This window comes from Ciceribacter azotifigens (assembly GCF_048159625.1).
GTDB lineage: Bacteria > Pseudomonadota > Alphaproteobacteria > Rhizobiales > Rhizobiaceae > Allorhizobium > Allorhizobium azotifigens.
Genome location: NZ_JBLQTA010000004.1, coordinates 331,917 through 389,587, shown reverse-complemented (window position 1 = coordinate 389,587; position 57,671 = coordinate 331,917). Strand labels below are relative to the sequence as shown.

The 57,671-nt window shown below is 65.6% G+C and carries 41 protein-coding genes (2 of these 41 cut by a window edge); 21 read left to right on the top strand and 20 right to left on the bottom strand.

What is annotated here, in order from left to right:
* The 8 genes from ftsZ to ACM6UT_RS09150 form a co-directional block, all read left to right on the top strand.
* A protein-coding gene (gene ftsZ, locus ACM6UT_RS09185; protein ID WP_416797038.1) for a cell division protein FtsZ crosses the window boundary here: on the top strand, nt 1-1,391 show its 3' portion. 337 nt of this gene lie to the left of the window's left edge; only the last 1,391 of its 1,728 coding nucleotides appear in the window; the start codon falls outside the window, past its left edge; its stop codon occupies nt 1,389-1,391.
* A 280-nt stretch (nt 1,392-1,671) separates the two neighbouring features.
* A complete protein-coding gene (gene lpxC / locus ACM6UT_RS09180; RefSeq protein ID WP_416797037.1) occupies nt 1,672-2,628 on the top strand; it encodes a UDP-3-O-acyl-N-acetylglucosamine deacetylase in 957 nt (318 codons plus the stop codon).
* 302 nt (nt 2,629-2,930) lie between these two features.
* The gene (locus tag ACM6UT_RS09175) at nt 2,931-3,740 is read left to right on the top strand and encodes an outer membrane protein assembly factor BamD (protein WP_416797090.1); all 810 of its coding nucleotides are present in this window, start codon (nt 2,931-2,933) and stop codon (nt 3,738-3,740) included.
* A 34-nt stretch (nt 3,741-3,774) separates the two neighbouring features.
* Nucleotides 3,775-5,448 (top strand): DNA repair protein RecN, encoded by a 1,674-nt coding sequence (recN, locus tag ACM6UT_RS09170; protein WP_416797036.1) that lies wholly within the window; start codon nt 3,775-3,777, stop codon nt 5,446-5,448.
* 67 nt (nt 5,449-5,515) lie between these two features.
* Nucleotides 5,516-6,964, top strand: a complete 1,449-nt coding sequence (gene cls / locus ACM6UT_RS09165) for a cardiolipin synthase (RefSeq protein ID WP_416797035.1) — start codon at nt 5,516-5,518, stop codon at nt 6,962-6,964.
* Nucleotides 6,965-7,003: 39 nt separating this feature from the next.
* Nucleotides 7,004-7,819: an endonuclease/exonuclease/phosphatase family protein gene (locus ACM6UT_RS09160; protein ID WP_416797034.1), complete on the top strand. Its 816-nt coding sequence runs from the start codon at nt 7,004-7,006 to the stop codon at nt 7,817-7,819.
* A gap of 66 nt (nt 7,820-7,885) precedes the next feature.
* Nucleotides 7,886-10,039 carry an NAD-dependent DNA ligase LigA gene (gene ligA / locus ACM6UT_RS09155; RefSeq protein WP_416797033.1) on the top strand — a complete coding sequence of 718 codons (2,154 nt, stop codon included), beginning with the start codon at nt 7,886-7,888 and terminating at the stop codon, nt 10,037-10,039.
* 114 nt (nt 10,040-10,153) lie between these two features.
* Nucleotides 10,154-11,815: a U32 family peptidase gene (locus tag ACM6UT_RS09150; RefSeq protein ID WP_416797032.1), complete on the top strand. Its 1,662-nt coding sequence runs from the start codon at nt 10,154-10,156 to the stop codon at nt 11,813-11,815.
* Between the two features lie 270 nt (nt 11,816-12,085).
* Here the strand turns inward: ACM6UT_RS09150 and ACM6UT_RS09145 are convergent, their stop codons facing one another.
* Nucleotides 12,086-14,152 carry a DEAD/DEAH box helicase gene (locus ACM6UT_RS09145; protein ID WP_416797031.1) on the bottom strand — a complete coding sequence of 689 codons (2,067 nt, stop codon included), beginning with the start codon at nt 14,150-14,152 and terminating at the stop codon, nt 12,086-12,088.
* 77 nt (nt 14,153-14,229) lie between these two features.
* Entirely contained in the window at nt 14,230-14,871 is a 642-nt protein-coding gene (locus ACM6UT_RS09140) for a GNAT family N-acetyltransferase (RefSeq protein WP_416797030.1), read from the bottom strand.
* Nucleotides 14,872-15,131: 260 nt separating this feature from the next.
* Here ACM6UT_RS09140 and ACM6UT_RS09135 point away from each other — a divergent pair, with 260 nt between their 5' ends.
* On the top strand, nt 15,132-15,770 hold the full coding sequence (locus ACM6UT_RS09135) for a 3'-5' exonuclease (protein ID WP_416797029.1): 639 nt from the start codon (nt 15,132-15,134) through the stop codon (nt 15,768-15,770).
* An 89-nt stretch (nt 15,771-15,859) separates the two neighbouring features.
* Nucleotides 15,860-16,348, top strand: coding sequence for a CreA family protein (locus tag ACM6UT_RS09130; RefSeq protein WP_416797028.1), 489 nt, complete (start codon nt 15,860-15,862; stop codon nt 16,346-16,348).
* A gap of 350 nt (nt 16,349-16,698) precedes the next feature.
* Here the strand turns inward: ACM6UT_RS09130 and ACM6UT_RS09125 are convergent, their stop codons facing one another.
* Both ACM6UT_RS09125 and ACM6UT_RS09120 read right to left on the bottom strand, forming a co-directional pair.
* Complete coding sequence (locus ACM6UT_RS09125) at nt 16,699-17,163, bottom strand: chemotaxis protein CheW (protein WP_112688099.1); 465 nt, start codon at nt 17,161-17,163, stop codon at nt 16,699-16,701.
* Between the two features lie 258 nt (nt 17,164-17,421).
* Nucleotides 17,422-18,210, bottom strand: coding sequence for a DUF2189 domain-containing protein (locus ACM6UT_RS09120; RefSeq protein WP_416797027.1), 789 nt, complete (start codon nt 18,208-18,210; stop codon nt 17,422-17,424).
* 136 nt (nt 18,211-18,346) lie between these two features.
* On the opposite strand from ACM6UT_RS09120, the gene ACM6UT_RS09115 reads away from it, so the two are divergent.
* From ACM6UT_RS09115 to ACM6UT_RS09105, 3 genes are all read left to right on the top strand, one after another.
* On the top strand, nt 18,347-18,505 hold the full coding sequence (locus ACM6UT_RS09115) for a hypothetical protein (RefSeq protein WP_416797026.1): 159 nt from the start codon (nt 18,347-18,349) through the stop codon (nt 18,503-18,505).
* A 142-nt stretch (nt 18,506-18,647) separates the two neighbouring features.
* Nucleotides 18,648-19,247 carry an SCO family protein gene (locus tag ACM6UT_RS09110; protein ID WP_416797025.1) on the top strand — a complete coding sequence of 200 codons (600 nt, stop codon included), beginning with the start codon at nt 18,648-18,650 and terminating at the stop codon, nt 19,245-19,247.
* Nucleotides 19,248-19,369: 122 nt separating this feature from the next.
* Entirely contained in the window at nt 19,370-20,245 is an 876-nt protein-coding gene (locus ACM6UT_RS09105) for a 50S ribosomal protein L11 methyltransferase (protein WP_416797024.1), read from the top strand.
* Between the two features lie 208 nt (nt 20,246-20,453).
* Here ACM6UT_RS09105 and ACM6UT_RS09100 read toward each other — a convergent pair whose 3' ends face one another.
* Nucleotides 20,454-20,627 carry a hypothetical protein gene (locus ACM6UT_RS09100; protein ID WP_416797023.1) on the bottom strand — a complete coding sequence of 58 codons (174 nt, stop codon included), beginning with the start codon at nt 20,625-20,627 and terminating at the stop codon, nt 20,454-20,456.
* 291 nt (nt 20,628-20,918) lie between these two features.
* Here ACM6UT_RS09100 and ACM6UT_RS09095 point away from each other — a divergent pair, with 291 nt between their 5' ends.
* Nucleotides 20,919-22,754 carry an aminopeptidase P family protein gene (locus ACM6UT_RS09095; RefSeq protein ID WP_416797022.1) on the top strand — a complete coding sequence of 612 codons (1,836 nt, stop codon included), beginning with the start codon at nt 20,919-20,921 and terminating at the stop codon, nt 22,752-22,754.
* Here the strand turns inward: ACM6UT_RS09095 and ACM6UT_RS09090 are convergent.
* Both ACM6UT_RS09090 and ACM6UT_RS09085 read right to left on the bottom strand, forming a co-directional pair.
* On the bottom strand, nt 22,744-23,055 hold the full coding sequence (locus tag ACM6UT_RS09090; protein ID WP_416797021.1) for an AzlD family protein: 312 nt from the start codon (nt 23,053-23,055) through the stop codon (nt 22,744-22,746). The genes ACM6UT_RS09095 and ACM6UT_RS09090 overlap by 11 nt on opposite strands.
* Nucleotides 23,052-23,771, bottom strand: coding sequence for an AzlC family ABC transporter permease (locus tag ACM6UT_RS09085; RefSeq protein ID WP_416797020.1), 720 nt, complete (start codon nt 23,769-23,771; stop codon nt 23,052-23,054). The genes ACM6UT_RS09090 and ACM6UT_RS09085 overlap by 4 nt, the downstream gene beginning before the upstream one ends.
* A 135-nt stretch (nt 23,772-23,906) precedes the next feature.
* Between ACM6UT_RS09085 and ACM6UT_RS09080 the strand changes: the two genes are divergently transcribed.
* Entirely contained in the window at nt 23,907-24,155 is a 249-nt protein-coding gene (locus ACM6UT_RS09080; protein ID WP_416797019.1) for a DUF2164 domain-containing protein, read from the top strand.
* 30 nt (nt 24,156-24,185) lie between these two features.
* On the opposite strand, the gene panB is transcribed toward ACM6UT_RS09080, so the two are convergent.
* From panB to pncA, 3 genes are all read right to left on the bottom strand, one after another.
* Nucleotides 24,186-25,013, bottom strand: coding sequence for a 3-methyl-2-oxobutanoate hydroxymethyltransferase (gene panB, locus ACM6UT_RS09075; RefSeq protein ID WP_416797018.1), 828 nt, complete (start codon nt 25,011-25,013; stop codon nt 24,186-24,188).
* 1 nt (nt 25,014) lies between these two features.
* Nucleotides 25,015-25,887 (bottom strand): pantoate--beta-alanine ligase, encoded by an 873-nt coding sequence (gene panC, locus ACM6UT_RS09070; RefSeq protein WP_416797017.1) that lies wholly within the window; start codon nt 25,885-25,887, stop codon nt 25,015-25,017.
* An 87-nt stretch (nt 25,888-25,974) separates the two neighbouring features.
* The gene (gene pncA, locus ACM6UT_RS09065; RefSeq protein ID WP_416797016.1) at nt 25,975-26,601 is read right to left on the bottom strand and encodes a bifunctional nicotinamidase/pyrazinamidase; all 627 of its coding nucleotides are present in this window, start codon (nt 26,599-26,601) and stop codon (nt 25,975-25,977) included.
* Between the two features lie 189 nt (nt 26,602-26,790).
* On the opposite strand from pncA, the gene ACM6UT_RS09060 reads away from it, so the two are divergent.
* The gene (locus tag ACM6UT_RS09060; protein ID WP_416797015.1) at nt 26,791-27,876 is read left to right on the top strand and encodes a cache domain-containing protein; all 1,086 of its coding nucleotides are present in this window, start codon (nt 26,791-26,793) and stop codon (nt 27,874-27,876) included.
* Between the two features lie 12 nt (nt 27,877-27,888).
* Here the strand turns inward: ACM6UT_RS09060 and ACM6UT_RS09055 are convergent, their stop codons facing one another.
* The 6 genes from ACM6UT_RS09055 to ACM6UT_RS09030 form a co-directional block, all read right to left on the bottom strand.
* Complete coding sequence (locus ACM6UT_RS09055) at nt 27,889-29,862, bottom strand: glycosyltransferase family 2 protein (protein WP_416797014.1); 1,974 nt, start codon at nt 29,860-29,862, stop codon at nt 27,889-27,891.
* Between the two features lie 3 nt (nt 29,863-29,865).
* A complete protein-coding gene (locus ACM6UT_RS09050) occupies nt 29,866-31,059 on the bottom strand; it encodes an HlyD family secretion protein (protein WP_416797013.1) in 1,194 nt (397 codons plus the stop codon).
* A gap of 217 nt (nt 31,060-31,276) precedes the next feature.
* Nucleotides 31,277-33,361, bottom strand: a complete 2,085-nt coding sequence (gene pbpC / locus ACM6UT_RS09045; protein ID WP_416797012.1) for a penicillin-binding protein 1C — start codon at nt 33,359-33,361, stop codon at nt 31,277-31,279.
* On the bottom strand, nt 33,361-38,814 hold the full coding sequence (locus ACM6UT_RS09040; RefSeq protein ID WP_416797011.1) for an alpha-2-macroglobulin family protein: 5,454 nt from the start codon (nt 38,812-38,814) through the stop codon (nt 33,361-33,363). Before ACM6UT_RS09040 ends, pbpC begins: the two co-directional genes overlap by 1 nt.
* A 145-nt stretch (nt 38,815-38,959) precedes the next feature.
* On the bottom strand, nt 38,960-40,192 hold the full coding sequence (locus ACM6UT_RS09035; RefSeq protein ID WP_416797010.1) for a TIGR03862 family flavoprotein: 1,233 nt from the start codon (nt 40,190-40,192) through the stop codon (nt 38,960-38,962).
* Between the two features lie 12 nt (nt 40,193-40,204).
* Nucleotides 40,205-41,794 carry an MBL fold metallo-hydrolase gene (locus ACM6UT_RS09030; RefSeq protein WP_416797009.1) on the bottom strand — a complete coding sequence of 530 codons (1,590 nt, stop codon included), beginning with the start codon at nt 41,792-41,794 and terminating at the stop codon, nt 40,205-40,207.
* A 260-nt stretch (nt 41,795-42,054) separates the two neighbouring features.
* On the opposite strand from ACM6UT_RS09030, the gene ACM6UT_RS09025 reads away from it, so the two are divergent.
* The 3 genes from ACM6UT_RS09025 (at nt 42,055) to ACM6UT_RS09015 (ending at nt 45,947) form a co-directional block, all read left to right on the top strand.
* The gene (locus ACM6UT_RS09025; protein WP_416797008.1) at nt 42,055-44,397 is read left to right on the top strand and encodes a glucose/quinate/shikimate family membrane-bound PQQ-dependent dehydrogenase; all 2,343 of its coding nucleotides are present in this window, start codon (nt 42,055-42,057) and stop codon (nt 44,395-44,397) included.
* A 112-nt stretch (nt 44,398-44,509) separates the two neighbouring features.
* A complete protein-coding gene (locus ACM6UT_RS09020) occupies nt 44,510-45,562 on the top strand; it encodes an endonuclease/exonuclease/phosphatase family protein (RefSeq protein ID WP_416797007.1) in 1,053 nt (350 codons plus the stop codon).
* 91 nt (nt 45,563-45,653) lie between these two features.
* Entirely contained in the window at nt 45,654-45,947 is a 294-nt protein-coding gene (locus ACM6UT_RS09015) for a DUF6074 family protein (RefSeq protein ID WP_416797006.1), read from the top strand.
* Between the two features lie 36 nt (nt 45,948-45,983).
* Here the strand turns inward: ACM6UT_RS09015 and ACM6UT_RS09010 are convergent, their stop codons facing one another.
* The 3 genes from ACM6UT_RS09010 to ACM6UT_RS09000 all read right to left on the bottom strand — a co-directional run bounded on the left by ACM6UT_RS09010 (nt 45,984) and on the right by ACM6UT_RS09000 (nt 52,798).
* Complete coding sequence (locus tag ACM6UT_RS09010; RefSeq protein ID WP_416797005.1) at nt 45,984-47,348, bottom strand: virulence factor family protein; 1,365 nt, start codon at nt 47,346-47,348, stop codon at nt 45,984-45,986.
* On the bottom strand, nt 47,345-49,927 hold the full coding sequence (mprF, locus tag ACM6UT_RS09005; RefSeq protein WP_416797004.1) for a bifunctional lysylphosphatidylglycerol flippase/synthetase MprF: 2,583 nt from the start codon (nt 49,925-49,927) through the stop codon (nt 47,345-47,347). Before mprF ends, ACM6UT_RS09010 begins: the two co-directional genes overlap by 4 nt.
* A gap of 279 nt (nt 49,928-50,206) precedes the next feature.
* Complete coding sequence (locus ACM6UT_RS09000; RefSeq protein ID WP_416797089.1) at nt 50,207-52,798, bottom strand: ATP-dependent helicase; 2,592 nt, start codon at nt 52,796-52,798, stop codon at nt 50,207-50,209.
* Between the two features lie 280 nt (nt 52,799-53,078).
* Between ACM6UT_RS09000 and ACM6UT_RS08995 the strand changes: the two genes are divergently transcribed.
* Together ACM6UT_RS08995 and ACM6UT_RS08990 are read left to right on the top strand one after the other, a co-directional pair.
* Complete coding sequence (locus ACM6UT_RS08995; protein WP_416797003.1) at nt 53,079-54,251, top strand: efflux RND transporter periplasmic adaptor subunit; 1,173 nt, start codon at nt 53,079-53,081, stop codon at nt 54,249-54,251.
* On the top strand, nt 54,248-57,376 hold the full coding sequence (locus ACM6UT_RS08990; RefSeq protein WP_416797002.1) for an efflux RND transporter permease subunit: 3,129 nt from the start codon (nt 54,248-54,250) through the stop codon (nt 57,374-57,376). The genes ACM6UT_RS08995 and ACM6UT_RS08990 overlap by 4 nt, the downstream gene beginning before the upstream one ends.
* 5 nt (nt 57,377-57,381) lie before the next feature.
* Here the strand turns inward: ACM6UT_RS08990 and ACM6UT_RS08985 are convergent, their stop codons facing one another.
* On the bottom strand, nt 57,382-57,671 hold the end of the coding sequence (locus ACM6UT_RS08985; protein ID WP_416797001.1) for an alpha/beta hydrolase. The gene runs 685 nt beyond the window's last position; the window shows 290 of its 975 coding nt (coding positions 686-975); the start codon falls outside the window, past its right edge; its stop codon occupies nt 57,382-57,384.

The following is a 57,671-nucleotide window of genomic DNA, read 5'->3' as shown; positions in this document are numbered from 1 at the left end:
GCACGGGTGCGGCTCCGGTCGTTGCCCAGGCCGCCCGCAACAAGGGCATCCTGACCGTCGGTGTCGTCACCAAGCCCTTCCATTTCGAAGGTCAGCGCCGCATGCGCCTTGCGGAAGCCGGTATCGAGGAACTGCAGAAGTCCGTCGACACCCTGATCGTCATCCCGAACCAGAACCTCTTCCGCATCGCCAACGACAAGACCACCTTCGCCGACGCTTTCGCCATGGCCGACCAGGTGCTCTACTCCGGCGTGGCATGCATCACCGACCTGATGGTCAAGGAGGGCCTGATCAACCTCGACTTCGCCGACGTCCGCTCGGTGATGCGCGAGATGGGCCGTGCGATGATGGGTACCGGCGAAGCCTCCGGCCCCGGCCGCGCGATGCAGGCGGCGGAAGCGGCAATCGCCAACCCGCTGCTCGACGAGACCTCGATGAAGGGTGCACAGGGTCTCCTGATCTCGATCACGGGTGGCCGCGACCTCACGCTCTTCGAAGTCGACGAAGCCGCGACCCGCATCCGCGAGGAAGTCGATCCGGACGCCAACATCATCCTCGGCGCCACCTTCGACGAAGCGCTGGAAGGCATCATCCGCGTATCGGTCGTCGCGACCGGCATCGACCGCACCGCCGGTGCCATGGCTCCGAAGACCTACGAAGCACCGGCCGCCCGGCCGATCATGCGCCCGGCCGCAGCCGTCGCTCCGGCTCCGGCGCCGGCTCGCCCCGTCGTGGCACAGGCTCCGAAGGCCGCCGACCCGGTTGCCGACACCATCCGTTCCGCCGAGGCGGAAATGGAGCGTGAGCTCGAGATCGCCATGGCCCGCCAGATGGCTCCGGCACCGGTCGCAGCTCCGGCCCAGCCGGAATTCCGCCCGCAGAGCAAGCTCTTCACCGCACCGGCCGCTCCGCAGCAGCCCGTCGTTCGCGAACCGGTTGCCGCTCCGGCTCCGGTCATGAGCCGTCCTGTTGCTCCGGTCGAGGCTGCCCCGGTCCGCGTCGAACCGGTCGCCCAGCCGGTCCGCCAGACGGTCGAGCAGGTCCGCATGCCGAAGGTGGAGGACTTCCCGCCGGTCGTCCGCGCCGAGATGGACCACCGCGCGAGTGCCGCTCCGGCACAGCAGGACGAGCGCGGCCCGATGGGTCTCCTCAAGCGGATCACGAGCTCGCTCGGCCGTCATCACGAGGAAGAGCCGGTCAACGCCGACATGACGGCGTCCGCCCCGGCCGCCGCCTCGCAGCAGCGCCGTCCGCTCTCTCCGGAAGCGAGCCTCTATGCGCCGCGCCGCGGCCAGCTCGACGACCAGGGCCGCACCGTTCCGCAGACGCGCGTCGCGCATGAGGATGATCAGCTCGAAATCCCGGCGTTCCTGCGCCGCCAGTCGAACTGAGGCTTGTCGCAGAGTGATTTTGGCGCCCGGGTCGCAAGGCCCGGGCGCTTCTGTTTTCGCACCGGCGAAGGAGCAGTGATTGTGCAATGGTTCCAATTGTTTGCCTTCGTAACAATGCGAAAGAAACAGTGATTTGTGCTATCGAGGCGCGCTCCATATGTATGGGATCGGGACAGGGCTGGATTCGGTAGCAATTCCGATGTCATGGCCCCAGACAATAAAGCGGCAGACGCATTCGCTAGGCGAAACGCTCTGCCGCAGCAGATAAAGGCACTCTTCTATGGCAATCGGATTGCTGGGTTTTCAGACCACCATCGCGGCGCCGGTCACGCTGACCGGGATCGGCGTGCATTCGGGGACGCCAGTAACCATCAGCTTCCTCCCGGCCGAGGCCGGTACGGGGATCGTGTTCCATCGCCAGCATGGCAACGGAACGGTGACGGAACTGCGGGCAGTTTCCACGCAGGTCGGGAATACCGATCTCTGCACCGTGCTCGGCACCTCGCCGGCCACCTCGGTCGCCACGGTCGAGCATGTGATGGCGGCGATCTATGCGCTCGGCATCGACAACCTGATCATCGAGGTCGACGGGGCGGAAATGCCGATCATGGACGGCAGCTCGGCGCCCTTCATCGAGGCGATCGACCAGGTCGGCGTCAAGAATCTCGGCGTGAAGCGCCGCTATATCCGCGTCACCAAGCCGGTGCGCATCGAATCGGGCGCGTCCTGGGCCGAGTTCCGTCCGCATGACGGTACCCGCTTCGAGGTGGAGATCGATTTCGACAGTCCGCTGATCGGTCGCCAGATGTGGCAGGGCGAGATGACGGCTGCGGCCTTCCGCAACGAGCTGTCGCGTGCCCGCACCTTCGGCTTCATGCGCGATGTCGAGCGGCTGTGGGCCGCTGGCTTTGCGCTCGGTTCGTCGCTCGAAAACTCGGTCGTCATTTCCGACGACAATACCGTCATCAACATGGAAGGCCTGCGTTATGCCGGCGACGAGTTCGTTCGCCACAAGACGCTCGACGCCGTCGGCGACCTTGCCATGGCGGGTGCGCAGTTCATCGGCTGCTACCGGTCCTATCGCGGTGGCCACAAGCTGAACGCCAATGCGCTCAAGGCCCTGCTCGATGATCGCAGCGCCTACGAGGTCGTGGAAGCGCCGGTGCGCAGCCAGCAGGTCCGCGCCCGCGAATTCGTGGCGGTCAACGTTCCGGAATTCGCGCCCTGGTCCGCCTGACCCCGGACAGATGATGCGAAAGGCCGCCCGTCGAGGCGGCTTTTCTTTTTTCGAAGACGGGGAAGAGACGAACTGCGGCGAAGCGGCTGTGTGCGATCGTCCAAATTCGGGATTTCCTCGGCGCCTTGCCACAAAATTGCGTCAAATCACCATCATTGCGTTGCTCTCCTCACGCTTTTATGGCTAGAAACGCCAGTTGGAAGCGGCGGTATTCACGCGGCGCTGCAATCGGGAACTGTCGAATGAGTGAAGTCAAGTCGGGAATGCTTAGAAACGCCGCTCGGATTGCCAGCGTGTTCTTGATGATGACGGCGACAGGTTCCCTGCTGGCGTCGTGCCAGTCGGATCCCGACATCGACATTACGAAGCTCGCCGCCGAGAGCGAGCCGGCGGAAGTGCTGTACAATCAGGGTCTTGCCAACATCAAGGCAGGCAACATGGCTGAGGCCGGGCGCAAGTTCGACGCCGTCGACCGCCAGCACCCCTTCTCGGAATGGTCGCAGAAGGCGCTGGTGATGAGCACCTTCGTCAAGTACCGGCTCGGGCGCTATACGGAAGCGACCGCGACCGGCAAGCGCTACCTGGGTCTCTACCCGCGCGCGGACGACTCGGCCTATGTGCAGTATCTCGTCGGTCTTTCCTACTGGAAGCAGATCACCAACGTGACGCAGGACCAGAAGGCATCGAACCAGACGATCGAGGCGATGCAGAAGGTGGTCGACGAGTATCCGGACTCCGAATACGTCGACGACGCGCAGGCGAAGATCCGCTTTGCGCGCGACCAGCTCGCCGGCAAGGAAATGCAGATCGGCCGCTACTATCTGGAGCGCAAGGAATATCTGGCGGCGATCTCGCGCTTCCGCGTCGTCGTCGAGAAGTATCCGACGACGAACCAGGTCGAGGAGGCGCTTGCACGTCTCGTGGAATCCTATTACGCGCTCGGCGTCGTCGAGGAAGCGCAGACCGCCGCGGCGGTTCTCGGGCACAACTACCCCGACAGCCAGTGGTATGCCGACTCCTACAAGCTCCTGAAAACCGGTGGTCTGGAGCCGCGTGAGAATGCCGGTTCCTGGATTTCCCGTGCCGGCAAGAAGCTCCTGCTCGGGAGCTGATCGTCAGTCTCAAACAGGCGAGATCTGAAAGCCCATGCTGGTCCAGCTATCGATCCGCGATATCGTTCTGATCGAGCGGCTCGACCTGTCCTTCGAGGCGGGGCTCTCGGTGCTGACCGGCGAGACGGGCGCCGGCAAGTCGATCCTGCTCGACAGCCTGTCGCTGGCGCTCGGCGGCCGTGGTGACGGCTCTCTCGTCCGTCACGGCGAGGACAAGGGCCAGGTGACGGCCGTCTTCGACGTGGTTCACGCCCATCCGGTCCGCGTGCTGCTGCGGGAAAACAGCGTCGACGAGGACGGCGACCTTATCTTCCGGCGGGTGCAATCGGCCGACGGCCGCACCCGCGCCTTTATCAACGACCAGCCGGTGAGCGTGCAGCTGATGCGCCAGGCAGGCCAGCTGCTCGTCGAAATCCACGGACAACACGACGACCGGGCACTCGTCGACACCGATGCCCACCGCACCCTTCTCGATGCCTTCGCAGGGCTGACGGAGGAGGTGGCAGAACTCTCGGAGACCTACCGTCGCTGGAAGGATGCCGATCGGCAGCTGAAGGCCCACCGTGCACGGGTCGAGGCGGCGGCGCGCGAAGCGGAATATCTGAGAGCCTCGGTCGAGGAACTGGAGATTCTTTCGCCGCGCGACGGCGAGGAGGACGAACTCGCGGACCGCCGTTCGCAGATGCAGAAGGCGGAGCGCATCGCCGGCGATATCGCCGAGGCATCCGAGTTCCTCAACGGCAACAGCTCCCCCGTTCCGATGATCGCCTCGCTGATGCGACGGCTCGAGCGCAAGAGCCACGAGGCGCCCGGCCTTCTCGAAGACACTGTGCAGCTTCTCGACGCGGCGCTTGACACCCTCTCCAACGCCCAGATGGAGGTCGAGGCGGCGTTGCGCCGGACGGAATTCGACCCGCGCGAACTGGAGCGGGTGGAGGAGCGCCTGTTTGCGCTCAGGGCGGCAGGACGCAAATATTCCGTGCCGGTCACCGAGCTTCCGGCGCTCGCCGAGCGGATGGTCGCCGAGCTCGCTGATCTCGATGCGGGCGAGGAGCGGCTCGGGCAGATGGAGGCCGCGGTCGCCGAGGCGAAGGCCGCCTACGACCACCGCGCGGCGGCGCTTTCCTCCAAGCGCGCGAATGCGGCGACGGCCCTCTCGGAGGCCGTGATGGCGGAACTGCCGGCCCTCAAGCTCGAGCGCGCCCGTTTCATGGTCGAGGTGATGTCCGATCCGGAGGCCGCGACCGCCGAGGGCATCGATACCGTCGAATTCCACGTCCAGACCAATCCCGGCACGCGGCCGGGGCCGATCATGAAGGTCGCCTCGGGCGGCGAGCTCTCGCGCTTCCTGCTGGCGCTCAAGGTTGCGCTCGCCGACCGCGGCTCGGCGCCCACCCTCGTTTTCGACGAGATCGACACCGGCGTCGGCGGTGCTGTGGCGGATGCCATCGGCCAGCGGCTGAAGCGGCTCTCCGACAAGGTGCAGGTGCTGTCCGTCACCCACGCGCCGCAGGTCGCCGCACGCGCCGCGACTCATCTGCTGATCTCCAAGGGGCCGGTCGGCGACGCCGGCGACAAGATTGCGACCAGGGTCGCGACGATGGAACCCGAACATCGCCGTGAAGAGATCGCGCGCATGCTTGCCGGTGCCTCGGTGACCGACGAGGCGCGGGCGGCGGCGGCACGGCTTCTCGCCGGCGAAAACTGACGCGGGAACGCTTTCGCCCGCGGACGGCGATTGCATTCCAGCTACAAACCTGTTTCCCTCCGCTTCGATGTTCGAAACGCTGCAAAGCTACTGGCCGGAGGTCCTTGCCGTCCTGTCGATCGGGATGGGCACGATCGCGGCCGTTCACGCAGCGATGACGAAGCGCGAGGTGCGTTCTGCGATCGGCTGGGTCGGCATCATCATCCTGTCCCCGATCGTCGGCGCGCTCGTCTATGCCCTCGTGGGCGTCAACCGCATGCGCCGGAAATCCATCCTCCAGCGGCGGCCCCACCGTCACGAGGCCCTCCGGCGTGTCCTGTCGCAGTTCCACCTGCCGGCCGGTGAGGTCGAACGGCAGTTCGGCCGGCCAATGGCCGCATTGAAGGTTCTCGGCGACCGGGTGACCGGCAATTCGCTGTCATCCGGGAACAGTCTTTCGATCCTTTGCTCCGGCGACGAGACCTATGATGCCATGGCTGCGGCGATCGAGGGCGCGCGGCGCTCGATCCTCGTCGAAACCTACATCTTCGATCGCGACACGGCGGGGCTCAGGATGGCCGACTGCCTGATCGCGGCGCACAGGCGCGGCGTCGAGGTTCGGGTTCTTGTCGATGCGGTCGGCGCCCGCTACAGCACGCCGAGCATCCTGAGCTACCTGAAGGACGCCGGTGTTGCGGCCGCCGCCTTCAACGGCAAGGTCATCCTCGGGCTCCGCCTGCCTTACGCCAATCTTCGCACGCACCGGAAGATCATGGTGGTCGACGGCGCCGTCGCCTTCGCCGGCGGCATGAACATCCGCGAGGGGTTCATGGGCAAGGACGGCGCCCGCGACACGCATTTCCGGCTGACCGGACCGGTGGTCGCCGACCTGCTCGCCGTGGCGGCGGAGGACTGGGCCTTCGAGACGGGGGAAGAACTGAAGAGCGATGCCTGGACGCTCTCGGTGGGCGAGGCAGCTCCGGGAGCGCCGTCCTTCGTCCGGGTGATCGCCTCCGGCCCCGACACGAATCTCGAATGCAATCACAAGGTGCTGATGGGCGCGTTTTCGGTCGCCGAGCGCTCGATCCGAATCGTCTCGCCGTACTTCCTTCCCGACAACATCCTGCTCGGGGCGCTGGCGACCGCGGCAAGGCGCGGGGTGGCCGTCGACATCATCGTTCCCTCGCAGAACAATCTCGCCATCGTCAGCCACGCGATGATGGCTCAGTTCGACCAGATCCTGAAGGACGGTTGCCGCATCTGGAGTGCAAAGGGTCCGTTCGACCATTCCAAGCTGATGACCATCGACGGGCAATGGAGCTTCATCGGGTCGTCAAACCTCGATTCCCGTTCGCTGCGGCTCAATTTCGAGGTCGACCTCGAAGTCTATGATCCGCATTTCGCCGAACGCATCGACGCGAGGATCGCCGCCGCGCGGGAGAGCGCGGAGGAGATCACGCTCGAGGCGCTTCGCCACCGACCTTTCATTCTCAGGCTTTTCGACCGTGTTCTCTGGCTCGGTTCGCCCTATCTTTGAGGAAGGTCGATGTTTGTCTTGGGAAAGAACGGTTCAGGCATGAGAAGAAAGACCGGGAACATCGCGCGGACGATGATCACCTCGATCCGGAACCGGCACGACCGGCCGGCGGCGCATACGCCGCATCAGCGCTCCGAGGAGAGCATGGTCGTCGCCTCCTACAATGTCCACAAATGCGTCGGCACCGATGGAAGGTTCGATCCCGAACGGGTGATGGAAGTGATCCGCGAGATGGATCCGGACGTGATCGCGCTGCAGGAGGCGGACGAGCGTTTCGGTGAAAGGTCCGGGCTCCTCGATCTGCCGCGGCTCAGGCTGGAGATGGGGCTCACCCACATCCCGGTCCTGCACAAGCCGAAGTCCCACGGCTGGCGTGGCAACGTGCTGCTCTTCAAGGAAGGGGCGGTCAAGGACGTCCACCAGGTCGCGTTGCCGGGGCTCGAGCCGCGCGGCGCCGTCGTGGCCGAGATCGACCTTCGTCGCGGGCTCGGGCTTCGCGTCATCGCCGCCCATCTCGGACTGCTGCGCTGGGCGCGGCGCCAGCAGGCCGACGTGATCGTCGACATCATGACGGAGCGGGAGGAAAAGCCGACGGTGCTGATGGGCGATTTCAACGAGTGGCGGCTCGGCGAGGGCTCCTCGCTCATACGGTTCGAGCGGGCGTTCGGACCGCTCCCGCCGCCGGTGCCGAGCTATCCGGCGCGTCTGCCGGTGCTTGCCCTCGACCGGATCATGGCCAACCGGTCCGGCTTGGTCGCCGACATCAGCGTGCACGACTCGCCGCTTGCCCGCGAGGCGTCCGACCACCTGCCGATCACCGCCCGGATCGACATTTCGAAAGCGGTCGTCGACTGAGCGGAGACGTCTTTTCATTCGCGAGAATTCGGCTAATACCGGCAGGTCCCATTCTGGAGAGCGGCGATGGCGAATGACACGATTGCAGTCGAGGATCTGACCGAGGAGCAGGCGGCCGCCGAGCTCGCGCGGCTCGCAAAGGAGATCGCCCACCACGACGCGCTCTATCACGGCAAGGACCAGCCGGAGATTTCCGACGCCGACTACGATGCCCTGAAGCTGCGCAACGACGCGATCGAGGCGCGGTTCCCCGCGCTCGTCCGCGAAGACAGCCCGTCGCGGCGTGTCGGGGCGGCGCCCGCCGGCGCCTTCGCGCAGGTCGTCCATGCCCGGCCGATGCTGTCGCTCGACAACGTGTTCACCGACGAGGACGTCGCCGACTTCGTAGCCTCGGTCTACCGATTCCTCGGCCGTCTGCCGGACAATTCGATCGCCTTTACCGCCGAGCCGAAGATCGACGGCCTCTCGATGTCGATCCGCTACGAGAACCGCCGTCTGGTGACGGCGGCGACCCGTGGCGACGGCACGACGGGCGAGAACGTCACGGCGAACATCCTGACCATCCGCGAGATCCCGCGCGAGTTGCCGGCCGGTGCGCCGGACGTCGTCGAGGTTCGCGGCGAGGTCTACATGGCGAAGAGCGACTTCTTCGCGCTCAACGCGCAGATGGAGGCCGAAGGCAAGCAGACCTACGTCAATCCGCGCAACACCGCGTCCGGTTCACTGCGGCAACTCGACCCCAAGGTGACGGCAAGCCGCAAGCTGAAGTTTTTCGCCTATGCCTGGGGTGAGATGACCAACATGCCGGCGGAGACCCAGATGGGGATCGTCGAGACGTTCCGCGAATGGGGTTTTCCGGTCAACCCGCTGATGAAGCGCCTGCATTCGATCGAGGAGGTCCTCGCGCACTACCGGGAAATCGGCCTCATGCGCGCCGACCTCGACTACGACATCGACGGCGTCGTCTACAAGGTCGACCGCCTAGACCTGCAGGAGCGGCTCGGTTTCCGCTCGCGCTCGCCGCGCTGGGCGACCGCGCACAAATTTCCGGCCGAGCAGGCGCTGACGCGGCTTCTCGGCATCGACATCCAGGTCGGGCGCACCGGTGCGCTGACACCGGTCGCGCGGCTGGAGCCGATCACCGTCGGCGGCGTGGTCGTCACCAATGCCACGCTTCACAACGAGGATTACATCAAGGGAATCGGCAATTCCGGCGAACCGATCCGCGAAGGCCGCGACATCCGCATCGGCGACACGGTGATCGTACAGCGGGCGGGCGACGTCATCCCGCAGATCGTTGACGTGGTGCTCGACCAGCGGCCGGACGACGCGGTGCCTTACGAGTTTCCGCAAACCTGCCCTGTCTGCGGTAGCCATGCCGTGCGCGAGGTCAACGAGAAGACCGGCCGGATGGATTCCGTCCGCCGCTGCACCGGCGGCTTCGTCTGCAGCGCGCAGGCAAAGGAGCATCTGAAGCACTTCGTTTCCCGCAACGCCTTCGACATCGAGGGGCTCGGCACCAAGCAGGTCGATTTCTTCTTCGATTGCGGCGATCCGTCGCTGGAGATCAAGACCGCGCCGGACATCTTCACGCTGGAGCGGCGGCAGCAGTCGGCGCTGAACAAGCTGGAGAACCGCGACGGCTGGGGGCGCACGAGCGTCACCAAGCTCTTCGAGGCGATCAACAGCCGGCGCGAGATCGCGCTCCACCGGCTGATCTTCGCGCTCGGCATCCGCCATGTCGGCGAGACGACGGCCAAGCTGCTCGCGCGCTCCTACGGCACCTACGAAGCGTTCCAGCGGGCGATGCAAGACGCGGCACCGATGCACGGCGACGCCTGGAACGAGCTCAATGCCGTCGAAGGCATCGGCGAGGTGGTCGCGACCTCGATCGTCGAATTCTTCAAGGAGCCGCGCAATATTGAGGTCGTCTCGCGTCTGCTCGACGAGGTGACGCCGCTTGCCGCCGAACTGCCGGTCGCAACCGGAAGCCCGGTCGCCGGCAAGACTGTCGTCTTCACCGGCTCGCTCGAAAAGTTCACCCGCGACGAGGCGAAGGCGAGGGCGGAAAGCCTCGGCGCCAAGGTGGCCGGTTCGGTGTCGAAGAAGACCGACTACGTCGTCGCGGGTCCGGGCGCCGGCTCGAAGCTCGATAAGGCACGCGAGCTCGGCGTCGCGGTGATGGACGAGGACGAGTGGCTGGCGCTGATCGGGGCGTAACGGACGCGGGTTTTCTGCGAACGGGTCGCGTCTTGCTGGCCCCGTGGCCGCTTCTGGTGTATAGGCCTGCCAGATTGCGCGCCTGGGGCGCGCCCGAGAAGGTTGATCCATCCGATGACAGCAATTGCCAGACGTTCCGAACTCCTGATGCCCGCCGGCTCGCTCGAGCGGTTGAAGGTGGCCGTGCTCTACGGAGCGGACGCCGTCTACATGGGCACGCCCGACATGTCGCTCCGGACCAAGTCGCAGCTTTCGCTCGACGACGTGAAGGAGGGGATCCGCTTCGCCCATGAGCATGGCGTTCGGGTCTACCTGACGCTGAACCTCTTCACCCACAACAAGGACGTGCCGAAGGTCGCCGACTACGTCGCGGTCTTGAAGGATGTGCAGCCCGACGGCGTCATCGTCGCCGATCCCGGCGTCTTCCATTACCTGCGCAAGCACGCGCCGGAGCTGAAGCTGCATGTCTCGACGCAGGCGAATGTCTGTTCGTGGCTGACGGTCGATGCATGGAAGGAGCAGGGTGCCGAACTCGTCGTGCTCGCCCGCGAGGTGACGTTCTCCGAGCTCACCGAGATCCGCGAGAAGTGCCCCGACGTGCGGCTCGAAACCTTCGTCCACGGCGCCATGTGCATGACCTATTCCGGGCGCTGCCTGCTTTCCAACTTCATGGCCGAGCGCGGGGCGAACCAGGGCAACTGCGCCAATTCCTGCCGCTGGCAGTACAAGGTGCATCTGCGTCTCCGCGACGGCACCATCAAGGAACTGGAAATCAACGAGCACAACGAGGGGCTCTTCGAATTCGTGCTGGAGGAGGGGGCTCGCCCCGGCGAGCTGATGCCGATCGAGGAGGATTCGCGCGGCTCCTATATCCTGAACTCCAAGGATATGTGCCTGATGCCGAAGCTCGACGACTACCTGAAGCTTGGCATCGACAGCCTGAAGGTCGAGGGCCGCAACAAATCGCCTTATTACGTCGCGACGGTGGCGCGCACCTATCGCCGCGCGATCGACGACTACTATGCCGATCCGCAGAACTGGTCGCCGGAACCCTATATGCGCGAACTCGAAACAGTCGGCAGCCGCGGCTTCACCATCGCCTTCCACGAGGGGCGGCTGCAGAACTACGCGCACAATTACGAAAACACCAAGACCTTCGGCACCTGGGAGTTCGCGGGCATCATCCAGGAGGTTCGCGAGGACGGCTTCGTCGTCTCTGTGAAGAACAAGCTTGAAGCTGGCGACGTGCTGGAACTCATCCCGCCGACGGCGACGGACGAGACCGTCTTCCTGCGGCTCTACGACTTCCGCCATGCCGATGCGCCGGACGTCGCGCTCGAGACGGTCAATGCCGGGCCGCAGCGGCCGATCCTCGTTCCGTTTTCCGCCTTCGACCGCGAGAAGGTCGAGGACCTGATCGCCAAGTTCCCGCCCTTCACCATCATCCGCAAGGAAGCGCCGCTTACCGAGGAAGAATGGCAGCGGCTGCGCGTCGACAAGGTGGCGCAGAAGATCGAGCTCGGCCAGACGGTCTACGAGGGCGCCTACCGCAACGGCGTTAAGAAGCTGCAGGAGGCGATCTCCGAGGACGTGATGGACAAGCGCTCCAAGACCTCGCGCAAGGGCGTCGAAGGCTGCTGCGGGCGCGGCTGCAACGGGTGCCTGATGTTCTGGAACGACCCGGAATACGCCAAGGCCCGCGAACTTCTGGCAAAGAAGAAGCACGGCGAGATGCTGGAGCGGGATATGCGGGAGGTCGCTCCGGCGGCGGAGTGAGAGTGGCTGCCCTTCACTTGGAATTTCTAACACTTAGCTTTCAGCTAAGGTGTTGAAATTCCATTCTGCCCCGCCGAGGGTAGTTCGACGGTGTCTGCAAGTGAGTGGCGCGCGATCCCTTAACGTCGTCTTCCACCGCGCAGCTCTGACGGCGACCGCTGTGGTCATGCCTAAGGGGCGATAGATGCAACTTCCGGCCGTGCAGGCTCACCGGTCGGGCGAGCGCTGCCGCGGTCGGAAGACGATAGCCGCGTGCAGCGTGGAATGCCGTCAGCCTTTCGGCTTACCGGGCTTGCCCTTCTTCGGGCCGCCGTTGCCGGCTCCGCCGAACTTGCCCTTCGGCTTTCCTGCGAAGTCCTTCTTGCCGGAAAAATCCTTCTTGCCGGCAAAGGCCTTTCCGTCGCCCTTCGGCCGGTCGCTCCGGCGATCATCGGAGGCCCTGTCACGGTCGGACCATTCGGGTCTCGCCTTCTTGGCGTAGGGCTTCTGGGCGGGACGGTCGCTGCGGTCATCGAAGCGTTTCGGCCGTGCCGGAGCATCCGCCCAGACCTCGGCATCCACCGCCGAGAGGTCGTCACGGCGCGGACGGCGACCGGTCTCCTCGGTCTTTTTGGCGTAGGGCCGCTTTTCGCCACGTGGCGCGAATTCCTCCCGTTCGCGCGGCGGCCGCGGGGCTCTCTCCTTCGGCGGTGCGGAGAAATCCGGCGTGCCGGGAAGCTGCCGGACGGTGATCCCGCGCTCCAGTGCGCCGCCCGGTCCGATCGCCTGCAGGAAGGTGTCGAGGCCGTCTTGCGCGATCTCGACGAAGGTTTCTTCCGGCTGCATCTTGATGGCGCCGATCTCGTTCTTGGTGATCTTGCCGTTGCGGCAGAGCATCGGGATCAGCCAGCGCGGCTCGGCATTCTGCCGCCGGCCGACCGAGAGCGAGAACCAGACGCTCGGGCCGAAATCGCCGCGCGGCTTCGTGGCGGCGCTCGACGGGTTGGCGTAGTCGGGCTCGCGGCGCTGCTTGCTCGCTTCGAGATTGACGGGAATGAGGTCTTCGGGAGCCGAACGGCCGGCACGATAGATGCGAAGGAAGGCGGCGGCGACCTTCTCCGCCCCGTGGGTCGCCAGAAGATCGGCGATCGTCGGCTGTTCGTCCTCGGCCACGGCTTCGGCGAAGGCCTGGTCGGCAAGAATGCGCTCGCCGTCGCGGGCGAGAACCTCGTCGGCAGAAGGCGGGTTCGCCCAGACCGGCGTGATCCGTGCGCCCTGCAGCAGGCGCTCGGCCTTGCGGCGCTGGTTGACCGGAACGATCAGCGCGGAGATGCCCTTGTTGCCGGCGCGGCCGGTGCGGCCGGAGCGATGGAGCAGCGTTTCGGAATTGGTCGGCAGGTCGGCGTGGATGACGAGTTCGAGGCCCGGCAGGTCGATGCCGCGGGCGGCAACATCGGTCGCGATACAGACGCGGGCGCGGCCGTCGCGCATCGCCTGCAGCGCGTGGGTGCGCTCGTTCTGGCTCAACTCACCGGAAAGGGCGACGACGGAGAAGCCGCGGTTATGGAGCCGTGCCGTCAGGTGGTTCACCGCTGCGCGGGTCGAGCAGAAGACGATGGTGTTGCGCGCCTCGTAATAGCGCAGCACGTTGATGATGGCGTTCTCGCGGTCGGCGGGAACGACGGCGAGCGCGCGATATTCGATGTCGACATGCTGCTTCTGCTCGGAGGTCGTGGCGATGCGGCGGGCATCGCGCTGGTAGCTGCGGGCGAGATCGGCGATCGAGCGCGGCACGGTCGCCGAAAACATCAGCGTCCGGCGGTCGTCCGGCGAGGCTTCGAGGATGAATTCGAGATCCTCGCGGAAGCCGAGATCCAGCATCTCGTCCGCCTCGTCGAGGACGACGGCGCGCAGCGCCGAAAGGTCGAGCGCGCCGCGGGTGAGATGGTCACGCAGGCGGCCCGGCGTGCCGACGACGATGTGGGCGCCGCGTTCGAGGGCCCGGCGTTCGTTGCGGATGTCCATGCCGCCGACGCAGGAGGCGATCGTGGCGCCGGTGAACTCGTAGAGCCATTCGAGTTCGCGCTTCACCTGCATGGCGAGCTCGCGCGTCGGGGCGATGGCGAGCGCCAGCGGCGCCCCGGCACGGCCGAAGCGGCTTTCGCCGGCAAGCAGCGTCGGCGCGAGTGCAAGCCCGAAGGCGACGGTCTTGCCGGAGCCGGTCTGGGCGGAGACGAGCGCGTCGCGGCCCTCGAGCTCGGGGTCGAGCATCGCCTGCTGCACGGGGGTGAGCGTCTCGTAGCCGCGCTTGCGCAAGGCCTCGGCGATCGCCGGAACGATGCCGTCAAAATCAGTCATGGAAATCGTCTTTCGAAATCAGGAGTGTCTGCGGTCCGATGCGCCGCGCCCGCCTCTTGCGGGTGTTTGGGCCGTTCCTACCCGTGTTGCCCGCGAAAGTCGAGGGGGAAGGGCGGAAAAGGCCGGATAAGGTGAAGGTGGGCGTCGTGAGGCGCGAACCGCCTCACGCTCCTCTCCGCCTGATCGGCACGGAGACGCGCCATGGTATGTGCGTCCATGTAGCGGCCAGCACGGTAAGCATAGTCCCTCAGGGTTCCTTCCACGCGAAAGCCGAAGTGTTCGTAAAGCCGAATAGCCGGCTGATTGTCCGTGTAGACCGTGAGTTCGAGGCGCCGGATGTTCAGCCATTCGTCGGCGATCCTGACGATCTCGCTGAGGAGCGCGCGTCCGATCCCCCGACGGATGTAGTTGTCATGTACGCCCATGCCGATCATGCCGACGTGTGACCTGCGGCCTTGAAAGCCATGCAGACCTATGTCTCCGACGATCCGGCCGTCCATTACGGCGACGAGGGCCGTGACGCCGGCACCCTGCGCTTCGATTGCGCGCCTGACGTCGTCGGCGCTCTGGTAGGGCAGGCGTAGCGTTCCGGACCGGTAACCCGGCATGTTGTGCAAGTCCGCTAAGCCCGCCACATCCGTCGCCGTCCTTGCGCGAATCTGCAGTCCGTCCGGCCAGTTCGTCGGTCGGGGACATGAACACGGATCTTGAAGGGACATTGCACTCTCCTTGGTTGACGGGGAGAGCGGGCATCTCGAACCCTACTCGCCTCGGTAGGGCTTCTGAGATGGTTCGTTCCTTATCGACGCGACCCGACCCAGACACCCTGATAAGGGGTGACTGCTACGAAGGTCATCACTGCGGTCTGTCGGATCGCGAACATGCTCTCAGAATGGAGGCTGCCGGCAGCCGGGTCAAGCTCGGACGCTCATGCGGAGCGGATCTTGCCCGAATCCCCGGTCCGCCCTATGGCTTGATCATGTCCAGCTATCCGTTCTCCGGCAAGACCATCGCCATCGACTTCGAGACCGCCAGCGAAGCACGCGCCAGCGCCTGTTCGATCGGGCTTGCCTGGATCGAGGACGGTGCCGTCGTGCGGGTCGAGGAGCGGCTGATCCGTCCGCCGGGCATGCGCTTTTCGTCGTTCAACATCGCGATCCACGGTATTCGTCCGGAAGACGTGGCCGATCAGCCGGAATTCCCCGACGTGATGGGGGAGTTCTTCGAAGACTTCCACGGCGCGGCGATGATCGCACACAACGCCTCCTTCGACTTTTCCGTCTTGCGGGCGAGCCTCGATTTCTACGGCCTCGCCTATCCGGAACTCTCCTACTACTGCAGCGTCAAGCTCGCCCAGCGCCACTGGCCGGACCTGCCGTCTCATCGGCTGAACAGCCTCGCCGATCATCTCGGCCTTTCCTTCGAGCATCACAATGCGGCTGAGGACGCGCGCGTCTGCGCGCTCGCAACGCTTGCCATGGCCGAGGAGGCCGGTGTCAGCGGGATCGGTGCGCTTGCCGAGCGCGCCGGTGTCAATCCGGGACGACTGCGCCGGGGTGGCTACGAGGCCTGTTCCTTTGCCAAACGGGCGCGGAAGATGCCTGTTCTTCAAGGGTAGAGACTGCGTCGCTTCGGTGGATGAGTGGCGCTTGTCGCGGGCGGGGCCCGACGCCACATAAGGTCCGAACACAGAACAGGAGCGAAGCCATGCCCTTCCGCAAGCCGATTTTCGCCGCAGCACTCATTCTCGCGGGCAGCATTCCCGCCGCCGCCGAGGTGGTCGGCAAGGTGGGGGTGGACTGGGTCGGCAATGATATCGTCATCGAGGCCGTCACCGATCCGCAGGTGAAGGGGGTCACCTGCCACGTCACCTATTTCGACCGCTCGATCATCGACCGGCTCTCGAAGGGCAACTGGTTCGAGGATCCGTCGAACAATTCGATCGCGTGCCGTCAGACCGGCCCGATCGAGATCGGCGACATCGATCTGTCCGAGGAGGGCGAGGAGGTGTTCCGCGAGGGCATGTCGCTCATCTGGAAGAAACTCGTCGTCAACCGCATCTACGACAAGGCGAACGACACGCTCATCTATCTCGTCCATTCCCGCCAGGTGGTGGAGGGATCGGCCAAAATGGCGATCTCGACCGTTCCGCTGTTCGACCAGCCGGTGACCTGGACGAACGGCAAGCCACGGTGAAACGGGATGCGGGCTATGGCCCGGCGTTCCAGAATGACCAAAAAAGGTCGGGTAGCCGTATCGAAAATGCGACAGGGCGCGATTTTCCACCTTCAGATGTGATGGGATTTGAGGCAGGATACAACCGATGTGTTGTGAAATCGGCGATCTACCCCATCACCGCATTTCACACGCATGTCTTGCCAATATTGCTCGGCCAAGGGCTCACGTCCGCGGTCGTTGAAAGACGAAGGCCCTGGGAACGATCCGTTTCCAGGGCCTTTTCCATTCCGGGGATGTTCATGCGGATGTGGCAATGCCGCAGGAGGCCGCCTCGCGGAGGCAGCCCGCGCATTGGTCTGGAGCGCCGGTCAGGCGGCCTGCGCGAGCTCGTCGGCGATGACGGTGTCGAGGTTCAGGAAGCAGACCATCGACTTTTCGAGTGCGACGATGCCGCGGCAGAAGGCGCGCTGGGCTTCCGGAATGATTTCGGGGGCCGGCTGCAGGTCTTCGGCGCGGATCGTCATCATGTCGGAAACCTGCTCGACGAGGAGTCCGACGAGCTTTCCGGCGATGTCGGTGACGATGATGGCGGCGCGCTCGGAGGGTTCCGTCATCTTCATGCCGAGACGGCAGGCCATGTCGATGACCGGGATGACGGCGCCGCGCAGGTTGATGAGGCCGAGGACGTAAGGCGGTGTGTGCGGCATCGGCGTCACCGGCGCCCAGCCGCGGATTTCGCGGATCGCCATGATGTCGATGCAGAATTCCTGATCGCCAAGGTGGAAGGATACGATTTCCAGATAGGCGCCTGACTGCTTGATTGCGTTCGTCATGTCTGAACTCTTCCCGGTTTGCCGGCGGCGCGGATCGGGTCCGGTCGGCGCGGCGGCATTGCGTCGTCCGCTGCGTCACGACGGAGCCGTGCCCCGCTTTCGCGTCGGTGGTGCATGATCACTGCGGAGTACCGAGGAGATGGATCGGCCATCCCGGCGGACGTGATGTCCAAACGATCCTTGCGGAATCATCTTCGCCCCGCGAGACTGGCAGAGATTCCTTAAACATCCGCTAATCCTGGGGGGCTCCGTGTCTCCTCAGTCGATGGCGACGACGCGCCGGTAGAGATGCCAGGTTGCGTGTCCGAGAACCGGCAGCACGACGAGCAGGCCGGCAAACAGCGGCACCATCGCCACGACGGCCGCGGCGGCGACAATGGCGCCGAAGCCCAGCATCGCCACGGGGTTCTCAGCGACGGTCCGCACGCTGGTGATCATCGCGGTGACGAAGTCGATGTCGCGGTCGAGCAGCAGCGGCATCGAGACGACCGTCACGCTGAAGAGCGCGGTCGCGATGACGGCCCCGACGATCGTGCCGACCGCCAGAAAGAGCAGGCCTTCCGGCGTCGTGGTCACCACCTCCAGGAAGACCGGGAGCGAGGCGGAAATCTTGAAGCCGAGGAAAAGCGCAAGTAGCAGGCGCACCTGGTAGATCCAGACCCAGAAGACGAAGAGCACCACGAAGGCCATCCAGGAGAGCTGGCGCTCCCGCTGCCGGAAGACCTCCGCCAGGATGCCGTGCCACGTGATCGGCAGACCCGATTCGTCGCGGCGGCTCACCTCGTAAAGCCCGACAGCGACGAAAGGCCCGATCAACGGAAAGCCGATGGCAACCGGGATGATCATCCAGGGCTGGTGGTAGAAGCTGAGCATGACGACGATGAAAAGGCCGCCGAGAGCATAGATGCCGCCGAAGAACAGGCCGAAAAGCGGGTGCCGGGCGAAATCCTTCCAGCCCTCCCGCAGCGCCATTTTCACATCTGCAAGGCCGACCGACCTGATGCGGATCTTGTGCGGCGTTGCGGCGCCGATTGCCTGTTCTCCCATGTGCCCCTCCCAAGACTTCCGGCAGATATTCCGGAAGGCAGGATTGCAGATCAGCGGCCTTTGTCCATCTTCTTCGCAAAGCGCGCGGGCAAGATTGGGACTTCTCCCGGGCGGCCGGAGGAGGTATGAAGACCGCATGGAACAGCAGGCGAGAAAATCTCCGGCATTTGCCCTCTGGGCCGCGCTTTTCGGCGCCGGCGCGATGGTGACGGGCGCCGTTTTCGCGGGTTGGTTGAACTATGGGTCGGCAATCGTGCTCGCCTATATGGAAAACGGGCTTCCCAACTGCTTCTGAAGCGGAGAGACAAATCCGCGCGCTTTTCCAAGATAACCGCCTCTTGAATTGCGCTGACCTCCGCCGGGTTGTATCAGCGGGACATGATGTGTGCCGGAGCGACTCCCTTGCATTCGGCCCGATAGAAACAGGACAGGGACAAATGAAGACGCTGCGGATCATTCTCTGGGGAGGCGTTCTCGTTTTCGCCGGGCTGCTCGGATGGCTGACCTTCCAGGTCACACAGTCGAAGGAGCAGATCGCGGAAGCGCCGTTCGGCGTGCCGTTCCAGCTCGTCGACCAGACCGGCAAGCCGATCACCGAACAGGCGTTCCGCGGCAAGCCGACGGCGCTCTTCTTCGGCTTCACCCATTGCCCGGAAATCTGCCCGACGACGCTCTTCGAGCTTAACGGATGGCTGGAGAAGGTCGATCCGGACGGCACCCGGCTGCAGGCCTATTTCGTCACCGTCGATCCGGAGCGCGATACGCCGGAACTGCTCAACAACTACATTTCCAACGTCACCAAGCGGGTGATCGGCATCGCCGGCCCGCCGGAGAAGGTGGCCGAGGTCATCAAGGGCTTCCGCGTCTACGCCAAGAAGATCCCGCTCGACGAGAAGGACCCGAACGGCGACTACACGATGGACCACACGGCGTCCGTCTTCCTGCTCGACGCAGAGGGCCGGTTCAAGGGCACCATTTCCTATGGCGAAAACCCGGACGTGGCGGTGCAGAAGCTCGAAAATCTCAAGAACGGCTGACGCCGCCGGCGGTGCTGCACGCATCTCCCAGGTTGCCAGCGGCGGCCCGGCGTTGTACCGGAGACGACGACAGAGGGCAGGGCCGGTGGTCCTGCCCGTTTCCATTACCAGGAAGGCCCGTCGTGAGTGAAATCCGTCTCTACGTAACCGTCACCGAAAAGGTGGCGAACGACATCCTCGAGTTGATGACCAGTTTCTTCGGCGAGGAGGATTACGCGATCGCGACCACCGAGATCGACGAGAAGAACGACGTCTGGGAAGCCTCGATCTATCTGATGGCGGACGAGGAGGCGGAGGTCCACGAACGCCTGCGAGAGATGCTCGCCGAAGATTTTTCGTCGCTCGAAATCGAGAGCGAAGTTATCCCCGACATCGACTGGATCGCCAAGTCGCTCGAAGGACTGACGCCGGTTCGCGCCGGACGCTTCCTCGTTCACGGCTCGCATGACCGCGACAAGGTCCAGGTCAACGACCTCGCCATCGAGATCGACGCCGGCCAGGCCTTCGGGACGGGCCATCACGGAACGACGGCGGGCTGCCTCGAAATGATTGCCGACGTCACGCGGGCGGAACGCCCCCGCAACGCGCTCGACCTCGGGACGGGAAGCGGCGTTCTGGCGATCGCTGTGCGCCGCCTTCTGCCGATCCCGGTGCTCGCGACCGACATCGATCCGATCGCGGTGCGTGTCGCCAAGGAAAACGCCCGTCGCAACGGCATTGTCTCAGGCATCGAGTTCCGGGTCGCGCCCGGCTTTCACTCGACGGCGTTCGGCAAATACGGTCCGTTCAACCTGATCATTGCCAACATTCTCGCGCGGCCGCTGATGAAGATGGCGCCGCAGCTGGTCGCCAACCTTTCGGGCGGCGGGTCGGTCATCCTGTCGGGGATTCTCGCAAGCCAGCGGTGGAAGGTGATCGCCGCCTATAACGGTGCCGGGCTGAAGCACGTCCGCACGATCTGGCGCAACGGCTGGGTGACGATCCACTTGCGCGGCTGATGTCGAGGCTTTGCTGCATCGCAGTATTGCTTTTGGCGCATGGCTCAATACAAGTCCCGAAATACGAAAGGCGGCATCCGGGGATGCCGCCTTTCCGATCAGATCGACTGATCGATGCACGGGCTTGGGAGGAGGAGAAGCCCATGCGTGTCGCGTATTCCGGCGCCGGCGCAGACCTGGGAGGAGGAGGGGCCTGCGCGGCGCTCGATCAGAATACGGAGCCTGTTGCCCGCTTGCGGCGGAGTTCGGCGCGGCTGGTGCCCATGGATTCCAGCGTCTTGTCGTCCAGAGACAGCAGCGCGTCATTGACATAACGGCTGACCTGACGCTCGCGCGCTTCGATGATCCGCTGATACGCCCTGCGAAGGAAAGAGCTTGCCATCTTCGTGTTCCTTTCGTGCCGGGCGGCGATCCCGCCCGTTCGATGACTGAAATATAGTGACTCCGGCGCCGGGCGGCAGAGGGTAATCCCTCATGGGTGTTATGCGTTCTATGCATGAATTGCTCGCCGCTTTGGCTCGTACCTTGCTGCCTTGAACAAAAAGGAGGCAGTCTGCCGCCGATTCCGGCTGACGCTGCCTTGTCCCGGTGTGCACCGGTCCGAGAAAACCTGATGAACCGGGCTCGGCTCTTGCTATAAGGCAAAGCAGTCATCAGTCAGAGCGAGTCCGTCATGTTTCAATCCTTCGAGGTGAAGTCCACTCCACAGTTCGGCCGTGCACGCATCGAGGCGCTGCGGGCGCGGTTCGCCGAGCTCGGCATCGACGGTTTCCTGGTGCCGCGGGCCGACGAGTATCAGGGCGAGTATGTTCCCGAATCCGCCGAGCGGCTCGCCTGGCTCACCGGCTTCACGGGATCGGCGGGGCAGGTGCTCGTCACCATGGCGGAGGCGATCGTCTTCGTCGACGGCCGCTATGTGACGCAGCTTGCCGAACAGGTCGATCCTTCCGTCTTCAAGGGCGGGGATCTCGTCGGCGAGCCGCCGCACAAGTGGATCGGGGCCCACGTGCGGAAAGGGTTCCGCCTCGGCATCGATCCATGGCTGCATACCGGCGCGGAAGTCCGGCGGCTGGAAAAGGCACTCGCGGAGAAGGACGGCGCGCTGGTGCTGCTGCGGGAAAACCCGCTGGATACGCTCTGGACCGATCGGCCGGCCGAACCGCTCGGTGCCGTCTCGATCCAGTCGCAGTCGTATTCCGGCGTTCCTGCCGAGGAGAAAATCGCCCGCATCGCCCGGGAACTCGGCGAGAAGGACCTGTCCGCCGTCCTCGTCACCGATCCCTCGTCGGTCGCCTGGATCTTCAACATCCGCGGCAGTGACGTGCCGCATACGCCCCATCCTCTGGCGCGCGCGATCATCGAGGCGAACGGACATGCCGTGCTCTTCCTCGACGAGCGCAAGACCGGGATAGAGGCGGAGACCTATCTCGCCGGGCTCTGCACGCAGGTCGAGCCGTTGGAGCTTTCGCCGCGGCTCCAGGCGCTCGCCGCCTCGGGTGCCCGCATCCTCGTCGATCCCGACCTGGCGCCGTTCGCGCTCTCGGAATTGATCCGCGATCACGGCGGCACGGTGGTGGAGGGCAATGATCCGGCGAAGATCCCGCGCGCGGTCAAGAACACCGTCGAACTCAACGGCTCGGCCGTCGCGCACGTGCAGGACGGGGTGGCCGTCGTCGAGTTCCTCTCCTGGTTCGACCGCCAGCGACCGGGCACGGTGACCGAGATCGGGGCGATCCAGGCGCTCGAAGAGGCGCGTCGGCGCGTCGGCGAGCGGATGCAGAACCCGCTGAAGGACATTTCTTTCGACACGATTTCCGGCACCGGCGAGCATGCGGCGATCATGCACTACCGGGTGACGACCGAGACCGACCGGACGATCGATTCCGGCGAACTCTTCCTCATCGATTCCGGTGCGCAGTACGTCAACGGCACGACCGACATCACCCGCACCGTCGCCGTCGGGCCGGTATCGGACGAGAAGAAGCGCTTCTTCACGCTGGCGCTCAAGGGCATGATCGCGATCAGCACGGCACGGTTCCCGAAGGGGACGCGCGGCTGCGACCTCGACCCGCTGGCACGCATCGCGCTCTGGAAGGCGGGGGCGGATTTCGCCCACGGGACCGGCCACGGCGTCGGCTCCTATCTTTCGGTGCATGAGGGGCCGCAGCGCATCGCGAGGCTTTCGACCCAGGAGCTGCTGCCGGGCATGATCCTTTCCAACGAGCCCGGCTACTATCGCCCCGGCGTCTTCGGCATCCGGATCGAAAATCTCGTCTATGTGCGGGAGGCCGAGCCGGTCGAGGGCGGCGACATGCCGATGCTCGGCTTCGAGACGCTGACCTATGTGCCGATCGACAAGTACCTCGTCGTCACCGACCTGCTGACGGCGGAGGAGCTCGACTGGCTCGATGCCTATCATCGCCGCACACGCGAGGAGCTGATGCCGCTCATTCCGGATGACGAGACGCGGGCCTGGCTCGAGCGGGTGACCGAGCCGTTCAGCCGATGAAATAGCGCATCGCCATCACCGCGATCCATCCGGAAAGGAGGAGCGGGATGGCGGAGAACCGCAGGCCGACGGCAAGGGCGACCGCCATGGCGACCTTGACGTCGGTGCCGCCGGTAAAGAAGGCGGGGGCGACGAGCGTCGTCAGCACGGCCGCCGGAACGGCGCTCAGCGCCGCCTCGAGGCGCGGCGGCACGGTCTTCAGCCGCGCGATCAGCAGATAGCCGCCGATGCGGGTGAGGTAGGTCGCGGCCGCCGCGGCGACGATCAGGAGCGTCATGTAGGGCGTGAGGAACTCGCTCATTCGCCGGCCTCCGCGCCCGCCGGTACCGGCAGCGGCGCAGCAGCTTTCGGCGGCAGCAGTGCGGCGAGCACCACGCCTGCGAGTGCGCCGATGCTGACGTGCCAGGGCGTGCCGACCATGCGGTAGGCAACGATGGAGGCGGCGGCGCTGACGGCGACCACCGGCAGGAAGTTCGCCCGTCGGCGGAAGCCGAGGACCAGTCCCATGAAGTAGATCGGCAGCAGCACGTCGATGCCGATTGCCGCCGGGTTGCCGATCATGCTGCCGAAGTAGGCGCCAATGGTCGTCGTCGCCACCCAGCCGACATAGATCGTCGCGGCGAAACCGAAATACCAGGCGAAGGAGACGGACCGGCCGGTCTCGCCGCGCGTCAGCGTCTCGGCGAATTGCGGATCGGTGAGGAAAAAGAAGGAGAGCGCCTTCTGGAGCGGCGAGAAATGCCGGATGAAGGGGGCGATCGCCGCCGAATAGAGGATGTGGCGGAAGTTGACGGCGAAGATCGACAGCACGATCACCCACATCGGCACGTCATGGCCGAAGAGCTCGATGCCGACCAGCTGGCTCGCGCCGGCAAAGACGATGGCGCTCATCAGCGTCGCCTCCGCGACCGTCTGGCCGTTGGCGACGGCAACGGCACCATAAAGCGCGGCAAAGGGAATGGTCGAGATCAGGATCGGCGTACTGCCGCGCAGGCCGTCGAAAAGGTCGGATTTCATGAAGGCTTCCTTTTGCGGAAGAGATAGAGGCGAGGCGCCCGTCGGACAATTGAATTCGCCTGATGGATCGATTGATTCGCCTTACCTGTCGTGGCACGCTCCGGCGGCAGCGACCCTCGCTGAAGGAGCAGGCGGATGCCGAAACTCGATTTCTCTAACGACGATCAGGCGGCGATCGTCGCCCGGGTGAGGGACTACTTCCTCTCCGAATTCGACCTCGACGTCGGGCGGTTCGAGGCCGAGGCGATCCTGACCTTCTTCGCCAAGGAGATCGGCGCGCATTTCTACAATCGCGGGCTTTACGACGCGCAGTCGGTGATCGTGAACCAGGTGGATGTCATCAACGACGCGATCTACCAGCTCGAAAAGGCGCCCGGCGACTGAAGGGCGCCGGGACATGTCGTGCCTCCGATCCTACTTCTTCGGACGGAGCTGAAAGGTATGTTCGGGGCCCGGAAATGTCCGCGCGCGGACCTCCGTCGCATAGTCCTGGACCGCCGTGGAGATGACGTCGGCCAGTTCGGCGAAATGCTTGACGAAGCGCGGCCTGAAATCGTTGAACAGGCCGAGCATGTCGTCCGACACCAGCACCTGGCCGTCACAGGCGGGTGAAGCGCCGATGCCGATCGTCGCGGCCGATACCGCACCGGTGATCTCCCGGGCGAGCGGCTCGACCGTTCCCTCGATCACCATGGCGAAGGCGCCGGCTTCGTCGATGGCGCGGGCATCCCTGCGGATCTTGTCGGCTTCCTTGTCGGTATGACCCTTGGAACGGTAACCGCCCGAGGTGTTGACCTGCTGCGGCATCAGGCCGACATGGCCGAAGACCGGCACGCCGCGTGACACCAGGAAGGCGACGGTTTCCGCCATTTCCTCGCCGCCTTCGAGCTTGACGCCGTCGCAGCCGGTTTCCTTCATGATGCGGGCGGCCGTGCGGAAAGCCTGTTCCTTCGATTCCTGATAGGAGCCGAAGGGCAGGTCAACGATAACGCAGGCGCGGCTGACGCCGCGCATGACGGCCTGTCCATGGGCAATCATCATGTCGACGGTGACGCTAACCGTGGTGTCGAGGCCATAGAGCACCATGCCGAGGCTGTCGCCGACGAGCAGCAAGTCGCAATGCGGGTCGAACAGGCGCGCCATCGGTGTCGTGTAGGCGGTGAGAGAAACGACCGGACGCTCGCCCTTGAGTGCCGTGATGTCATTCGGTGTCAGCCGTTTCTGGCGGGGCGGGGTGCTCATGTCAGGCGGCCTCCATGCCGTTTTCGGATGCGATATCGATCACGCGGTTGTCGAGCAGCCTTGTCCTGCCAATGCGCACGTAGAGCAGGATCAGAGCGGCGCCGGAGATCGTGTCGAGTGGTGCCAGCGTTTCCGGATGACGCACGGCGACGACTTCCGTCGTGGCGAGCGGCTCGCTGCGGACGAAGGCGTCGAGCTTCGCCTCGAGCTCGGCCGGATCGCGAACACCGTCGCGGACCAGGCGTTCGGCTTCGTCGAGGGCGCGTGGCACGATCACGGCCGCACGGCGCTCTTCCGCCGAGAGATAGACGTTGCGCGATGAGCAGGCGAGGCCGTCCGCCTCGCGCACGGTCGGGACCGCAACGATCCGCACCGGCTGGGCGAGGTCCTCGACCATGCGGCGGATGACCGCCACCTGCTGGTAGTCCTTCTCGCCGAAATAGGCCGTGTCCGGCTGAACGATGTTGAAGAGCTTGGTGACCACAGTCGCGACGCCGGCGAAATGGCCGGGCCGGGCCGCGCCTTCGAGTTCGCTTCCGAGCTTCGGCACGTCGACCACCGTTTCCATCGGCCGCGGATACATGTTCGCGACGGTTGGGGCGAAGAGGAAATCGACGCCGGCGGCTTCAAGCATCGCGCTGTCGCGCACGAGATCGCGGGGATACTTGTCGAGGTCCTCGTTGGCGCCGAACTGCAGCGGATTGACGAAGATGGAGACCACCGTCACGTCGTTTCCGGTTCTGGAATTCGCAACGAGCGTCATATGCCCGTCATGGAGATAGCCCATGGTCGGCACGAAACCGACCTTCTTCCCCGCCGTTCTGAGCGGTGCCAGGCGCAGGCGCAACTCCTCGATGGTGCTGACCGTTTCCATCCGGCCTCCTCCTTTTCGCACTTGCGAAGGCTCACTAACGCGCGCGTGAAAAAAAGGCAATTGATGAAATCGGGTGCAGCCCTTCGGCTATCGGAGAATGTCGGCGCTGCGGACGATCTCTACGCCCTTTTCCCGCATCTCGGCGATTGCCGCCTTGATGCCTTCCGGGTCGATGCCGCGGCTCGCATCCTCGATGAAGCGGACCTTCACGCCGGGCAGCATCTCGACGGCATCGAGCGCGGAAAACTTCACGCAATAGTCGGTCGCAAGTCCGCAAATGTCGACTTCGCTGACGTCCTTCGCCTTCATATAGTCCGCAAGCCCGGTCCGCGCCGCCTGGTCATTGTCGCGGAAGGCGGAATAGCTGTCGACGGCCCGGTTCTGTCCCTTGCGCTGCACATGGTCGACGCTGCCAACGTCCAGGTCCGGATGGAAGGCGGCGTCCCGCGTTCCCTGGATGCAATGGTCCGGCCAAAGCATCTGCGGCTTGCCGGAGAGTTCGCCCATTTCGAAAGGCGTCTTGCCGGGATGCGAGGAGGCAAAGCTGCCATGGCCCGGCGGATGCCAGTCCTGCGAGGCGATCACGAGGTCGTATCTGCCGCTCGCCATCAGGGCGTTGGCAACCGGAACGACCTCGTCGCCGCCGGCGACCGGCAGGTTTCCGCCGGGGCAGAAGCCGTTCTGGATATCGATCAGCAACAGGGCTCGGGCCATCGTAGTTCCTCGGATTGCGTTCACCGGGCAGGATGGCAACCGGTCCGTCTCGGATCAAGGGCAAAAAGCACTCTCTCCGTGGTCCCCAGCGGATAAACGCCTGATGCGGAAAGGCGATCGCCTTCTCTTGCACCGCCGACGGGTGCCGCTATTCTTCCCGTGGTTGAGGGCGGGCGAGGAGACACGTACATGCCGAGGCGGAAACTGCACCGGAAGGCACCGTCCCTGACCGTGGTCACCTTCGCCTTCGTGGCGGCGAGTGCGATCGTGGTCGGCCTCATGTTGTTCTTGCTCATGCGCGACCGGCTCGAGACCTATGGACGCGAGACGCTGGCGACGGAGATCGGCGTCCGTGCCGAAGGGGTCCAGACGGCGCTTGCGCATGTCCTCTACGACGAATGGTCGAGCCTGAAGGTTCTGGCGCAGGACGTCGGCGCCGACGATCCCGCAACCATAAGGGGGAAACTGCAAACCCTGGTTGGCGAGGGAGACAGGCTTTCCTGGGCGGGTTATGCGGGACTCGACGGGACGATCCAGGCGTCCGCCGGGGATGTCGTGCTCGGGGAGGACGTTTCCTCGACCTCTTGGTTCCAGACGGGTTTGAGCAAGCCGACCGCCGAGGATCTCCGGGAAACCGTGTCAACGGTGTCAGGGCAGGACCGCTCGCGGTCCTCTCTGGTTTTTGCAGCGCCGGTGCGCAAGGCAGACGGTCAGGTTCGCGGGGTGATCTCTGCTCGTCTCGACCTGTCCTCGGCCACGATCCTGTTGCGTGACATGGCGAGGGCGCTCGATATCGACCTCGTGCTCATCGACTCTGCCGGCGCCGTGCTCATGCAGACGCGCGGGCGGGCGGAAGATGCGCCCGATCTGCCGAGCCTGCAGGCGGCACGGGCAGGCGCATCGACGGTCACTCTCGAACGCTGGCCGGACGGCAGGTCGTATTTCAGTGCCGCGATGCCGGACATCGCCTATCGCGACCTGCCTTCGCTCGGATGGAGCCTCGTCGCCCGCGTTCCGGCCGATCTGGCGGTGGCACCGGCGGAGCAATTGTCGCGCGGCATGATCTTCTATCTCGCGAGTTTCGGGCTGATGCTGCTCCTGCTGACGATGATCTTCGTGGAATCCTTCATCCGTCCGTTCGGTGTGCTGGCGCGGATCGCGAGCAAGATCGCCGACGGTGCCGAGGTCTATCCGCCGGACACCAACCGCACGCGCGAAGTGCAGATGATCACGGCGGCGATCGTGCGTCTCCAGACCCGGTTGCACCGGCATTGATCCGGCGAGACTCTAGCGGACGTGAGAACCGAAGACGAGATCGTGCAGGATCGCGCCGATCCTTGTCCGCGTGACACCCGGCGCCGAGCCCTCGGCATAGAGCCGGCGTAGCAACGCCTCGTATTGCCTGTCTGTGGGGTCGAGCGAGATCAGGCCACCGTCGGACGTCGTCTCGATGACGTAGCCCGAGACATCCCCGACATCCCTTACGGCGATTTCGACAGGCGAACCCTCCGCCAGAACCACGCCGCGCACGCGAGCCGATTGCTGGGTGAGGTCGGTTAGCCAGACGCGGTGCAGCCCGTCGTCGAGACGCATCAGCACCCGCTGCGGACGGTCGTCAAAATGGCTCTCGACGCGGGGCATTTCCACGCAGACCATCATTGTCACGGCAAGCGTCATCAGGTTGTAGAGGCTCCAGAAGAGCACGATGGATTTGCCTTCTCCGGCGTCGCTGAAGACAAAGCGGTCGGAGAGGAGGCCGACGACGAGGCCGAGGAGCGTCAGCGCCGCGAGAGTGAGGAACGGCGCCATCATGCGCCACTGCACGACGAATTGGCTGCGATCTCCGCCCTTCGCCGTCACCTTGAAACTGCGGTTCCTAGGCCGGATGAGGCCGGTCCAGGTCGCGCGGATGATCGGGATCGCGCCGAGCAACTGGCTGACGTCATTGACGATCGGGATGACGAGGCCGCGCGAGATGAAGTTCAGGGCAAAGAGCGTCCAGACGTAATAGGCGCCGAAATGCGAGAGGATTTGCGGCACCGAGGCATAGACGGCGATCGTGCCGAAATACCAGTAGAGCAGGGGATAGACGAAGGCGGCGAGACGGAAGGGGTAGGTCGTCACCCAGTAGAGCAGGCTGTCGAGGACGCTCCAGCGGTCGCGCAGGCGCAGAGGCTTGCGCAACGAGAACGGGCCGTAGTCACTGCGGACGATCTGCATCAGGCCGAGGCACCAGCGGGCCCGCTGCGTGACGTATTCCTTGAGGCCCTCCGGCGCGAGGCCTTCCGTCAGCGCCTCGTTGAGGTAGGCGGTGTGCCAGCCCTTGGCCTCCAGTACCAGCGTCATCAGGAAATCCTCCGTTACGCTCTCGGTCGGGAAACCGCCGACATCGACGAGTGCCGTCCAGCGGACGACGGAGGAGGTGCCGCAGCAGAAGGCGATGTCCCAGCCGTCGCGGCTCGGCTGCAGGTGATCGAAGAAGAAGCGCTGCTCGTCGGGATAGGAGCGGCTCAGTCCGAGATTGTGCTGGATCGGGTCCGGATTGAAGAAGTGCTGCGGTGTCTGGACGAGCCCGACGTTGTGGCGATGAAACAGGGCGAGCGCCCGCGTGAGGAAGTTGCGGTGCGGTACGAAGTCCGCGTCGAGGACCGCGACGAAGTCGGGAACCTCGCCACGCTCGGTGAGCCACGCGATCGCATGATTGAGATTACCGGCCTTCGAGCCCTTGTTGTCCGGACGGCGGAGATAGCTCACCGCCTGTTCGTGGCAATAGTCCGCCAGCCAGTCGCGCCGGCCGTCGTCCAGGACATAGACTGCGGTGTACGGGTGGTCGAGCGCCTTGGCGCCGGCGATCGTCCGGGCGAGCACCTCCTTCTCCTCGTTGTAGGTCGCGATCAGCACAACGACCTTGGGAGGAGGGGCGGGGCGCCACCAGTTACGAGCCGCTGTTGCTTCCGGCGAGCGGTTCTTCCGACGCATCAGGATGACGAAGGCGCTGAGGGAGGAGACGAGGGCGGCGGCCTCGATCAGGAAGAAGCTCCAGGTGACTACGCAGTCCCAGGTCGCCCCGAAGGGGGCGAGCGTCTCGGTTGCACGCCACACGATGTAGCGGGCCGAGAGGACGATGGCGACGGCGAAGATCAGAACACGGTGGGCGACGGCCTCCCGACGCAACACGAAAGGCGTGACGAGGGCGAGGCCGAAAATCACCGCCACCACCGCGTAAGCCGATTGCTGCTCGGTCGGATGGAGTTCGAGCATCGACTATTGCCAGAGCTGCCGCAGCCAGTCGAGCGGTCGTGCCTCGAAGAAGGCCCGGCCCGTTCTGCCGATGGCGCAGCGCAGTTCGTTGTCGTTCAACAGACCGGGGACAGCAAGCGTAACGTCGAACCGCTCGAGATGCTGCGGGCTCGCGGCGACCGCGAGATTTCGGTAGACACCTTCCGCGCCCGGGCCTGCGAGGCGGATGATCGTCGCATCGAAGACGCGTGTTTCCCCGGTCGGGCGAAACTGCGCCCGCTGCCCGTGCGTCAGGGTGTTGTAGGTGCTCTCCGTCACGCTCAAGGTTACGATGGTGGAATCGCAATCGACCAGCTGGAAGAGATCCTGTCCCTGTTCTACCCGCTCGCCACCGGTCGTCATCAGCGTCCAGAGGATGCCGTTGACATTGGCTGAGAGGTTGGCGTGGGAGGTCCGGGTAAAGCGCAGGCGCTCGGCATCCAGGCGCTCGCGCTGTGCCGCAAGGATGGCGATCTGTGCGGCGAGGGCGGTCGTTAGTTCCGATTCCTGCCAGCGCAGTTCACTGATCCGCTGCTCGGAATAGGGTGCGTCGTTGTAGCCGTCGCCGAGGAAGACACCGCGCCCTCCGGCGTTGAGGCCGACCTGTGCGGCGGCGGTTTCCGCCTGCGTCCTTTCGAGCTCGCGCTCGGCGACCTGCAGGCGGGATTCGGCCTGTTCGAGCTCGCTCATTCGTTCTGCCCCGGTCGTCGTGAGCTTGCTCGCCCGGTCCAGCATGTGTTGGTAGAGATGGATCTGCGCCTGCCACGCCTGCTCGGCGGCCTTCGACGCGGCAAGTTCCGCCTTCATCTGTTCCTGCCGTTCGCGTTGATAGACGTTGGCGCGCTCTTGCAGCTTGGCGATCGCCTCGCGAACCGAGCCGAGTGCGCCTTCGAGCCGCGCGCGCTCGGCCTCGGCCCTCGCCCTTTCGTCGGCGAGGTCGGAGAGGCGGGAACTGTTGGCGAGATCGTCGTCGATGAAGCCGAGCGTCTGGCCGGCGCGCACCCTTGCGCCGAGGACCGGCGCGTCGAAGGTCAGGAGACCGGCAATCGGCGCCCTGGCCGTGGTCAGCCTGGCATTGATGACCGCGTCCGCGCTGGCACCGGCCAAATGTTCTCCGATGATCACGAACAGCGCAAGTCCGACCAGAAGGACCCCGATTGTGAGCCGTGCAAGTCTCATCCGCCGCCTCCCGTATTCCGTGTTGAGGACTGTCTGGTCGGCCACTCAAGATAGCGGCAAACGGGGAGTGCTGCAGCTGGAAAGAGCGGTTGTTAACCGCAAACGTTGAAGCAGGTTAACGGGATGGCGCCATCTCCTCCCAATGAGCAGGAGCTCGAGGTGGCCTCGATGAGGAGATCGTGCGCCATTCCGTTACAACCGCGGCGAACGGCCGTCTTCAGTGGAGGAATACGCCGACGCTCGCTGCCCGTCCGGTGGCGTCGATGACCGTCAGCGTCGAGAAGCCGACGCCTTCCGGCGTCCATTCCGCCGTGCGCCTGCGCGAGCGGTCGCCCAGCGGGACGCCGTTCGCGAGCCAACGGAAGGGCGCGCGGCCGGCCTGCAGTTTGACGACGAGGGGGAGCGGTTTGCCGTCGGGGCCGGTGCCGAGCTCGACATGGGCGCCTTCCGGCGGGTAGACGATGCGTGGCGCCTTCTCCCGCGCGGATGTCGCGAGCAGGCCGTTGGCACCCATCGAATAGCGTCGGAGCGCCGGCGGCAGATCGGCCTGCGCGATCCGTTCGGCGCCGGGCGGCGGGGAGGGCAGCGGTGTGCCGCCGACGCCGGACTTGGAGAAGGCCTGGAAGAGGATCGGTGCGGCCGAACCGTAGCCGGTGATGCCGGGAACGGCGGCGTTGTCCGGGCGTCCGACCCAGACGCCGAGCACGTAGCGCCCGTCATAGCCGACAGACCAGGCGTCGCGGTAACCGTAGCTGGTGCCGGTCTTGTAGGCGATGCCGAGCGGCCGGCTGCCGAGCGGCGGCAGGACGCCGCGCAGGATGTCCGTGACGTTCCAGGCGGCGACGGGCTCCATCAGCGACGCGCCGTCGATCGGCTCGGCGGTCTCCCGTACACCGTCGCCGAGGCGGATCGGCGACCCGCGATTGGCAAGCGCCGCATAGGCCTGCACGAGGTCCTTCAGGGTCACGCCAGCGCCGCCGAGGGCGATCGCAAGGCCCGGCGCTTCGCCGGTCGGCAGCGCGAGCCGCACACCCGTGCGGCGCAGGCGCGACAGCAGTTCGGCCGCGCCGACGGCGTCGAGCAGGCGCACGGCGGGGACGTTGAGCGACAGCTGCAGTGCCTGGCGGATGCTGACGTCGCCCTGGTAGGTCATGTCGAAATTGCGCGGCCGATAGCCGAAGAAATCGGCCGGGCGGTCCTCGATGATCGTTTCCTGCGCGATCAGGCCCTGCTCGAAGGCGAGCCCGTAGATGAAGGGTTTTAGGGTCGAACCGGGCGAGCGCTCCGCCCGCGTCATGTCGATCCAGCCATAGCGGGCGGCATCGAAATAGTCGGCGGAGCCCACCTCGGCGACGATTTCGCCGGTCGTGGCGTCGGCCATCAGCATGGCGAGCGAGGTCCGCGCCGGCAGGTCGACGGCCGCCTGCCGGGCGACGGCTTCGAGCTCGGTCTGCACGGATTTCCGGAGCGTTGAGCGATGGATGCGGGCCTGCGGATCGGTGCGCCGCGCGGCTTCTGCGAGATGGGCGGCGAGTGCGGGCAGCGCTAGCCGCTCCTTCGGCACCGGTGCAATGCCGGCGCTGGAGACCTCGCGCGCCTCCATCATACCGTTGGCCTGCATGCGTTCGAGAACGCGCTGCCGGGCGGCGCGTGCGGCTTCCGGGTTGCGGTCGGGGCGGCGCAGTTCGGGAAGCTGCGGCAGGGCCACCAGCAGGGCTGCTTCGGCGACCGTCAGCCGCTTCGGCTCCTTGCCGAAATAGGCGAGGCTCGCGGCGCGCAGGCCTTCGAGGTTTCCGCCGTAAGGGGCGTGGGTGAGATAGAGATCGAGGATCTGCTGTTTCGAGAGCCGGCGTTCTATCTGCAGCGCGCGCAGGATCTGCAGGAACTTTGCCGAAAAGGAGCGCTCGCGGCGCGGTTCCATGAGGCGGGCGACCTGCATCGACAGCGTCGAGCCGCCGGAGACGATGCGGCCGTTCGAGGCGAACTGCAAAGCAGCGCGCGCGAGGGCGATGACGTCGACGCCCGGATGGTCGTAGTAGCGGCGGTCTTCGTAGGCGAGCAGCATTTCGACGAAGCGCCGATCGACGTCGGCGCTCGTCGTCTTCAGCCGCCAGCGTCCCTCGGGCGTGGCGAAAGCCCGGAGCAACTGGCCGTCCGCATCGAGGAGTTCCGTCGACACGGCGTCGTCCGCCGCATTCGGCGGCGGATACGCCTTGTCGAGCGCATCGAGCCCGCCGACCCCGGCCGCCGCCACGAGGATGGCGAGGCCGGCAGCCGCCCCGATTTTCTTCCAGCCGGGCATCAGGGTGCCGCCTTGACCTCCATGCGGCCGGTCGCGGTCCGCGCGGAGTATTCCGGCCGGTACATGTCCTCGACCTGCGCCGCCGGATGGGCGTAGGTGCCCGGTGTCACGGCGCGCACGACATAGGCGAGGGTGATTTCCTCGTCATTGTCGGCAGGCCGGTCGATCGCCGCAACGAAGCGGTCGTTGCGGAATTCGAGATGCGCCGCCTCGGTCTCGCCGATCCAGTCGAAGTTTTCGAGCTGGGCACTGTCGACGAGGCTCGGATTGTCGATCTCGAAGCCTGCCGGCAGCAGGTCGGTGATGAGGATCTGCGAGGGCCAGCTGTCTGCTTCGGTGACCGACAGCACGACGACGTAGCGTTCGTTCTGCTGCGCTTCGGTGACGTTCGCCTCCTCGCCGTCGAGCGTGTAGTAGGTGCGCTCGATGGTGAAGCCCTCGCCGCCGGCCGGGGGCGCTTCCTTCGGTGCCGCGACCGTTGTTACCGCTGCGGTGATCGGCGCGCTGCTGCGGTTGGTGAGCACGACGGGTTGGGCGAGCAGTTGGTCCCCGGGAATGGTCGCCATGTAGCCGCCGGTGTGGCTCGCGCCGTTGACGTCGACCTTGAGCGCATCGTCACCCTTCTGCAGCGCGCGGGCGGCGAGCAGCGTCCATGTCTGCTCCTGGGTGCTGGTGTAGCGCTTCGTCGAAAGCTCGCGGGAGACGGTCTTGCTGAGCCCCGACAGGATCGGCGGCACCGGCCGGCTTTCGGCGGCGAGGGCGAGGATCGCCGCGCCGTCGCGCAGCGTGCTGCCGTAATAGTCGGAGTAGTTGAAGCTGACCTTGGTCAGGACGGCCTTTTCCGTCATGCCGGCGGCCTCGGTGAAGATCGCCTTGGAGCGCTGGCCATCGCCATAGAGCGCAAGCGCCGCGGCGAGATGGGCCTTTGAAAGCGGTGTCGGGAACTCGCCGAGCCGGGTGTCGGCATAGTAGCGCAGGTCGCTGATCGCCGCCCGCTTGTTGCGCGCAAGCACGTAGAGCGCGTAGGCGAGCTCGTCGCCGCGGTCCTTGACGTCGATGTCGTAGCCCGTCTGGTTCTGCAGATTGTCGAGGGCCTGGATCATCGCCTGGTCCGGCACCTCGAAATTCTGCTCGCGGGCACGGGTCAGGAACTCGGTGACATAGGAATCGAGCCAGAGGTCGCCGTAGCCCGGCGACCAGAGGCCGAAGCTGCCGCTCGACGACTGGTAGGCGAGGACGCGGTAGATCGCATCCTGCACGCGTTTGGTGATCTCCTCCTGCTGCGGCAGGCCGGAGACGGCCGACAGCTCGTTGAAATAGAGGAGCGGCAGGGCGCGGCTGGTGGTCTGTTCGGCACAGCCGTAGGGGTAGCGGTCGAGGCTCATCAGCAGGGCAGGGATGTCGAAGCCTTCCGCGCGCATGACGTTCAGGCTGACCGAGGCATCCTGCAGGATGCTGTCGGCAAGCAGTTCGCCGTCGACGATCAGGCTCTTGCCGGCGGCGATCGTCAGCGTGCGGCGCTCGGCAACCGGCAGCGCGGCTGGACGGACCGGGATTTCGAGCGTCTGGTCGATGGAAAGACCGGCCCCGGTGAGCGCGATGTCGATCCGCCCGGTCCCGGCTTCGGTTCCAGTGAGCGGCAGGTTGATCGCGGTCTTGCCGCCCTGGGTCAGGCTTACCGTCTGGCTGGCGGCCGAGGCGTCGACCGCGAGCGCCGTGTTCGTCGTGACCTGCAGCTGGTAGTCGCCCGAAGGTGCGTCGGTCGCGGCGATCTCGAGCCTTAACCGGCTTTCGTCGCCGGGGCTCAGGAACCGCGGCATGCTGGCGGTGACGACGACCGGATCGCGGATGACGACATCGGTGCTGGCATGTCCGACGCCGGTCTTGCTCCAGGCGACCGCCATGACGCGGGCCGTGCCGTTGAACTGCGGGATGTCGAAGCTGACTTCCGCCTTGCCTTCGTTGTCGAGCTTCAACGGTCCGGAGAAGAAGGCGACCAGTTTTTCCGTCGGCGGCTTGCCCTGCAGCGGCATCTGACCGCCGTCGCCACCGGTGCGAAGCCGTCCCATGGCGCCGAGCGAGCCGTCGATCAGTCGTCCGTAGAGGTCGCGGATTTCAAGGCCGAGGCGGCGCTGGCCGAAATACCAGTCCTCCGGATCGGGCGCCTCATAGCGCGTGAGGTTCAGGATGCCGACGTCGACCGCGGCGACCGTGACATAGGCCTCCTCGCCGATGCCGGCACCCTTCACCTGAACGGGAATGGTGAGCGGCTGGCGCGGCAGGGTCTTTTCGGGCGGCGCGAGGCTGACTTCGAGCTTGTTGGCGCCCGGATCGACGGCTAGCCAGGTAACGCCGATCGCCCGCATCGGCATGCGGCTCTCCAGCGCCTCGCCGGGGCGGAAGAGGGTTGCCGTGACATAGGCGCCGGCGCCCCACTTGTCGGTGACCGGCAGGTCGACCTCGCCGCCCTCGGCAGGAATGGTCGCCGTCTGCGTGGTGATCAGGTTGTCGGTGCCGACGGTCACCAGCAGTTCGCCGGCAAAGCGCGGCGACACCTTGAGCTTGGCGGTCTCGCCGATCGCGTAGTTTTCCTTGTCGAGCCCGATTTCCAGCGCGTCCGGGGTCTCGGTCGAGCTTGCCTCGACGTACCAGCCGGCCTCGAACTCGACGCTGCTCGCGGGTCCGTCCGCCACGGCGGACTCGACTTCGAGGCGATAGCGTCCCCAGGCGACGGGCACCGAGATCGCGGCGCCGTCAGCGGTGATGTCGACGGTGCCGTCGGCAATCTGCTTCGTGGTGATGATCGGCTCATAGGTCCAGGAACTGCCGTCGCGATACCATTGGTAATTGCGCTCGAGATTCACGAGCCGCCATTTGGCACCCTGGAGCGGCTGCTTCTTGCCGTCGGCATCGATCGCGATCACGTGGAATCGGGCTTGCGTGTTCTCGGCGAGGTCGCCGGAGAACTCCGGCTTGATGCCGATCATCGGCCCTTCGGGGCGGACCGGCAGGGTCAGCGTCCGTTCGACGGCGCGACCGCCGCCTTCCTGCATGCGCACGACGACATCGGCGTTCAGCATCTGCGTCGTCGAGGGAACCTCGTCCAGCGACACTTCGAAGCTCGCCTTGCCTTGCTCGTCGAGGACCGGCAGGTCTTCGAGCGTCAGGCGGGTCTCTTCATCCGTCTCCTCGTCCACGAGGCCGAACTGGTAGTTCTCGAAGGCAGCGCTGGTGCGGCTGCGCTTCAGGTTGACCTCACCTTCGAGCATAAGGCCTGCTGCCGGCGCCCCGTAGAGGTAGCGGCCGTCGACGTCGACGGTCACCGGCGTGCCGATGGCGATGTCCTTCGCCTCGCTCGTCAGGTCGAATTCGGTGCGGTCGGGCACGAAATCGTCGACGAGGAACTGTTTCTGGCCGATCGCCGCCTTCTTGGGATCGGTGTAGATCTGCATGGTCCAGGTGCCGCGCATCGCGCTTGCGAGCAGGGGCAGGTCGACGGCGTAGCCACCGAGCTTCGAATCCGTCTCGACCATGCGGCGGTATTCGACGCCGTCCGGCCGCGTGAAGACGAAGGTGAGCGGCAGGTCGGTGATGGCATTTGCGCCGGTGTCGCGGGCGAGCGCTGCGGCGTGGACCGTCTCGCCGGGCCGGTAGATGCCGCGTTCCGTCCAGGGCAGGATATCGATCGCACCCGGCGCCGGACGACCCGTCACTCCGCGGTCGGAGAGGTCGAAGCCTGCCCGCTTCATGTCGAGGAAGACGTAGTCGTCCTCGCCCTTCTTCGCGGTGATTGCGGCGGGCGCGAGTGCTGCTCCGCCGCGGATCAGCCCGGCGTCGAAGCGCGCGTGGCCGTCGGCGTCTGTCACCGCCGTGCCGAGGACCTCGTTGTTGGTCGCCAGCAGTTGCAGTTCGACCCCGGAAAGCGGCTTGGCGCTCGCGAGCGACCGGGCGAAGACGTTCAGTCCGTCCGTGCCGGCAAAGGTCTGCAGCCCGATGTCGGAGACGAGGAACCACTGCGTGGCGCGCTGGTTCCAGTCCTCGACGCGGCTGCCGGCGGCCGCCGCCGTCAGCACGTAGATGCCCGGCTGGCGCTTCGGCAAGGCCTCGTCGACGGGGAAGCTCGTTACGACGTCCTTGTTGAGCTCGCTGGTGATCTCGATCTTGCCCTGCCAGACGAGTTCGCCGGATTCGTCCTCGATGCGGCTCGCATCATAGCCGTCGAGCTGGGTCAGGAATTTCGACTGCGCGAGCATCGGGGCGATGTTGCGTTCGCCGATGCGGTAGAGTTTCAGGTCGGCGCTGTCGGTGTTGACCGAAACGATCGGAATGCCGCGCCGGGCCGTGGACGGCAGGACGAAGCTGTCGCCAGTGAAGCGGACGGTCGGCGAGCGGTCGCGGACGTAGATCGACAGGTCGACCTGCGAGAGCAGCGGCTCGTCGACGGAAGAGGGCAGGCCGGCGCGCAGCGCGAGCGTGTAGCGCTGGCCATGCTGCAGGCCCTCGACGCAGATCTGGTTGTCCTTGGCCTCGACCGCTTTGGCCGGAGCGCCGTCGAGGAGGACGAAGGGCGCATAGTCGACGCCGCGCTTGACGAGCGGATCGGAGAACTGGACGCACGCATGCGGGGTCGCGCTATCGGTATCGATCGTATGCTCGACGACGCGGAAGCCCTTGGTTTCGCGCAGCTCGTTATAGGCGGTCTGGACGGTCTTTGCCGTCACCAGTGCGAGGCTTGCCTTGTACGCACTGAGCGCGGCGCGGTAGTTCTCGCTGTTTTCTAAGGACTTGGCGAGCACGGCGAGGACGTCGGCACGCGCCTGCGCGGTGCGGGTGAGCTGGTAGCCGTTCAGCGCCATCGCGGCGGCTTCCGCGGCGATGTCGGTCCGGCCGGTGACGGTATTGAGCGAGCGGGCGGTCTCCGTCCACAGGCTGGCGTCATCCGGCGTGAGGGACAGTGCCGCCTTGAAGACGGCAAGCGCCGAATCGTAGTTGCCGGCGGAGAGTTCGTTGTTGGCGAGCATTAGGAGGCCGGCCTGCCCGAGCTGCTCCTGCTCCTCGGTGATCGCGAGATTGGCGCGCATCGCCTGCGCATCCTGGCGCAGCTGGTCGGAGACGAAGGGGAGGCGGGACGGTGCGCCGATGTCCGGCTCGGCGGCGGTGACGACGATCTTGCCGGCGATGGCGCCGGGGAAGGTGTCGAGACGGCTGAAGTCGGATTTCAGGAAGCACCACTTCACCTTCGGGTTGTAGGTGAAGGCGCGACAGGACTGGTCGGCGATGCAGCTCTCCTGGCACTGGTCGAGGGAGACGTTCTGCTCGGTCCTGAGATCGAACCCGAAATAGTCGCCGTCCCTGGTGATGACGACCGAGCGCGTCTGCTCGGCTGAGCTGGCCGCATATGCCGAACTCAAGAGGCTGAAGGCAAAAACGAAGAAACCGATAGACTTGCGCATCGACATGCCCCCTCTACGCTGTCCGTCCAGACGGCTAAAGTGTTCTGACTAAAGCGGTCGGTTGTCAATCGCGCTCATGCACAAGTCAAGCGTCAGCTCTCGTCGAAAACCGGGCGAACGCTGAGGTGGAAGGCGTGTCTGACGCTCAACCGTGACTTGCCTGGCCGCGCAGCCACGATTCCATGCCTTCGGCGGCGGCCTTTCCTGTGGCAAGGCAGGCGGTCAGCAGATAGCCGCCCGTCGGCGCCTCCCAGTCGACCATCTCGCCGGCGACGAAGATGCCGGGCAGCGCCTTCAGCATGTAGTGCCCGTCGATGGCGTCCCAGCGGATGCCGCCGGCGGAGGATATGGCTTCCGCGATCGGACGAGGCTGAAGAAGCGGGATCGGCAGCCGCTTGATAGTCGCGGCGAGCGCTTCCGCCGTCGCCCTGCCGGCTTCCGGGACACACTCCCGGACGAGCGCGGCCTTGACGCCCTCAAGCCCGGCCCCCTTGCGCAATCGGGTCGAGAGGCTTGCCTTCGGGTCCTGTTTTGCAAGGTCGCGGACGAGCCGATCGAGCGGGCGACCGGGTGCGAGGTCGAGAAGGAGGGCGGCTTGGCCCTCCCGTTCCAGTGCGTCACGGAGGCTCGCGGCGTGGGCGTAGACTAGGCTTCCCTCGATGCCGTGGCGGCTGATCACGAACTCGCCGGGGAGTGTGCCGTCAGGCGAAGAGGCGCTGACCGCTTTCACCGGCTCGCCGGCGAAGCGCTCTCGGAACGGTTCGCTCCAGGCGACATCAAAGCCGCAATTGGCCGGCCGGAAGGGGGCGATGTCGACGCCCTTTTGCCGAAGCGTTCCGATCCAGGCGGCGTCCGATCCCAGTCTCGGCCAGCTCGCACCGCCGAGGGCGAGGAGTGTCGCCTTGCTGGCGACGCGCTTCTCGCCCTCCGGCGTTTCGAAGAGGAGGTCGCCACCCGCAAAGCCTGTCCAGCGATGGCGGGTGCGGATCACGACACCTTGCGCGTCGAGCCGCCGCAGCCAAGCGCGCAGGAGCGGCGAGGCCTTCATCACCTTCGGGAAGACGCGACCCGACGAGCCGACGAAGGTTTCGGTCCCGAGCCCTTGGGCCCATTCACGAACCGCCTGCGGGGTGAAAGCGTCGAGGGCGCCGCGAAGCCGTGGCGAAGCGCTGCCGAACCGTTCGGCAAAGCGCTCGAACGGCTCGGAATGGGTGATGTTGAGGCCCGACTTGCCGGCAAGCAGGAACTTGCGCGCGACCGTCGGCATCGCGTCGTAGACGGTTACCGCATAGCCGTCGTGCGACAGCCGCTCCGCCGCCGCAAGGCCCGCCGGCCCGCCGCCGACGATCGCGACATCTGTCTGCTCGACCGAAACCACCAGTCGCTCCCGCTACTCCGCAAGCGCGCGGCGCAGCTTGCGCAGGATGACCCCACGGGCCTTGTCGTCGGCGGCTTTCGCCAGCTCCTGCTGCAGGTCGAGGACGAGGGACTGGTAGTCGTTGTGCCAGTCGCGATGACCGACGCGCTCAAGGTCGATGCGCGGTTGCGGCAGCTTCTCCGAGATATCTACGGCATGCTCCGGCCTGAGTTCGAAGGCGCCGTCGAGGTGCGGCACGTTGATCTTCTCCTCGGCAAGGAAGGAAGAGGCGCGCTTGCGCAGGCCGGCGATGCCGTCCTCCTCGCCGTGGACGAGGAAAAGGCCGGCGCGGATCGGCTGGCGCGTCCTCAGCCACGCGGCGAGCTCCGGTCCGTCGGCATGACCGCTGTAGATGTCGAGGCGACGGATACGGGCACGGACATTGATTTCGTCGCCCTGGATGCGCACGATGGAGGCGCCTTCCTCGAGTATCCTGCCGAGTGTGCCGGTGGCCTGGAAGCCAACGAGCAGCACCGTTGCCTCGTCGCGCCAGAGCCAGTTCTTCAGCCGGTGACGGATGCGGCCCGCCTCGCACATGCCGCTCGCGGCGATGACGATGTGGAAGCCGCGCATCAGGTCGAGCGCCTTCGACTGCTCGACCGTTTCCGTGAACCGCACGTTGCGGGCATGCAGCGCATCGGCGAGCAGATGGCCGTTGTCCAGTTCCCGGGCGTGGCGGAGGAAGATCTCGCTCGCCCGGGTGGCAAGCGGCGAATCGATGATGACGGGGCAGGTCGGGATCTTTTCCGACCGCATCAGGAAGACGAGATCGGCGAGCAGTTCCTGCGTGCGCTCGACCGCGAAGGAGGGAATGAGGAGAGCGCCGTTCGGGTGGTAGGCGTCGGCGACCTCGGCCCGCAGGGCCTCCCGGCGGGTGGTGTCGTTCGCCTCCTCTCGGTCGGTGTCGCCGTAGGTGCCTTCGCAGATCACGTAGTCCCAGCCGGACGGAGCCTCGGGATCGTGCTGCAGGAGCTTGTGACTCGGGCCGATGTCACCGGAGAAGAGAATGCGCAGTGTCTTTTCCGGCGTTTCGACCTCCATTTCCACCGAGGTGGAGCCAAGGAGGTGGCCGGCATTCCAGAAGCGGAACCGCACGCCGTCGGTCGCCTGCTGCCACGCCTCGAGCTCCACCGGGCGCAGCAGTGTGACGGCGATCGCCGCATCGCGGGCGTCGTAGATCGGCGTCACCGGATCGCGGCCGCGGCGGAGATTGCGGCGGTTGAGGAATTCGACTTCGCTCTCCTGGATATGAGCGGAATCCGGCAGCATGACCGAGCAGAGATCGATCGTCCCGCGGGTCGCGTATATCGGCCCCTGATACCCCATGCGGGAGAGCTTCGGCAGCAGGCCCGAATGGTCGATGTGGGCGTGGGTGAGGATCACCGCGTCGATGGCCGACGGGTCGAAAGGAAAATCCCGGTAATTGAGCTCCTTCTCGGTCTTTGATCCCTGGAAGAGCCCGCAGTCGACGAGGATCTGCCGCTTGCCGACTTCGAGCCGGAAGCACGATCCGGTGACGGTTCCTGCGGCACCGTGAAAACGCAGGACGGGATGGTCGTTCATGGGCGGCTTCTCCAAATTGCAGTTCGACAGCATCAATGTAGCCCGGATGGGACAGTCGCCATTTGACAGGCATCAATCCCTGATAAGCCCCAACGGGCGTGCGCGTCCACAGACCTTCACCGGAAAACCTCCGCATTTCGTGAACGATGACTCAAGAAGGCACGCGTCTTCGACGGAACTTTTCCGGAAGCCTCCAGTTGAGCCCGAGGCAGCCCCGGCCCGAGGGCCCGACCCCGTATTCCGATCGCAGGGGATCTCATATGACCAGAATCATTTCGATAATCATCTTCGGTGTGCTGGGGCTCGTCCTGCTCGCCGGAGGGATGCAGCTACTCATGCTCGGCGGCAGTCCGTTCTATCTCGTCGCGGGTATCGTGCTGACCCTTACTGCGGTGCTCATCGCGATGCGCCGTGCGCTTGCGCTTTGGCTCTACGGACTTTTCATCATCGTCAGCCTCGGTTGGGCGATCTTCGAGGTGGGGTTCGAGTGGTGGCAGCTTGCCGCCCGCGGCGGTCTGATCATCGTTCTCGGCCTCGTCCTGCTCCTGCCGGGCGTCAGGCGGCGGCTCGGCGATCCCTATGCGGACGAGCCGCGGCCGGCGAGCGCCATCCCGGTCGCGATCCCCATCGTCATCGCGCTCATCGTTGCCGGCTTTTCGATGACCACCGACCCGGCGGACGTTTCAGGATCGCTGCCGACGGAGGCCGTGGTCGCGCAGCCCAGGTACGGCGGCAATGTGCCCAACGACGAGTGGCACCAGTACGGCCGCACACCCTTCGGCCAACGCTATTCGCCGCTCGAGCAGATCACGCCGCAGAACGTCTCCTCGCTGAAGGTCGCCTGGGAATACCGGACCGGCGACGTCAAGTTGCCCGACGACGTCGGGGAGACGACCTACCAGGTGACGCCTCTGAAGGTGGGGAACACAGTCTACCTCTGCACCCCGCACAACTGGGCGATCGCGCTCGATGCCGCGACCGGCAAGGAGAAGTGGAAATACGATCCGAATGTCGGACTCAATCCCGACCGGCAGCACCAGACCTGCCGTGGGGTGACCTATTATGCAGACCCGGCCGCACCGGCGGGCGGTCCGTGTGCCGCGCGCGTCTATCTTCCGACCTCGGATGCGCGGCTGATCGCGCTCGATGCCGCCACCGGATCGGTCTGTACCTCGTTCGCCGACCAGGGCGTGCTGCATCTCGAAACCGGCATGCCCTACAACCCCGCCGGCTACTACTATTCGACCTCGCCGCCTGTCATCGCGCGGGGCAAGATCATCATCGGCGGCGCGGTCAACGACAACTACTCCACCAGGGAACAATCCGGCGTCATCCGCGCCTTTGACGTCGCGACCGGCGCGCTGGTCTGGAACTGGGACAGCGGCAATCCGGGAGAGACCGCACCGCTGCCGCCCGGCCGCACCTACACCGCCAACTCGCCGAACAGCTGGTCCGTCTTCTCCGTCGACGAGCAGCTCGGCCTCGTCTATGTGCCGCTCGGCAACCAAGTTCCCGACCAACTCGGCATGAACCGCAGCGACAACGTCGAGAAATACTCCTCCTCGATCGTCGCGCTCGATGTCGATACCGGCCGCGACCGCTGGGTCCGGCAGACCGTGCGTCACGATCTCTGGGACATGGACGTTCCGGCACAGCCGGTGCTCGTCGACCTGACCGGCAAAGACGGAACCGCCGTGCCGGCACTGGTCGGGCCGACGAAGCAGGGGGACATCTACGTTCTCGACCGGCGCACGGGCGAGCCCGTCATTCCGGTGCGGGAGATCCCGGCGCCGGGCGGCGCGATCGAGGGCGACTTCGCCGCGCCGACCCAGCCGATCTCCGATCTGACGCTCCGGCCGCCGCGCCTCAGGGAGCGCGACATGTGGGGGATCACCCTCATCGACCAGATGGTCTGCCGCATCAAGTTCCACCAGCTCCGCTACGAGGGGCAGTACACGCCGCCGTCGCTCGAGGGCACAATCGTCTATCCCGGCAATTTCGGCGTCTTCAACTGGGGCTCGGTCGCAGTCGATCCGGCAAGACAGGTGATGTTCGGCATGCCGACCTATCTTGCCTTCACCTCGCGGCTCGTGCCGCGCGACCAGATCGCGCCGAAGGGAGAGGACGAGAAGGCGAGCGAGCAGGGGCTCAACCGCAACGAGGGGGCGCCCTACGGCGTCTATATGGGCCCGTTCCTTTCGCCGCTCGGCATTCCCTGCCAGGCGCCGCCCTGGGGCTATGTCGCCGGTGTCGACCTCAGGACCGGCAAGACGGCCTACATGCACCGCAACGGCACCGTCTACGACATGACGCCGCTGCCGCTTCCCTTCAAGGTTGGCGTGCCGGGGATCGGCGGTCCGATGATCACCAAGGGCGGCGTCGCCTTCCTCGCGGCGGCCGTGGACGATTACCTCCGCGCCTACGATCTGACGACCGGCGAGCAGCTTTGGGAAGCGCGCCTGCCCGCCGGCGGACAGGCGACGCCGATGAGCTATGCTCTCGCGGATGGCAGGCAGTATGTGGTGATCGTCGCGGGAGGGCACGGTTCGGTCGGCACCAAGCCGGGCGACTATGTGATCGCCTACGCCCTGCCCAAACAGTAGTCGCGAGCTGTCCCCATTTCCGGCCGGCGTCAGCGCGATGCTGGTTGGAAAGTTCGCGTCATGCGTGTATGATCCCTGCTGTCCCGGCGTTTCGGGCGGACAGGGGGAAGTCATGCCGAACTATGCCGACCTCAAGCGGATCACCGACGTCGACAAACGCAAGCGGATTGCCCGCGGCCTCAAGGCGCTCCGGGCAGGGATCAATGCCGAGGGCGCGGCGATCCCGCCTAAATCGGCCTCGGACACGCTGCTGCTCGCCTCGTGGAACCTCCGCGAATTCGACTCCGGCAAGTACCGCTTCCGCGATGTCGAGCCCTATCACTACATCGCCGAGGTCATAAACCGCTTCGACATCGTCGCGATCCAGGAGGTCCGGAAAAGCCTGTTCCCGCTGCAGCAACTGAAGCGCATGCTCGGGAGCTGGTGGGATTTCCTCGTCACCGACGTGACGCTCGGCCGGTCCGGCAATTCCGAGCGCATGGCCTTCTTCTACGACCGCCGCAAGGTCGATTTCACCGGGCTTGCCGCCGAACTGGTGCTCGAGGAGGCGATCCCTGCGGCCGGCCGCCAGGTGCAGTTCGCCCGCTCTCCCTATGTCGCCGGCTTTCGGGCGGGCTGGGCCTATTTCACCCTCGTGACGGTGCACATCTATTACGGAGAGGGAACGCCGGTCGATGCGCGGCGTCTCGCCGAGATCACCGCGCTCGGCAAGACGATCGCGAGCAATGCCGGCGATTTTTCCGGCGCCAACGTCTACGGTCCGGAGGACAAGCCGAAACGCGACAACCTGCTGCTGCTTGGCGATTTCAATATCTTCAACCGCAAGGACGTGACGATGGAGGCCCTGACCGCCGCCGGCTTCCGCGTTCCAGACGCGCTGCAGACCATTCCCGGCTCGAATGTCACCAAGGACAAGCATTACGACCAGATCGCCTATTACAACGAGCTGCGCAGCATGCGGCCGACCGGCAGGGCCGGCGTCTTCGATTTCTACGACTGCGTCTATCGCGAGGACCAGGAGGCCGACTATGCCGCCGACCGGCAGGAGAAGCCCGGGCGCAGTTTTCGCGAATGGCGCACCTACCAGATGAGCGACCATCTGCCGATGTGGGTCGAATTCCAGGTCGACGACAGCGACGCCTATCTCGACGAGCTCGGGGCGTGAAGCGACCGAAAACGATCCATTTTCAAGGTGAGGCAACCGAACGTTAACCATGACCGTCCTAGACAGGAAGCATCACGTCAGGATGGTATGGATGACCGTAATCAAGACCGAGTATCCGGCAGCAACGCCGAAGGTCGCTTTTTTCCCGCTCAGGGGGCGTCGCGCCCTCATTCGCCGGTGTGCCCGCGAACTCGACGAGAGGAACGGGGAGGCTGCCGTCACCTATTGGCGCACCACCTGCCGCGGGCTCGGGGCCAAGCTTCTGGAGCAGGGCTGCCCGGAGCCGGAGATGCGCCGTCAGATCCTCGACTTCCAGGACATGGTGCAGCAGGAACTCCAGTGGCTGCATTGCGACGACCGTCGCCAGGGTCGCGCCGACAGCTGAGCACCGGCCGACCTCGAAGCGCAGGTCGAGTACGCTCTATTCGCCAAGCCGCGTCTTCAATGATGCGAGGATGCGGTCGGCAAGCGCTTCGTAGTCCTCGTCGAAATGGTGCCCGCCGGTGATGCCGATGCTCTCGACGCCGCGCGTCTTCAACGTCGGGCACGGATCGTCCTCTTCGTCGGTGCCGTAGATGCACTGAACGCGCTTCGGGTCGATCTTGGTGATGTCATCGACCGGATCGCCGGCACCGGCGCCGGAAACGCCCAGCCAGCCCTCGACCGAAATCTCGTAGTCGACCTGATGCGACAGCGCCATCAGGGTGATCTGGGCGACCCGCGCCCTGTCGTCCGGCGGCAGGAGGTTGTAGGCCGCCGGCAGCACGTCGGCGCCGAAGGAATAGCCGGCGAGCAGCACGTGGTGGACCTTCCACTTGCGGCGATAGGTGTCGATGATCCGCGCGAGATCCTCGGCGGTCTCCTTGGGGGTGCGCTGCGACCAGAAATAGTGGAGCGAGTCGACACCGACGACGGGGACGCCCTTTTCCTGCAGCACTGCACCAACCTGCCTGTCGAGGTCCCGCCAGCCGCCATCGCCCGAATAGATGATCGCCATCGTGTCCATGGCGGGCGTCGTGTCGAGGAGTGTGAGCGGAAGCCCGAGCGGGTCGTCGGCATTGCCGCCGGCGTCGACGCGGTCGCCGAGTGCCTGGGCGAGGGCGTCGCCGGCGGTGTCCTCGACGTCACGAACCTCGATGTCATTGTGATCCTTGACCAGCGAGGCGACGTGGTCGCGTCCGGCCCTGTCGGCCTTGGGTGAGAAGAGAACCGTCACCGGAGCCGGAAGCGGGCCGTCGGTCAGGCCATAGACCATGCGGTCGCCGATTTTTTGCTTCGCGGCGGGCGTGCAGAGTTCCTTGTCCAGCGGGATGCCGGCCACCGGATCGACGGCGATCGCCTCGCCGATGGTTGCAAGCGGGCTCTGGGCGATCATCGCGAGCGCGAGCGCGGCACCTTCGCCGATCCCGGCGACGATCGGCGGATTGAAGACGCTCGTTCCTGCCGCCCGCTGGACCTGATGGGCGAGCGACTCGACATCGGAGATCATGTAGACGCAGTCGCCGCCATCGGCGCGCAGCGCCTTGAGGTAGGCGGGGAAGTCGATGCCGACCACGATCGCGCCCTTGTCGACGAGCGCCTGCGCCTGCTGCTCCTCGTTGTCACCCCAGCCGCCCGCATCCGAGATCAGGAAGATATCGGCGCGCACCTCGCCCTCCGGTAGCAGGATATGGTCGGCCGGGATCATGCCGGGCTGGTAGGCTGCAGGCGCCCGGGCGGCGGCGATGCCGGGGGAGACGAGAAGGCCTGCGGCGAGCCCAAGGCCGGAAAGTCCGAGAGATTTCATTTCGCGACCACGCCTTTCATGCCGCCGCTGATCAGGAAGGTGATGTCCATGAGAGCCAGCGCCGCGCCGGTGCCGTTGGTGACGGCAAGGTAGCGCGGCTCCCATTGCGGATGGAATTTTGACTTGAAGGCCCTGAGGCCCTTGAAGTTGTAGAAGCGTTCGCCGTGCTCGAAGACGAGACCGCCGATGCGATCCCAGACGGGTGCCGTTTCGCGCCGCGACATGCCGGAGAGGGGCGCCATGCCGAGGTTGAAGCGGGTGAAGCTGGCCTCGCGCATGTATTTCATCAGGCTGATGAAGAGAAAATCCATCGCGCCACGCGGCGCGTCGGGCGCAAAGCGCATCAGGTCGACCGTCGCCTCCGCCTTCGTGGCCGTGGTCATCACGGTGGCAAAGGCGACGATCCTGTCGCCCTTGGTGAGGATCGCCACCGGCTGCGAGAGCACGTAATCCGGATCGAAGGCGCCGAGCGAGAACGACTTTTCCCGGGTATTGTGGTGGGCGAGCCACGCATCCGAGATCGCTGTCAGCTCATCTAGGATCGGCGGCACGTCCGGCGGTTCGACGATCGAGAAGACGAGCCCATCGCGCTGGCCGCGGTTATAGGACTGACGCAGCCCTGCAAGGCGGCTGCCGGCGAGATCGAATTGTCCGAGATCGACGGTTGCGAGTTCGCCGAGCTTGAAGGCGCGAAGACCCGCATCGATGCAGGAGGGCAGCAGCGCGGGCGTGATCTGGTAGAAGACAGCGCGACCGCCCGAGGCGCGGGCCATGTCGACGAACTGCCAGACGAGATCGGGGAAATCCTCTTCCGCCCCGACAGGGTCGGCGAGCGCGATCCAGGATCGCCCCTGAATGCCGTACATGATGAAGGCCTTGCCGCTCTGCGAGAAGAGCAGCCTCTTGTCGCCCATGCGCACGAGGTTCGCATCGGCCACGTCCTGGTCGTCCACGATCGCCACCGCACGCGCGAGATCGTCTTCAAGCGCCTCGCCTGGTCGGTGGGCGACCGGTCGCAACAGGCTGAACACCGCCACCGCCGCCGAACCGATCGCAAGGCCGAGCAGTGCCCGCAGGCCGCGCGGGGCTTCCTCGGAGAACTCGAACTGCCACCAGAGTTCGTGGCTGTACTGTGTGTCGCGGTAGACGAAGAGCAGGATGCCGGCGGCGCCGACGACGGTGACGGCCATTGCCGTCAGCCAGGCGGGACCGAGCGCCTGGCCGAAGAGCGAGGCGTGGCGGGTGAAACTGCCGGCGCTGGCGAGCATTGCGGCGATGAAGAGGCCGAGCGCGACCGCCTCGAAAACGGCGAGCGCCTTCATCAGCGAGAAGAGGAAGGCAATGGCCGCCGCCGCGAGCCCGACCCACCAGGCGCCGTCGAGACGCTGTGCGATGCCGCGCGACGCGACGACGAGCACGAGGCCGAGGATGCTCGACAGGAAATGTGCCGCCTCGACGATCGGCAGGGGCAGGAGCCCGGCGAGGAAATCAAGGTCGCCGTCGGGCGTCGGCGTGACGCTCGAGAAGATCAGCATGGCGCCGAGCATCAGCGCATAGGTGGAGAGGAGCGCGGGCACGAGCCGCACGGCGATCTGGGCGATCTCGGCGGCGAGCGGCTGTTTCGCGAAGCTCCGCAACTCGCCGACGACGGCGAGCGCGAGCGCAAACAGTAGCGGCAGGACGTAGTAGACCAGGCGGTAAAGCACCAGGCTGCCGAGCAGCTGGTCGGCGCTGACGGCGTTGCCGAGGCCGGCAATCATCACCGTCTCGAAGACGCCGAGGCCGGCCGGAACATGGCTGAGGACGCCGAGCGCGACGGCCGTCGCGTAGATCGCGAAGAAGGCGGGCCAGCCGACATGTGTCTCCGGCAGCAGGACGTAAAGGGCCGATGCGGAGCCCGCGAGATCGAAGGCGGTGACGAGAAACTGCCGGGACGACGTGCGCGTGTCGGGCAGGCGAAGCGTCACGCCGGCGATCTTGATCTCGCGCCCGTTTCTGCCGAGGAAGACGAGGGCCGCCAGCATCACGACGACGGCGACGGCACCGAAGCGGAGTGCCGGACCATTTAGGCCGACGATGTCGGCAACCCGAGGCGCGACGACCAGCAGTGCGAGCGCGCTGACTGCGGCGAGCCCGAGGCCGAAGGAGAGCGTCACGAAGGCGATGACACGGGCGATTTCGCCCGGCTGGAGCCCCAGCTTCGAATAGGCGCGGTAGCGGATCGCGCCACCGCTCAAGGGGCCGAAACCTGCGGTATTGCCGACGGCGTAGGCAATAAAGGCGGTCGTCACGACCGACGGCAGCGGCAGCTTGCGTCCGATATAGTCGATGGCGTTGGCGTCGTAGAAGGCGAGCGCGCCGTAACTGAGCGCGGTGAAAAACGCCGCCCAGAGGAGCGACCGCCAGGATCTACCCTCGAGTGCAGCGAGGACGTCGTCATAGCGCACCTCCGCGGTCAGGCGGTGGATCGCGAAGATCATCATCGTGAACACGGCGACGACGGCGACGGCCGTCAGATAGCCGCGGTAGCGGGACAGGAGCCGGCTCGCGCCGGAATGCGTTTCACTGTCGGGCAGCATGCCGGGATCCGTTGCGGGAGGTCTGGCGGGTTTCGCATGATTCGATGACAGGCCCGTGCCGACGATCGGGCGCGGACCGGGCAGGGGACTTTCGCGTGCAGCCGGGTTGGTGGAGGTCGGACGGCATCATCTCTCGTCGATCCTTGTCGAGGCTGACGCGGCCCCGGGTGGCGGGGACGCGCGCGATTGAAGCGTCTTTCAGACAACGAGAATGCGAAGGAATAGTGGCAAGCGGCCGGACGGTGGCGAGGCTGGGTGCGTCGGCGGGTTGCGAGGGGCTCACACCCGCTCGACGAACCCGTCCAGCACGCGTTTCTGGCCGGCCCGGTCGAAATCGATGGTGAGCTTGTTGCCCTCGATCGCCGAGATGTTGCCGTTGCCGAACTTCACGTGGAAGACGCGGTCGCCGAGCTTGAACTTCGACGGTTCGGAGCTCGTGGATTTGGCCACCAGCTCGCCCTCGATCGTCCTGCCGCGCGGGCCGCTCTCGCCGTAGCCGATGCGTTCCACCGCATGGCCGGAGCGGGTGCCCCAGTTGTCGCGGGTGGCATCCGACTTGTTCTGCTGGGCGCGCTTCCATCCGGGTGTCGAATAGGAGTTGGCGAAGGGATCGGCGCGATCGAAGCGTGACTGGCCGTAGCCGCCGCGCCCGTAGCCGCCGTAGGAGCTCTCCGCTTCTGCGACCTCGACGTGGCCCTGCGGCAGTTCGTCGAGGAAGCGCGACGGCATGGTCGACTGCCAGAGGCCGTGGATGCGGCGGTTGGAAACGAACCAGATGTGGCAGCGGCGCTTGGCGCGGGTGATGCCGACATAGGCAAGGCGACGCTCTTCCTCGAGGCCCGAGCGGCCGCCCTCGTCGAGCGCGCGCTGGTGGGGGAAGAGGCCTTCCTCCCAGCCCGGCAGGAAGACGGTGTCGAATTCGAGCCCCTTGGCGGAATGGAGCGTCATGATCGACACGGCGTCCATGTCCTCGTTCTGCTCGGCGTCCATGACCAGCGAGACGTGTTCGAGGAAGCCGCGCATCGACTCGAACGCTTCCATCGAGCGGACGAGTTCCTTGAGGTTTTCGAGCCGGCCCGGCGCTTCGGCCGACTTGTCGTTCTTCCACATGTCGGTATAGCCGGACTCGTCGAGGATCTGTTCGGCGAGCTCGGTATGCGGAGTCGTTTCAAGGCGTTCCGACCAGCGGCGGAAGTATTGAATCACGTCGAAGAGCGCCTTGCGGGCCTTCGGCTTCAGCTCGTCGGTCTCGACCATCTCAGCGGCGGCGGCGAGCATCGGGATGTCGCGCGCGCGGGCATAGTCGTGCAGCGCCCGGACCGTCGTGTCGCCCAGCCCGCGCTTCGGCGTGTTGACGATGCGCTCGAAGGCGAGGTCGTCGGCCGGCTGGCAGACGAGGCGGAAATAGGCCATGGCATCGCGGATTTCGAGGCGCTCATAGAAGCGCGGGCCGCCGACGACGCGGTAGTTGAGGCCGAGGGTCACGAAGCGGTCTTCGAACTCGCGCATCTGGAAGGAGGCGCGCACGAGGATCGCCATGTCGTTGAGGGCGTGTTTCTTGCCGTCGGCATCGCCGCGCTGCAGTCGTTCGATCTCCTCGCCGACGGCACGGGCCTCCTCCTCGGAATCCCAGGCGGCGTGAACCATCACCTTCTCGTCGTCCGGTTCGGTGCGGTCGGTGAACAGCGTTTTGCCGAGCCGTCCCTCGTTGTGGGCGATCAGGTGGCCGGCAGCGCCGAGAATGTGCTCGGTGGAACGGTAGTTGCGCTCGAGCTTGATGACCTTGGCGCCCGGAAAATCCTTCTCGAAGCGCAGGATGTTGTCCACTTCTGCCCCGCGCCAGCCGTAGATCGACTGGTCGTCGTCGCCGACGCAGCAGATGTTGACGGTGGGTTTTCCCTTCTCCCCAGCGGGGAGAAGGTGGTCCGAAGGACCGGATGAGGGGGACTGTCCGCCAAGGTTCGTGGGTGCCGCCCCCTCACCCGGCGCTTTCGCGCCACCCTCTCCCCGCTGGGGAGAGGAGGGAGATGACCGCTGCGCGAGCAATCTCAGCCACATGTACTGGGCGGTGTTGGTGTCCTGGTACTCGTCGACGAGGATGTATTTGAAGCGCTGGTGATAGTCGCGCAATACGTCCGGATTGGCCCTGAACATGCGGATCGGGTGCAGCAGCAGGTCGCCGAAATCGCAGGCGTTCAGCGTCTTCAGCCGGTTCTGGTACGCCGCATAGAGCTCCCGTCCCTTGCCGTTCGCGAAGGCGCGGGCATCACCCTCCGGGATCTGCGCCGGATCGAGGCCCTTGTTCTTCCAGTTGTCAATCATCGCGGCGAACTGGCGAGCCGGCCAGCGCTTGTCGTCGAGCCCTTCGGCCTGGATCAGCTGCTTGATCAGGCGGATGACGTCGTCCGTGTCGAGAATGGTGAAATCAGACCTGAGCCCCACCAACTCGGCGTGGCGGCGAAGGATCTTCACGCCGATCGAGTGGAAGGTACCGAGCCAGGGCATGCCCTCGACGGCGCCGCCGACCAGCATGCCGATGCGCTCCTTCATCTCGCGGGCGGCCTTGTTGGTGAAGGTCACCGCGAGGATTTGCGACGGAAAGGCGCGGCCGGTGGCGAGAATATGGGCGATGCGGGTCGTCAGGACGCGGGTCTTGCCGGTGCCGGCACCGGCGAGAACGAGCACCGGGCCCTCGGTCGTTTCTACGGCTTCGCGCTGTTCGGGGTTGAGGCCGGACAGATAGTCCGGGGTGCGGGCCTGATCGCGGGCGGCCATGGCGCGTGCGGCAATTCCGCCTGTCGCCGGCCCTGCCGGCTTGCGCGGCGGCGGCTCCTCATCGAAGAAGGGAATGTCGTCGTAACCGTTACTCATGGCGCCCAATGTAGTGATTCGGACCGGAAAGGCGAGTCAAGTCGTTCTGGTTTCATTCCGCCTCGGACCGGTTAGCGGTTCTTCTACAGGAAATTTCCGACGACGCCACCGATCCGCTTCCGTCTCCGCCGGCCGATGACAATTTGGTAATGTTCGCCGTCAGGCCTTGTCGTGCATCGACCCCGCGGAAATATTGGCGCATATATCGACCGAATTTGGACGCCTCCGATCGTCCGCGCCTCCCGCGCGGCTGTCCGGCAGTCCTCGCCGGAGCTTTTGAATGCCCGTCTGGAAACAGGTAATTGTTATTCTTGCGGTGGTTGCCGTTTTCGTCGCCGGCTGGGTAAGGTTCGTGCCGGGGGCCGGAGACATGTTGCTCCGGATGGGGGCACCCGCCGGACTGGTTGCGGTCCTGGCACCCGCCGACGAAACGGCGGCACCCGACGCCAAGGGCGGAGCAGGCGGCGAAGGCAACCGCCGTGGCGGAAATGGCGCACCGCTCGTTGTCGTGCAACCGGTCGGCATCGGCACGGTCAACGATCGGCTGTCGGCGATCGGAACGGGTGACGCGGTCCAATCGGTCACGGTGATGCCGCAGGTCGACGGTACGCTTGCCAAGGTGGCGATCGTCTCGGGACAGAGGGTCGCCAGCGGTGATCTTCTCGCCCAACTCGACAACGACGAGCAGACGATCGCGCGCGATCAGGCGCGGGTGGCGCTGAAGAGCGCGAGCGAGAAGGCCAACCTCTACGCCAATCTGAAGTCCACGGTGTCGCGCATCGACGCCTTCGACGCGCAGATCGCCGTCGAGGCCGCGAAGCTTGCGCTCGATACCGCGGAGCTCAACCTGAAACGGCGCGACATCGTCGCCCCGATCGACGGTATCGCCGGCATCATCACGGTCAATCCGGGGGACAACGTCACCACCTCCACCGTGATCGCCACGCTCGACGATCGCTCCGAGATTCTTGTCGATTTCTGGGTGCCGGAACGCTTTGCGCCGATCCTCAAGGTCGGCCAGGCCGTGGAGGCGACCGCCGTCGCACGCCCCGGCCAGCTTTATCGCGGGACGGTCGAGGCGATCGACAACCGTATCGACGAGGCGAGCCGCACGCTGCATGTGCGTGCCCGCATCGGCAACGAGAACGACGACCTGAGGGCCGGCATGTCGTTTACCGTCACCATGGCCTTTGCCGGCGAGGACCACCCGTCGGTCGATCCGCTTGCGGTCCAATGGGACGGCGACGGCGCCTTCGTCTGGCGCATCGGGAGCGAAAACAAGGCGGAAAAGGTGCGCGTCCGGATCGTCCAGCGCAATCCGGACACCATTCTGGTCGATGCCGACCTGCGCCCCGGCGACAGGGTGGTGACGGAAGGCATTCAGCGGGTGCGCCAAGGCGGGACGGTCCGGCCCGCCGGAGAGGAGGCCGGCGTTCCGGTCGCGAGCCAATGAACGGGCCGTTTTCGGATTTCCCCGGCGGCGGCAGCGCCGGCTTTACCGCTCTCTTCGTCAGGCGGCCGATCCTCGCGCTGGTCTTCAACGCGCTGATCGTCGTCGCCGGGCTTGCAGCCTTCTACGGCATCGAGGTCCGCGAACTCCCCGACGTCGACCAGCCGGTCATCACCGTGCGCACGACCTTCGACGGCGCGTCGCCCGAAACGATCGACCAGGAGGTGACAACCGTCATCGAAGGGGCTGTTGCGCGCGTGTCGGGGCTGAAGAGCATGTCCTCGACTTCACAATTCGGGCAGAGCCGGGTGACGCTCGAGTTCTCCGACAGCACCGATCTCAACGTCGCATCGACGGACGTGCGCGACGCGATCTCGCGGGTTTCGAACGATCTGCCCGACGACGCGGACGAGCCGCGCATCGTCAAGGCCGATTCGGATTCGCAGCCGATCATGCGGCTTGCCGTGACCTCTGACCGGATGAGCCTCGACGACCTGACCTTGCTGGTCGACAACCAGATTTCCGACCGCCTCGCGACGGTGGACGGCGTCGCCGACATCGAGATCTATGGTGATCAGGAGAAGATCTTCCGCATCGACGTCGACCAGGCGGCGCTGGCAAGCCGCGGGCTTACCATCGCATCGCTGACATCCGCGCTCTCCAACCTCGCCTTCGACGTGCCGGCGGGTTCGCTCACCAGCCCGACGCAGGACATCGTCGTGCGCGCGACCGCCGACCTCAGGACGCCAGAGGATTTCGGCAATCTCATCATACAGAACCGGGTGCGGCTGAGAGACGTGGCGACCGTGACCTTCGGGGCCGACACGGGGACGACCAGCCTGCGTGCGAACGGCCGGGTGGGGATCGGCCTCGGCATCATCCGGCAGGCGCAGTCGAACACGCTCAGCATTTCCGAGGGTGTGGCGGCGGCGGTCGCCGAGCTTTCGAAGACGCTGCCCGAGGGCACCGAGCTGCGCATCACCAGCGACGACGCCGTCTTCATCCGCGGCTCAATCGAGGAAGTGGTGCGCTCGCTGGTGCTTGCCGCCGTGATCGTCGTCGCGATCATCTATCTCTTCCTGCGCGACGCGAGGGCGACAATTATTCCGGCGGTGACCATGCCGGTTGCGCTCATCGGCACAGTGGCCGCGATCTACCTCGCCGGATTTTCGATCAACATCCTGACGCTGCTTGCCGTCGTTCTGGCGACGGGCATGGTCGTCGACGATGCGATCGTGGTGCTGGAAAACATCGTGCGAAGGCGCGGGCAGGGGCTAGGTCCGCGGGCTGCGGCCGTCCTCGGTACACGGGAAGTGTTCTTCGCCGTCATCGCGACGACGGCGACGCTCGCCGCCGTCTTCGTGCCGCTTTCGTTCCTGCCCGGGCAGGTGGGCGGGCTGTTTCGCGAGTTCGGTTTCGTGCTCGCCTTTTCCGTCGCGCTCTCGGCGCTCGTGGCGCTCACCCTTTGCCCGATGCTCGCCTCGCGGCTCCTGAAGCCGCACGAGCACCGGGAAGGCGGCGATCCGCTCGGCCGTTTCGGCGACGCCTTTTCGCGCTTCTACCGCAGGACCCTTCACGCGTGCCTCGGCGCGCCGGTGATCGTCTTCGCCGTCGCGGCCCTGTTTTCGTTCGCGGCGCTTGCGGCCTTCTCGTTGATCACCAGCGAACTCACGCCACGGGAAGACCGCTCGGCGCTGATGCTGAGGGTGACGGCGCCGCAAGGTGTCAGCCTCGAATTCATGCGCGACCAGATGCAGCGGATCGAGGAGAACCTCGAACCGCTCCGCAAGAGTGGAGAGATCGCGAATCTCTTCTCCATTTCGGGTTTCGGCAGCAGCAAGAACAGCGGCTTCATGGTGCTGACGCTCGCCCCGTGGGAGGAGCGCAGCCGCAGCCAGGACGAGATCGCCGCCGACGTCAACGCCGCCGCAGCGCGTGTGCCGGCGGTCAGGACCTTTGCCATGCAACCGAACAGTCTCAGGATCCGCGGCGGTGGCAGCGGTCTGCAGTTCGCGCTCGTCGGCGCGGATCACCAGACCCTGACGAGCGCGGCGACGCGACTGGTGTCGGCGATGGAGGAAAGCCGACGTTTCGACGGTCCGAGGCTCACCAACGACATCAGCCAGGCGCAGCTCTCCGTCACCGTCGACCGCGAACGGGCCGCCGAACTCGGCATCGACTTCACAGGGCTGTCGCAAGCCCTGCAATCGCTCCTCGACGGCCGTTCGATCGGCGACGTCTTCGTCGACGGGGAGGCCTATCCGGTAAAGCTCACCTCTACCACCCGGCCGATCGACGATCCGACCGACCTCGAGAACGTCTTCCTGAGGACCGCGGACGGCAAGACTGTGCCGATGTCGGTGATCGCCTCGCTACGGGAAAAGGCGGTGGCGCCGTCGCTGACCCGCGAGCAGCAGCTCGCCTCGGTCGCGATCACGGCAGGTCTGCCGAGGGGGATTTCGCTCGGTGACGCCATGTCGGAGATGCAGGCGATCGCCGCACCGCTGCTGCCGCCCGGTGCGCGCATCATGCCTCTCGCCGAGGCCAAGACGCTGACCGAAAACTCGAAGGGCATGGGGGCGACCTTCGGCTTTGCGATCGTCATCATCTTCCTAGTCCTGGCGGCACAGTTCGAGAGCGTCGTCTCCTCGCTGATCATCATGGCGACCGTGCCGCTCGGCCTCGCCTGTGCTGTCTTCGCGCTGCTCCTCACCGGCTCGTCGCTCAATGTCTACAGCCAGATCGGGCTGGTCCTGCTGGTGGGGGTCATGGCCAAGAACGGCATCCTGATCGTCGAGTTCGCAAACCAGTTGCGCGACCGTGGGCAATCGGTGCGCGAGGCGATCGAGAATGCGGCGAACCTGCGCCTGCGGCCGGTGATGATGACGATGATCTCCACGGTCCTCGGCGGTGCGCCGCTGGTGCTCGCGACGGGTGCGGGGGCAGAGGCGCGCGTCGCACTCGGCTGGGTCATGGTCGGCGGGCTCGGGCTCGCCACGGCCGTCACACTCTACGTGACGCCCGTCGCCTATCTGGCGCTGGCGCGCTTCTCGAAGCCGCACGCGGACGAGGAAAAGCGCCTGCATCAGGAGATGGCGATCGCGGCCGCGGTCGAGGCTGGCGAGTAGGTGCGTCAGCCTTCCGGCCGCTCGGTGCCGGGGCCGGTGACGGTATAGACGTTTCCGGCCGGTTCGCGGTGCAGGTAGCGGTTGGCAAGCGCGGCGCTGCCGCGGCGGAGGATTTCGCCGAAGACTTCGTCGATCGCCTCGTTGCGCTGCCCCGAGACGAAGAAATAGTGCCGCCAGCTTTCCGGGTCGAGGACGATATAGTCGGCATTGCCGGCGAGCGGTTCGGCGCTGCCGTCGAGGTTTTCGAGGGAGCGTCCGAGCCGGGCCTCGCCGAACATCGTCGTCGCCACCTGGA

Excerpts from the sequence above, each read along its gene's own strand:
- lpxC (WP_416797037.1), top strand. The coding sequence starts at position 1,672 with ATGGCAATCGGATTGCTGGGTTTTCAGACCACCATCGCGGCGCCGGTC.
- ACM6UT_RS09175 (WP_416797090.1), top strand. The coding sequence starts at position 2,931 with ATGATGACGGCGACAGGTTCCCTGCTGGCGTCGTGCCAGTCGGATCCC.
- recN (WP_416797036.1), top strand. The coding sequence starts at position 3,775 with ATGCTGGTCCAGCTATCGATCCGCGATATCGTTCTGATCGAGCGGCTC.
- cls (WP_416797035.1), top strand. The coding sequence starts at position 5,516 with ATGTTCGAAACGCTGCAAAGCTACTGGCCGGAGGTCCTTGCCGTCCTG.
- ACM6UT_RS09160 (WP_416797034.1), top strand. The coding sequence starts at position 7,004 with ATGAGAAGAAAGACCGGGAACATCGCGCGGACGATGATCACCTCGATC.
- ligA (WP_416797033.1), top strand. The coding sequence starts at position 7,886 with ATGGCGAATGACACGATTGCAGTCGAGGATCTGACCGAGGAGCAGGCG.
- ACM6UT_RS09150 (WP_416797032.1), top strand. The coding sequence starts at position 10,154 with ATGACAGCAATTGCCAGACGTTCCGAACTCCTGATGCCCGCCGGCTCG.
- ACM6UT_RS09145 (WP_416797031.1), bottom strand. The coding sequence starts at position 14,152 with ATGACTGATTTTGACGGCATCGTTCCGGCGATCGCCGAGGCCTTGCGC.
- ACM6UT_RS09140 (WP_416797030.1), bottom strand. The coding sequence starts at position 14,871 with ATGTCCCTTCAAGATCCGTGTTCATGTCCCCGACCGACGAACTGGCCG.
- ACM6UT_RS09135 (WP_416797029.1), top strand. The coding sequence starts at position 15,132 with ATGTCCAGCTATCCGTTCTCCGGCAAGACCATCGCCATCGACTTCGAG.
- ACM6UT_RS09130 (WP_416797028.1), top strand. The coding sequence starts at position 15,860 with ATGCCCTTCCGCAAGCCGATTTTCGCCGCAGCACTCATTCTCGCGGGC.
- ACM6UT_RS09125 (WP_112688099.1), bottom strand. The coding sequence starts at position 17,163 with ATGACGAACGCAATCAAGCAGTCAGGCGCCTATCTGGAAATCGTATCC.
- ACM6UT_RS09120 (WP_416797027.1), bottom strand. The coding sequence starts at position 18,210 with ATGGGAGAACAGGCAATCGGCGCCGCAACGCCGCACAAGATCCGCATC.
- ACM6UT_RS09115 (WP_416797026.1), top strand. The coding sequence starts at position 18,347 with ATGGAACAGCAGGCGAGAAAATCTCCGGCATTTGCCCTCTGGGCCGCG.
- ACM6UT_RS09110 (WP_416797025.1), top strand. The coding sequence starts at position 18,648 with ATGAAGACGCTGCGGATCATTCTCTGGGGAGGCGTTCTCGTTTTCGCC.
- ACM6UT_RS09100 (WP_416797023.1), bottom strand. The coding sequence starts at position 20,627 with ATGGCAAGCTCTTTCCTTCGCAGGGCGTATCAGCGGATCATCGAAGCG.
- ACM6UT_RS09095 (WP_416797022.1), top strand. The coding sequence starts at position 20,919 with ATGTTTCAATCCTTCGAGGTGAAGTCCACTCCACAGTTCGGCCGTGCA.
- ACM6UT_RS09090 (WP_416797021.1), bottom strand. The coding sequence starts at position 23,055 with ATGAGCGAGTTCCTCACGCCCTACATGACGCTCCTGATCGTCGCCGCG.
- ACM6UT_RS09085 (WP_416797020.1), bottom strand. The coding sequence starts at position 23,771 with ATGAAATCCGACCTTTTCGACGGCCTGCGCGGCAGTACGCCGATCCTG.
- ACM6UT_RS09080 (WP_416797019.1), top strand. The coding sequence starts at position 23,907 with ATGCCGAAACTCGATTTCTCTAACGACGATCAGGCGGCGATCGTCGCC.
- panB (WP_416797018.1), bottom strand. The coding sequence starts at position 25,013 with ATGAGCACCCCGCCCCGCCAGAAACGGCTGACACCGAATGACATCACG.
- panC (WP_416797017.1), bottom strand. The coding sequence starts at position 25,887 with ATGGAAACGGTCAGCACCATCGAGGAGTTGCGCCTGCGCCTGGCACCG.
- pncA (WP_416797016.1), bottom strand. The coding sequence starts at position 26,601 with ATGGCCCGAGCCCTGTTGCTGATCGATATCCAGAACGGCTTCTGCCCC.
- ACM6UT_RS09060 (WP_416797015.1), top strand. The coding sequence starts at position 26,791 with ATGCCGAGGCGGAAACTGCACCGGAAGGCACCGTCCCTGACCGTGGTC.
- ACM6UT_RS09055 (WP_416797014.1), bottom strand. The coding sequence starts at position 29,862 with ATGCTCGAACTCCATCCGACCGAGCAGCAATCGGCTTACGCGGTGGTG.
- ACM6UT_RS09050 (WP_416797013.1), bottom strand. The coding sequence starts at position 31,059 with ATGAGACTTGCACGGCTCACAATCGGGGTCCTTCTGGTCGGACTTGCG.
- pbpC (WP_416797012.1), bottom strand. The coding sequence starts at position 33,361 with ATGCCCGGCTGGAAGAAAATCGGGGCGGCTGCCGGCCTCGCCATCCTC.
- ACM6UT_RS09040 (WP_416797011.1), bottom strand. The coding sequence starts at position 38,814 with ATGCGCAAGTCTATCGGTTTCTTCGTTTTTGCCTTCAGCCTCTTGAGT.
- ACM6UT_RS09030 (WP_416797009.1), bottom strand. The coding sequence starts at position 41,794 with ATGAACGACCATCCCGTCCTGCGTTTTCACGGTGCCGCAGGAACCGTC.
- ACM6UT_RS09025 (WP_416797008.1), top strand. The coding sequence starts at position 42,055 with ATGACCAGAATCATTTCGATAATCATCTTCGGTGTGCTGGGGCTCGTC.
- ACM6UT_RS09020 (WP_416797007.1), top strand. The coding sequence starts at position 44,510 with ATGCCGAACTATGCCGACCTCAAGCGGATCACCGACGTCGACAAACGC.
- ACM6UT_RS09015 (WP_416797006.1), top strand. The coding sequence starts at position 45,654 with ATGACCGTAATCAAGACCGAGTATCCGGCAGCAACGCCGAAGGTCGCT.
- ACM6UT_RS09010 (WP_416797005.1), bottom strand. The coding sequence starts at position 47,348 with ATGAAATCTCTCGGACTTTCCGGCCTTGGGCTCGCCGCAGGCCTTCTC.
- mprF (WP_416797004.1), bottom strand. The coding sequence starts at position 49,927 with ATGCTGCCCGACAGTGAAACGCATTCCGGCGCGAGCCGGCTCCTGTCC.
- ACM6UT_RS09000 (WP_416797089.1), bottom strand. The coding sequence starts at position 52,798 with ATGAGTAACGGTTACGACGACATTCCCTTCTTCGATGAGGAGCCGCCG.
- ACM6UT_RS08995 (WP_416797003.1), top strand. The coding sequence starts at position 53,079 with ATGCCCGTCTGGAAACAGGTAATTGTTATTCTTGCGGTGGTTGCCGTT.
- ACM6UT_RS08990 (WP_416797002.1), top strand. The coding sequence starts at position 54,248 with ATGAACGGGCCGTTTTCGGATTTCCCCGGCGGCGGCAGCGCCGGCTTT.